At 70.7% G+C, this 57,671-nt stretch carries 42 protein-coding genes and 1 pseudogene (2 of these 43 running past the window's edge); 21 read left to right on the top strand and 22 right to left on the bottom strand.

The genetic code is table 11. The features are described 5' to 3' along the window. The 6 genes from ACIRC0_RS10600 to ACIRC0_RS10575 form a co-directional block, all read left to right on the top strand. Positions 1–1,775 carry the 3' portion of an ABC transporter substrate-binding protein gene (locus ACIRC0_RS10600; RefSeq protein WP_403613973.1) on the top strand. The gene continues 70 nt to the left of window position 1, outside the view, so only the last 1,775 of its 1,845 coding nucleotides appear in the window; the start codon falls outside the window, past its left edge; the stop codon is at positions 1,773–1,775. Beyond that, positions 1,775–2,785 (top strand): ABC transporter permease, encoded by a 1,011-nt coding sequence (locus ACIRC0_RS10595; RefSeq protein WP_403613970.1) that lies wholly within the window; start codon positions 1,775–1,777, stop codon positions 2,783–2,785. Before ACIRC0_RS10600 ends, ACIRC0_RS10595 begins: the two co-directional genes overlap by 1 nt. Beyond that, on the top strand, positions 2,782–3,738 hold the full coding sequence (locus ACIRC0_RS10590; RefSeq protein ID WP_403613968.1) for an ABC transporter permease: 957 nt from the start codon (positions 2,782–2,784) through the stop codon (positions 3,736–3,738). Before ACIRC0_RS10595 ends, ACIRC0_RS10590 begins: the two co-directional genes overlap by 4 nt. Continuing rightward, positions 3,735–4,736, top strand: a complete 1,002-nt coding sequence (locus tag ACIRC0_RS10585) for an ABC transporter ATP-binding protein (protein ID WP_403613965.1) — start codon at positions 3,735–3,737, stop codon at positions 4,734–4,736. Before ACIRC0_RS10590 ends, ACIRC0_RS10585 begins: the two co-directional genes overlap by 4 nt. Next, a complete protein-coding gene (locus ACIRC0_RS10580) occupies positions 4,733–5,749 on the top strand; it encodes an ABC transporter ATP-binding protein (protein ID WP_403613962.1) in 1,017 nt (338 codons plus the stop codon). Before ACIRC0_RS10585 ends, ACIRC0_RS10580 begins: the two co-directional genes overlap by 4 nt. A 204-nt stretch (positions 5,750–5,953) precedes the next feature. Beyond that, a complete protein-coding gene (locus tag ACIRC0_RS10575; protein ID WP_403613960.1) occupies positions 5,954–7,096 on the top strand; it encodes an NAD-dependent epimerase/dehydratase family protein in 1,143 nt (380 codons plus the stop codon). On the opposite strand, the gene ACIRC0_RS10570 is transcribed toward ACIRC0_RS10575, so the two are convergent. From ACIRC0_RS10570 to ACIRC0_RS10540, 7 genes are all read right to left on the bottom strand, one after another. Then, complete coding sequence (locus ACIRC0_RS10570; RefSeq protein ID WP_403613957.1) at positions 7,097–8,245, bottom strand: ABC transporter ATP-binding protein; 1,149 nt, start codon at positions 8,243–8,245, stop codon at positions 7,097–7,099. Beyond that, positions 8,238–9,290, bottom strand: a complete 1,053-nt coding sequence (locus ACIRC0_RS10565) for an ABC transporter ATP-binding protein (protein ID WP_403613954.1) — start codon at positions 9,288–9,290, stop codon at positions 8,238–8,240. Before ACIRC0_RS10565 ends, ACIRC0_RS10570 begins: the two co-directional genes overlap by 8 nt. A gap of 11 nt (positions 9,291–9,301) precedes the next feature. Next, positions 9,302–10,243 (bottom strand): ABC transporter permease, encoded by a 942-nt coding sequence (locus ACIRC0_RS10560; RefSeq protein WP_403613951.1) that lies wholly within the window; start codon positions 10,241–10,243, stop codon positions 9,302–9,304. After that, positions 10,236–11,165 (bottom strand): ABC transporter permease, encoded by a 930-nt coding sequence (locus ACIRC0_RS10555; protein WP_403613949.1) that lies wholly within the window; start codon positions 11,163–11,165, stop codon positions 10,236–10,238. Before ACIRC0_RS10555 ends, ACIRC0_RS10560 begins: the two co-directional genes overlap by 8 nt. Before the next feature lie 139 nt (positions 11,166–11,304). Continuing rightward, positions 11,305–12,933, bottom strand: a complete 1,629-nt coding sequence (locus ACIRC0_RS10550) for an ABC transporter substrate-binding protein (RefSeq protein WP_403613946.1) — start codon at positions 12,931–12,933, stop codon at positions 11,305–11,307. A gap of 621 nt (positions 12,934–13,554) precedes the next feature. Further along, positions 13,555–15,471 (bottom strand): translational GTPase TypA, encoded by a 1,917-nt coding sequence (typA, locus tag ACIRC0_RS10545; RefSeq protein WP_403613944.1) that lies wholly within the window; start codon positions 15,469–15,471, stop codon positions 13,555–13,557. Positions 15,472–15,764: 293 nt separating this feature from the next. Further along, positions 15,765–17,903 carry an ABC transporter family substrate-binding protein gene (locus ACIRC0_RS10540; protein ID WP_403613942.1) on the bottom strand — a complete coding sequence of 713 codons (2,139 nt, stop codon included), beginning with the start codon at positions 17,901–17,903 and terminating at the stop codon, positions 15,765–15,767. 534 nt (positions 17,904–18,437) lie between these two features. Between ACIRC0_RS10540 and ACIRC0_RS10535 the strand changes: the two genes are divergently transcribed. The 4 genes from ACIRC0_RS10535 to ACIRC0_RS10520 are packed head-to-tail and all read left to right on the top strand — an operon-like array spanning position 18,438 to position 22,317. Then, positions 18,438–18,728 (top strand): hypothetical protein, encoded by a 291-nt coding sequence (locus ACIRC0_RS10535; protein WP_263231826.1) that lies wholly within the window; start codon positions 18,438–18,440, stop codon positions 18,726–18,728. Positions 18,729–18,748: 20 nt separating this feature from the next. Then, complete coding sequence (locus ACIRC0_RS10530) at positions 18,749–19,582, top strand: hypothetical protein (protein ID WP_403613939.1); 834 nt, start codon at positions 18,749–18,751, stop codon at positions 19,580–19,582. A gap of 18 nt (positions 19,583–19,600) precedes the next feature. Then, positions 19,601–21,550, top strand: coding sequence for a fumarate reductase/succinate dehydrogenase flavoprotein subunit (locus tag ACIRC0_RS10525; RefSeq protein ID WP_403613937.1), 1,950 nt, complete (start codon positions 19,601–19,603; stop codon positions 21,548–21,550). Next, positions 21,547–22,317: a succinate dehydrogenase/fumarate reductase iron-sulfur subunit gene (locus ACIRC0_RS10520; protein ID WP_403613935.1), complete on the top strand. Its 771-nt coding sequence runs from the start codon at positions 21,547–21,549 to the stop codon at positions 22,315–22,317. Before ACIRC0_RS10525 ends, ACIRC0_RS10520 begins: the two co-directional genes overlap by 4 nt. Here the strand turns inward: ACIRC0_RS10520 and ACIRC0_RS10515 are convergent. After that, positions 22,298–22,630: a hypothetical protein gene (locus ACIRC0_RS10515; protein ID WP_403613932.1), complete on the bottom strand. Its 333-nt coding sequence runs from the start codon at positions 22,628–22,630 to the stop codon at positions 22,298–22,300. The genes ACIRC0_RS10520 and ACIRC0_RS10515 overlap by 20 nt on opposite strands. Before the next feature lie 205 nt (positions 22,631–22,835). Here ACIRC0_RS10515 and ACIRC0_RS10510 point away from each other — a divergent pair, with 205 nt between their 5' ends. Next, entirely contained in the window at positions 22,836–24,359 is a 1,524-nt protein-coding gene (locus ACIRC0_RS10510) for a TPM domain-containing protein (protein ID WP_403613929.1), read from the top strand. On the opposite strand, the gene ACIRC0_RS10505 is transcribed toward ACIRC0_RS10510, so the two are convergent. The 5 genes from ACIRC0_RS10505 to ACIRC0_RS10485 form a co-directional block, all read right to left on the bottom strand. Further along, positions 24,322–26,931: a SpoIIE family protein phosphatase gene (locus ACIRC0_RS10505; RefSeq protein WP_403613927.1), complete on the bottom strand. Its 2,610-nt coding sequence runs from the start codon at positions 26,929–26,931 to the stop codon at positions 24,322–24,324. The two genes, ACIRC0_RS10510 and ACIRC0_RS10505, sit on opposite strands and share 38 nt — an antisense overlap. Before the next feature lie 276 nt (positions 26,932–27,207). Then, on the bottom strand, positions 27,208–27,639 hold the full coding sequence (locus ACIRC0_RS10500; protein WP_403613925.1) for an ATP-binding protein: 432 nt from the start codon (positions 27,637–27,639) through the stop codon (positions 27,208–27,210). Between the two features lie 342 nt (positions 27,640–27,981). Next, a complete protein-coding gene (locus tag ACIRC0_RS10495; RefSeq protein ID WP_403613922.1) occupies positions 27,982–28,398 on the bottom strand; it encodes a (deoxy)nucleoside triphosphate pyrophosphohydrolase in 417 nt (138 codons plus the stop codon). Between the two features lie 73 nt (positions 28,399–28,471). After that, the gene (locus ACIRC0_RS10490) at positions 28,472–28,654 is read right to left on the bottom strand and encodes an SPOR domain-containing protein (RefSeq protein ID WP_403613919.1); all 183 of its coding nucleotides are present in this window, start codon (positions 28,652–28,654) and stop codon (positions 28,472–28,474) included. A gap of 539 nt (positions 28,655–29,193) precedes the next feature. Further along, positions 29,194–29,946, bottom strand: a complete 753-nt coding sequence (locus ACIRC0_RS10485) for a GntR family transcriptional regulator (protein ID WP_403613916.1) — start codon at positions 29,944–29,946, stop codon at positions 29,194–29,196. 223 nt (positions 29,947–30,169) lie between these two features. On the opposite strand from ACIRC0_RS10485, the gene ACIRC0_RS10480 reads away from it, so the two are divergent. After that, on the top strand, positions 30,170–31,276 hold the full coding sequence (locus ACIRC0_RS10480; protein ID WP_403613914.1) for a pyridoxal-phosphate dependent enzyme: 1,107 nt from the start codon (positions 30,170–30,172) through the stop codon (positions 31,274–31,276). A gap of 110 nt (positions 31,277–31,386) precedes the next feature. Further along, on the top strand, positions 31,387–34,050 hold the full coding sequence (locus tag ACIRC0_RS10475; RefSeq protein ID WP_403613911.1) for an amino acid permease: 2,664 nt from the start codon (positions 31,387–31,389) through the stop codon (positions 34,048–34,050). A gap of 10 nt (positions 34,051–34,060) precedes the next feature. On the opposite strand, the gene ACIRC0_RS10470 is transcribed toward ACIRC0_RS10475, so the two are convergent. Both ACIRC0_RS10470 and ACIRC0_RS10465 read right to left on the bottom strand, forming a co-directional pair. Next, complete coding sequence (locus ACIRC0_RS10470; RefSeq protein WP_403613908.1) at positions 34,061–35,200, bottom strand: ABC transporter substrate-binding protein; 1,140 nt, start codon at positions 35,198–35,200, stop codon at positions 34,061–34,063. 155 nt (positions 35,201–35,355) lie between these two features. After that, positions 35,356–38,094, bottom strand: a complete 2,739-nt coding sequence (locus tag ACIRC0_RS10465; protein WP_403613906.1) for a SpoIIE family protein phosphatase — start codon at positions 38,092–38,094, stop codon at positions 35,356–35,358. 411 nt (positions 38,095–38,505) lie between these two features. Here ACIRC0_RS10465 and ACIRC0_RS10460 point away from each other — a divergent pair, with 411 nt between their 5' ends. Beyond that, on the top strand, positions 38,506–39,684 hold the full coding sequence (locus ACIRC0_RS10460) for a serine hydrolase domain-containing protein (RefSeq protein WP_403613903.1): 1,179 nt from the start codon (positions 38,506–38,508) through the stop codon (positions 39,682–39,684). Positions 39,685–39,865: 181 nt separating this feature from the next. Here ACIRC0_RS10460 and ACIRC0_RS10455 read toward each other — a convergent pair whose 3' ends face one another. Further along, positions 39,866–42,241, bottom strand: coding sequence for a peptidoglycan recognition protein (locus tag ACIRC0_RS10455; protein WP_403613900.1), 2,376 nt, complete (start codon positions 42,239–42,241; stop codon positions 39,866–39,868). Positions 42,242–42,511: 270 nt separating this feature from the next. On the opposite strand from ACIRC0_RS10455, the gene ACIRC0_RS10450 reads away from it, so the two are divergent. From ACIRC0_RS10450 to ACIRC0_RS10440, 3 genes are all read left to right on the top strand, one after another. Further along, a complete protein-coding gene (locus ACIRC0_RS10450) occupies positions 42,512–43,084 on the top strand; it encodes an RNA polymerase sigma factor (RefSeq protein ID WP_403613897.1) in 573 nt (190 codons plus the stop codon). Positions 43,085–43,191: 107 nt separating this feature from the next. Next, the gene (locus ACIRC0_RS10445; protein WP_403613895.1) at positions 43,192–43,932 is read left to right on the top strand and encodes a hypothetical protein; all 741 of its coding nucleotides are present in this window, start codon (positions 43,192–43,194) and stop codon (positions 43,930–43,932) included. A gap of 197 nt (positions 43,933–44,129) precedes the next feature. Beyond that, positions 44,130–44,912 carry a VOC family protein gene (locus ACIRC0_RS10440; protein ID WP_403613892.1) on the top strand — a complete coding sequence of 261 codons (783 nt, stop codon included), beginning with the start codon at positions 44,130–44,132 and terminating at the stop codon, positions 44,910–44,912. A 180-nt stretch (positions 44,913–45,092) separates the two neighbouring features. Here ACIRC0_RS10440 and ACIRC0_RS10435 read toward each other — a convergent pair whose 3' ends face one another. Next, entirely contained in the window at positions 45,093–46,787 is a 1,695-nt protein-coding gene (locus tag ACIRC0_RS10435; protein WP_403613889.1) for a trypsin-like serine peptidase, read from the bottom strand. A gap of 135 nt (positions 46,788–46,922) precedes the next feature. Between ACIRC0_RS10435 and ACIRC0_RS10430 the strand changes: the two are divergent. The 3 genes and pseudogenes from ACIRC0_RS10430 to ACIRC0_RS10420 form a co-directional block, all read left to right on the top strand. Further along, a pseudogene (locus ACIRC0_RS10430) lies at positions 46,923–47,423 on the top strand (polymorphic toxin-type HINT domain-containing protein); the annotation flags it as partial. A 9-nt stretch (positions 47,424–47,432) separates the two neighbouring features. Further along, positions 47,433–47,819 (top strand): DUF5958 family protein, encoded by a 387-nt coding sequence (locus tag ACIRC0_RS10425; protein WP_403613886.1) that lies wholly within the window; start codon positions 47,433–47,435, stop codon positions 47,817–47,819. Positions 47,820–48,703: 884 nt separating this feature from the next. Then, positions 48,704–50,404: an RICIN domain-containing protein gene (locus ACIRC0_RS10420; RefSeq protein WP_403613884.1), complete on the top strand. Its 1,701-nt coding sequence runs from the start codon at positions 48,704–48,706 to the stop codon at positions 50,402–50,404. A gap of 81 nt (positions 50,405–50,485) precedes the next feature. Here the strand turns inward: ACIRC0_RS10420 and ACIRC0_RS10415 are convergent, their stop codons facing one another. From ACIRC0_RS10415 to ychF, 4 genes are all read right to left on the bottom strand, one after another. Then, positions 50,486–52,945 (bottom strand): non-reducing end alpha-L-arabinofuranosidase family hydrolase, encoded by a 2,460-nt coding sequence (locus ACIRC0_RS10415; protein ID WP_403613882.1) that lies wholly within the window; start codon positions 52,943–52,945, stop codon positions 50,486–50,488. A 130-nt stretch (positions 52,946–53,075) separates the two neighbouring features. Beyond that, complete coding sequence (locus ACIRC0_RS10410) at positions 53,076–53,861, bottom strand: hypothetical protein (protein ID WP_403613880.1); 786 nt, start codon at positions 53,859–53,861, stop codon at positions 53,076–53,078. Continuing rightward, a complete protein-coding gene (locus ACIRC0_RS10405; protein ID WP_403613877.1) occupies positions 53,858–54,391 on the bottom strand; it encodes a SigE family RNA polymerase sigma factor in 534 nt (177 codons plus the stop codon). The genes ACIRC0_RS10410 and ACIRC0_RS10405 overlap by 4 nt, the downstream gene beginning before the upstream one ends. A gap of 607 nt (positions 54,392–54,998) precedes the next feature. Further along, entirely contained in the window at positions 54,999–56,087 is a 1,089-nt protein-coding gene (gene ychF / locus ACIRC0_RS10400; RefSeq protein WP_403613874.1) for a redox-regulated ATPase YchF, read from the bottom strand. 198 nt (positions 56,088–56,285) lie between these two features. Here ychF and ACIRC0_RS10395 point away from each other — a divergent pair, with 198 nt between their 5' ends. Next, positions 56,286–56,939, top strand: a complete 654-nt coding sequence (locus ACIRC0_RS10395) for a DUF6542 domain-containing protein (RefSeq protein ID WP_403613872.1) — start codon at positions 56,286–56,288, stop codon at positions 56,937–56,939. A 100-nt stretch (positions 56,940–57,039) separates the two neighbouring features. Here ACIRC0_RS10395 and ppgK read toward each other — a convergent pair whose 3' ends face one another. Continuing rightward, positions 57,040–57,671, bottom strand: the 3' portion of a protein-coding gene (ppgK, locus tag ACIRC0_RS10390) for a polyphosphate--glucose phosphotransferase (RefSeq protein ID WP_403613870.1). It continues 115 nt past the right edge of the window; the window shows 632 of its 747 coding nt (coding positions 116–747); the start codon falls outside the window, past its right edge; it ends in the stop codon at positions 57,040–57,042.

The raw sequence follows: 57,671 nt of genomic DNA, 5'->3' as shown, positions 1-57,671 counted from the left end.
TCGCCGCCGCCGTCACGGTCATGGCCGCTCTGGCCCTGCCCCAGCAGGCCGAGGCGAAGGAGAGCGACGCGGTCCTCACCGTGGCGGTCGCCCAGAGCGTGGACTCGCTGAGCCCGTTCCTCGCGACCCGCCTGGTCAGTACCAGCATCAACCGGCTGATGTACGAGTACCTGACCGACTACGACCCGGAGGACGCCCACCCGGTCCCGGGCCTCGCCACCCGGTGGAAGCCGTCCGCCGACAAGCTCACCTGGACGTACACGATCCGCTCCGACGCCACATGGTCGGACGGGCAGAAGGTCACCGCCGAGGACGCGGCGTGGACGTTCAACAAGATGATGACCGACGAGAAGGCGGCCACCGCTAACGGCAGCTTCGTCGCGGGCTTCCGGAAGGTCACGGCTCCGGACCCCACCACGCTCGTCATAGAACTCAAGAAGCCCCAGGCCACGATGACCGCGCTCGACGTGCCGATCGTGCCCAAGCACGTCTGGGAGAAGGTCGGGGACTTCGGGACGTTCAACAACGACAAGAATTTCCCCGTGGTCGGTGACGGGCCGTTCGTCCTGACCGGTTACAAGCCCGACAGCTATGTGCGGCTCAAGGCCAACAAGAAATTCTGGCGGGGCGCCCCGAAGTTCGACGAGCTGGTGTTCCGGTACTACAAGGACCAGGACGCGGCGGTGGCGGCCCTGCGCAAGGGAGAGGTCTCCTTCGTCGCGGGCTCGCCCTCCCTGACACCCGCTCAGGCCGCGTCCCTACAAGGCGTGAAGGACATCAAGGTCAACGACGCCCCGGGCCGCCGCTTCTACGCCATCGCCACCAACCCCGGCGCCCGGGCGAGGAACGGGCAGAAGTTCGGCGACGGCGCCCCCTCCCTCCTGGACGAGCGGGTGCGGCACGCCCTGTTCATGGCCGTCGACCGCAGGACACTCGTCGACAAGGTCTTCCAGGGCCACGCCGTCGAGGGCCAGGGCTACATACCGCCCCGCTTCTCCACGTACTTCTGGAAGCCGTCGGCGGCCCAGGAGCTGGCCTACGACCCCGCGAAGGCCGCGCAGCTCCTCGACCAGGCGGGCTACCGGAAGAACGCCGACGGCAGACGGGTGGGCAAGGACGGCAAGCCCCTCACCTACCGCATGCTGTGCCACGCCACCGACCCGAACGACAAGGCCGTCGGCCAGTACCTGAAGGAGTGGTGGGGCAAGCTCGGCATCGGCCTGACGCTCGACTGCCTCGACAACGTGACCGACCCCTGGCTCGCCGGCACGTACGACCTCGCCTTCGACGGCTGGTCCGTCAACCCCGACCCCGACTTCGTGCTGTCGATCCACACCTGCGCGGCGCTCCCGGCGACCCCGAAGGACACGGCCGCCACGGACAACTTCATCTGCGACAGGACGTTCGACGACCTCTATGCCCGGCAGCTCGCGGAGTACGACCCCGTCAAACGCGCCGGCCTCGTCAAGCAGGCCGAGTCGCGGCTGTACGACCTCGGGTACATGAACGTCATGGCGTACCCGAACGCGGTCGAGGCCTACCGGACGGACCAGATCGCGTCGATCACCACCATGCCCCGGAAGGCGGGCAACATCTACGGCCAGGACGGCTACTGGAGCTGGTGGTCGGCCGTACCGGCGAACTCCCGTGACTCCTCGGGCGGTTCCTCCTCCACCGGGGTCGTCGTCGGCATCGTCGCGGGCGTCGTGGTCCTCGTCGGCGCCGGGGTGGTCCTCGGCCTGCGGCGCCGCGCCACCGCTGAGGACCGTGAGTAGTGGAACCGGCGCGCGAACTGCGGACACCCGCCGGCACTTCGTACCTGCGGTACGCGGCGGGCAAGGCGGGCGGCGCCGCCGTCTCCTTGCTCGCCGTCCTCGTGACCAGTTTCTTCCTCTTCCGGCTGATCCCGGGCGACCCGGTGAAGTTCATGACGGGCGGCCGTCCGGTATCGGCCGCCCAACTGGCGGCGTATCGCCGTGAGTTCGGTCTCGACCTGCCGTTGTGGCAGCAGTTCACGGACTACTGCGGCAAGGCGCTCACGGGCGACCTCGGCACGTCGTACCAGTTCCGGGCACCCGTCATCGACAAGATCACCGAGGCGCTGCCGAACACGCTGCTGCTCACCGGCACCGCGTTCGTCCTCTACACGGTCCTCGGCATCGTCCTCGGCACCCGCTCGGCGTGGCGCCACGGCGGGCTCGGCGACCGGCTCAACACCGGTGTGGCGCTGACCCTGTACTCGATCCCCTCCTTCTGGCTGGGCCTGCTGCTCATCGTCGTGTTCGCGGTGGGCACGGGCCCCGTCCCGGGTGTGTTCCCGACCGGCGGCATGGAGTCGGGCGGCAAGGAGGGCTTCGGGTACGCCGTCGACGTCGCCCACCACCTCGTCCTGCCGGTGATCACGCTGGTCGCGGTCGAGTACGGGCAGACGCTGCTGGTCACCCGCTCGGCGCTGCTCGACGAGATGGGCAGCGACTATCTGACCACCGCGCGCGCCAAGGGCCTGAGGGACGACCTGGTACGACGCCGGCACGCGGTGCCGAACGCGCTGCTGCCGACCGTGACGCTGGTCTTCGTCAATCTCGGCCGGACGGTCGCGGGCGTCATCCTCGTCGAGACCGTCTTCTCCTGGCCCGGCCTCGGCGGGCTCTTCTACCAAGCGCTGAGCGTGCCCGACCTTCCCCTGGTCCAGGGGCTGTTCTTCGTCTTCGCCTCGGCGGTGATCCTCATGAACACGCTGGCCGACCTGATCTATCCGCTGCTCGACCCCCGGGTGGGCCGATGACGACCGACACGACTCCCCCGGGCGGGCCGACCCGTACCGACACCACTCCCCCGGTGGCGAAGGCGAGCCCGCGCACGCTCGCGTGGCAGCGCCGCCGCCGCTCCGTCGCCCGTTTCTGGGCGCACTACCGCACGCACCGCGCCGGGCTCGTGGGCCTGGCCGTCCTCGTCCTGTTCGCCGCGGTCGCGCTCACCGCGCCGCTGACGGTCGGTTCCGACGTGTCCAGTGTGACCGGCGCCCCGGGCCGGCCGCTTCAGCATCCGAGCGGTGAGTTCCCGCTGGGCACGGACCGGTTCGGGCGGAACCTGCTGGGCCTGGTGGTGTGGGGCTCGCGGATCTCGCTGCTGGTCGGGCTGCTCGCGGCCGTGCTGTCCGTGGCGATCGGCGCGCTGGTCGGGATCACCGCCGGGCACTTCCGGGGCGCGTACGCCACCGTGATGATGCGGATCACGGACTGGTTCCTGGTGATGCCGACGCTGGTCCTCGCCATCGCCCTCGCCACCGTCATGTCCCGCTCGCTCGGCACGGTGATCCTGGCGATCGGTGTGACGTCCTGGCCGACCACGGCCCGGCTGGTGCGGGCGCAGACGCTGGCGGTGGAGTCCCGGCCCTACATCGAGCGGGCGCGGGCGCTCGGCGGCGGCCACGCGCACATCATGCTCCGGCACGTACTGCCCAACGTGATGCCGCTGGTGCTGGCGCAGACGACCCTGATGATCTCCTCGTCCATCCTCGCCGAGGCGACGCTCGCCTTCCTGGGCATGGGCGACCCGACGGTCGTGTCATGGGGCGGTCTGCTCCAGGACGCCCGCGAGGCGGGCGCGGTGAGCTCCGGCGACTGGTGGTACCTGGTGCCGCCGGGCATCGCGATCGCCGTCGTCGCCCTGGCCTTCACGCTGTGCGGCCGCGCGGTGGAGTCCGTCCTCAACCCGCGGCTGGGGGTGGCGCGTTGACGCTGCTGGAGGTAAGGGACCTGGAGGTGACCTACGCCGGCGGGGCCGCCGCCGTGCGGGGTGTCGACCTGGTGCTGGAGGCGGGGCAGAGGCTCGGCATCGCGGGCGAGTCGGGCTGCGGGAAGTCCACCCTGGCGCTGGCCCTGCTGCGGCTGCTGCCGCCCGGTACCCGGGTCGGCGGGCAGGTCCTGCTGGACGGCGAGGACATGCTGACGATGCGGTGGGGGCGGGTCAGGGCGGTCCGCTGGGCGGGGGCCTCCATCGTCTTCCAGGGAGCGATGCACTCCCTCAACCCGGTGCACCGGATCGGCGACCAGATCGCCGAGCCGATGCTGCTGCACCGCAAGGCGACCGCGGCCGAGGCGAGACGCAGGACCGGCGAACTGCTGGAGCACGTGGGCCTCCCGGCCGCACGGGCGACGTCGTTCCCCCACGAGCTGTCCGGCGGCCAGCGCCAGCGCGTGATGATCGCCATGGCACTGGCCTGCGACCCACGGCTGGTCATCGCGGACGAGCCGACGACGGCCCTGGACGTGATGATCCAGGCGCAGATCCTGCGGCTGATCGGCCGGCTCGTCGCCGAACAGGACCTCGGCCTGATCATGATCAGCCACGATCTGGCCGTCCTCGCCGAGACCTGCGACCGGCTGGCGGTGATGTACGCGGGCCGGGTGGTCGAGGAGGGCCCGGCCCGCCGGCTCTACGACGACGCCCGGCATCCGTACGCCGGCGCCCTGTCCGCGGCGTTCCCCCGCATCGGCGACCCGGCCTCCCGCTACGCCCCACGCGGCCTGGCGGGCGATCCGCCCGACCCGTCCGCCCTGCCGTCCGGCTGCGCCTTCCACCCGCGCTGCCCGGTGGCCCTGGACGGCTGCGCCACCCAGGACCAGGAGCTGCGGGACGCCGGCCCGGGCCGCCGGGCGGCCTGCGTGCATGTGTCGCCACACCCCGCCCCCGGTCCGACGGAGGCCACCGAGGACGCGAGGAGCACCCCATGACGACCTCACCGACGACATCGGCGACCACATCACCGACTGCATCACCGCTGCTGAGCGCGGAGGGACTGCGCGTGACCTTCCCCGGGCGCCACGGCGGTGCGCCCTCCCGGGCGGTGGACGGTGTGGACCTCGACATCGGCCCCGGGGAGATCGTGGCGCTGGTCGGCGAGTCGGGCTGCGGCAAGACGACCCTGGCCCGGGCACTGCTCGGCCTGGTACCGCCGACGTCGGGAAGCGTCCGCTTCGCCGGACGGCCGCTCGGCTACTCCGCCCGGGCCCTGAAGGCGTACCGCAGACGCGTCCAGCTGGTGCTCCAGGACCCCAGCGGATCGCTCAACCCCCGGCACACGGTGTACGAGGCGGTGGCGGAGGGGCTGCGGATCCACGGGTACGGCGGAGACGAGCAGACGGCGGTGGCGGGTGCCCTCTCCCGGGCGGGGCTCCGCCCACCGGAGCGCTTCTTCCTGCGCTATCCGCACGAGCTGTCGGGAGGCCAGCGCCAGCGCGTGGTGATCGCGGGCGCACTCGTCCTGGACCCGGAACTGATCGTCGCCGACGAGCCGGTGGCCTCCCTCGACGCCTCGGTGCGCGGCGAGATCCTGGCCCTGCTGCTGCGCCTGCGCACCGAACTGGGCCTGTCCGCGCTGGTAGTGACGCACGATCTGGGCATGGCGTGGAACATCGCGGACCGGGTGGCGGTGATGTACCGCGGCCGGATCGTGGAGACGGGCGGCGTCGAACAGGTCCTGACCGCCCCACGGCACCCCTACACCCAGGCGCTGCTCTCGGTCCTCCCGGAAGCCCCGGGTACCCCTGTCGTCCTGTCCGGCGAACCCCCGGACCCCTCCCGCATCCCCACGGGCTGCCGCTTCCATCCCCGCTGCCAGATCCTGGCCGGCGGGGAGGCGGAACGGGCGGGCGTCGCGGACGCGTGCCGCACCCGGGAACCGGAGGTGCTGGGCGGGGGTGACGTCGGACAGGTGGCGTGCCACTGGGCGCGGAGCGCCGTCTGAGGCAGGGTCGGCCACGGCGGACCCCGTCGACACCAACGGGCGGGGCGGCGTGAGCCGCGGCGCCGCCGGATCATGCCGGTGATCTCCCGCATGATGATCGGGGTCACGAGCCCTAGGTGCAGGTCGCCCCGGTGTGCCCTGGCGGATCTCTGCTCTCGGCGAAGCGGGGACGTGCATGCTCACAGTCCGTGTTTGAGTGGCCCGATGAAGATCTTGGTGCTGGGCGGAACGGCGTGGGTGGGCCGCGAGGTCTCGCGGCAGGCACTGGAACGTGGGCATCGGGTGACCTGCCTGGCCCGCGGGGAGAGCGGCGAGGTGGCCGAGGGCGCCGAGTTGGTCGCTGCGGACAGACGTGACCCGTCAGCGTACGAACGTCTGCCGCGACAGGAGTGGGACGCCGTGGTCGAGGTCTCGTGGCAGCCGGGCTTCGTCCGCGGGGCCCTGGCGGCGCTCGGCGAAAATACGGGCCATTGGTCGTACGTGTCGTCGGTCAGCGCGTATGCCTCGCATGCGCAGCTGGACGCGGACGAGTCGGCGGAACTGCTCCCGGCGGCCGAGCGGGACGAGGTCGACCACGCCGAGTTCGGACAGGCCAAGGTGGCTTGCGAGGAGGCCGCGGCGGCCGCAGTGGGCGACCGGCTGCTCATCGCGCGGGCGGGACTGATCGGCGGCCCCGGTGACCACAGCGGCCGCTGCGGGTACTGGGTCGCCCGCGCGGCCCGCGAGCCGCTGGCCCCGCTGCTGGTGCCGGCTTGCCCTGGCCTCCCGACGCAGGTGGTCGACGCCCGAGACCTCGCTGCATGGTTGCTCGACTGTGCGGAGAACGGCACGACCGGAACGTACGACGCGGTCGGCCCGATCGTGCCTTTCGGGGAGTGGGTCGCGCTGTCGAGGGAGATCGGCGGGCACACCGGGCCAGTGGTGGAGGCAGACAACGACTGGCTGCTCGGGCAGAAGGTGGTCCAGGCCATGGGCCCGGAGTCGCTCGCGCTGTGGGTGGCCGACCCGGACTGGGTTGGCTTCAGCGCCCGCAATGGCGCAGCGGCGACCGCGGTCGGCCTGCGGCACCGGCCTCGGGCGGAGCTCTTGGCGCAGACCCTGTGCTGGGAGCGGGAGCAGGGTCTGAACCGGCCCCGCCGGGCCGGCCTCAGCAGCCGGCGCGAGCGCGAACTGCTGGAAACGTGGGGTAGAGCGGTGCGGAGGCAGGCGCGCGACCGAGAACGACACGACGAAAACCACCAGGACGCACGAGCCAATTCCCCGTTCTCCGCGGGCTACGGCCTGCGAGCACACACAAAGGCGCCCAGCTCTCAAATGAGCCAGGCGCCTTCGGTCGTTCATGTCTGATCAGGCCGCGTGCACGACGTCCTTCTCCTCGGCGAAGTGGCACGCCGACTCGTGGGCCGCGGGCGAGTCCGCGTCCTTGAAGCGCTCGGGGATCGCCAGCAGCGGCACCTCCTCGGCGCACCGGTCCGTGGCCTTCCAGCAGCGGGTGCGGAAGCTGCAGCCCGAGGGCGGGTTGGCCGGGGACGGCACGTCGCCGGTGAGGATGATCCGCTCGCGGTGCTCACGGGCCTCCGGGTCCGGCACGGGGACCGCCGACAGCAGCGCCTGGGTGTAGGGGTGCGTCGGGTGGTCGTAGATCTGCTCGTCCGTGCCGATCTCGGCGATCTTGCCGAGGTACATCACGCCCACGCGGTCCGAGATGTGCCGGACGATCGACAGGTCGTGCGCGATGAAGATGTAGGAGAGGTTGAACTCGTCCTGCAGTCGCTCCATCAGGTTGATGACCTGCGCCTGGACCGACACGTCCAGGGCGGAGACCGGCTCGTCGCAGATGATGACCTCGGGGTTCAGGGCCAGGCCGCGGGCGATGCCGATGCGCTGGCGCTGACCGCCCGAGAACTGGTGCGGGTAGCGGTTGATGTACTCCGGGTTGAGACCCACGACGTCGAGGAGCTCCTGCACCTTGCGGCGCCGGTCGCCCTTGGGGGCCACCTCGGGGTGGATGTCGAAGGGCTCGCCGATGATGTCGCCCACCGTCATACGCGGGTTGAGCGACGTGTACGGGTCCTGGAACACCATCTGGATGTTGCGGCGCACTGCCTTCAGGGCACGCCCGGACAGCTTGGTGATGTCCTGGCCCTTGTAGAAGATCTCGCCGGCGGTGGCCCGCTCCAGGTGCATCAGGAGTTTGGCCACGGTCGACTTGCCGCAGCCTGACTCCCCCACGATGCCCAGCGTCTCGCCCTGGTACAGGTCGAAGGAGACACCGTCGACGGCCTTGACCGCGCCTATCTGCCTCTTGAAGAGGATGCCCTGCGTCAGCGGGAAGTGCTTGACCAGGTTGCGCACCTGCAGAATCGGCTCGCCACGCTCCACCGGAGCCTCTATGGCGGCGACCGCCTCCTCGTCGGAGTGCGCGTCGACCACCTCGACCTCGGAGACGTTCGGCGTGGCGTCGGCCGGGGCGTCCTTCTTGATCGGCTCAGCCATGGATCGTCTCCTTCCAGAAGTGGCACGCGGAGCCGCGGCCGGGCAGCTCGGTGCCGTCCGGCTCGGTGACCGGATGCAGGGCCGGGACGTCGCTGCGGCAGATGTCCTGGGCCATGGGGCAGCGCGGGTTGAAGGCACAACCGCTCGGGATGCGCAGCAGGTTGGGCGGCAGACCCTTGATCGCGTAGAGCTCCTGGCCCTTCTGGTCCAGGCGTGGGATCGAGTCCAGCAGACCCCGCGTGTACGGGTGCGCGGGCCGCTTGTACAGCTCGTGCACCGGGGCGCGCTCCACGATCCGTCCCGCGTACATCACCGCGATCTTGTCCGCCACGTCGGCAACGACGCCGAGGTCGTGGGTGATCAGGATCAGACCCATGTTGTACTCGCGCTGGAGTTCCGCGAGCAGGTCCATGACCTGGGCCTGGACCGTCACGTCGAGGGCGGTGGTCGGCTCGTCGGCGATGATCAGGTCCGGCTCCAGAGCGAGCGCCATTGCGATCATGATGCGCTGGCGCATACCGCCCGAGAACTGGTGCGGATAGTCGTTCACACGGTCCGCGGCGGCCGGGATCTTCACCCGGTCCATCAGTTCGATCGCCTTGGCCTTGGCCTCCTTCTTGGACAGGCCGAGGTGGACGCGGAACATCTCGCCGAGCTGGTAGCCGACGGACAGCACCGGGTTCAGGGAGCTGAGCGCGTCCTGGAAGATCATGGCGATCCGGCGGCCACGGATCTTGCGGCGCTCCTCGGCGGACATCTTGAGCATGTCCTGACCGCGGAAGAGAATCTCGCCCTTGGGGATCTTCGCCGGCGGCATGTCGAGGATGCCCATGATGGCCTGCGCGGTCACGGACTTGCCGGAGCCCGACTCGCCGAGGACGGCGAGGGTCTCGCCCGCGCTGACGCTGTAGTTGACGCCGTTGACGGCCTTGGCCACGCCGTCCCGGGTGTGGAACTCGACGTGCAGGTCGCGCACTTCGAGCAGGGGACCCTCGTGGTCTTCGCGGGGGGCCGGTACAAGTGCGGTGTCTTCGATGATCGTCACGTACGCCTCCCTCAGCGCAGCTTCGGGTCGAGGGCGTCGCGGACAGCGTCGCCGAGCATGATGAACGCGAGCACGGTGAGGCTCAGCATGGCGCTGGGGAAGAACAGCACGTGCGGCGCGGTACGGATGACCGTCTGCGCGGACGAGATGTCGTTGCCCCAGGAGACGGCGCTGTCCGGAAGGCCGATGCCCAGGAAGGACAGGGTCGCCTCGAGCGAGATGTAGCCACCGAGCGCGATGGTGGAGACCACGATCACGGGGGCGACCGCGTTCGGCAGGATGTGCCGCAGCAGGATCCGCCCGGTGCCGGCGCCGAGCGCCCGCGCGGCCTGGACGAAGTCCTGCTGCTTGACGGTGATCACCGAACCGCGCATGACGCGGGTGATCTGGGTCCAGCCGAGGAAGACCATCGCGGCCACCACGGTCCACACCGTGCGGTGGGTGAAGGCGTTCAGGACGACGATGGCGCCCAGCAGCAGCGGAATACCGAAGAAGACGTCAGTGACCCGGGAGAGCACCGCGTCCATCCAGCCGCCGTAGTAGCCCGCGAACATGCCCATCACACTGCCGAGGAGCGCGACACCGAGGGTGGTGCAGATGCCGACGATGATCGAGGCACGTGCGCCGTAGATCACCCGGGAGTAAACGCTTCGGCCCTGCCCGTCGTACCCGAACCAATCGGCCTGGCCGATGTGGCTCCAGTTGGGCCCGGTCAGGTAGTGGTGGGCGAGGTCGGCGTGCTTCGGGTCGGTGGAGGTGAACAGGCCGGGAAAGGCCGCGATCAACACGAGCAGGACGATCAGCACCCCGGAGATCACGAAGAAGGGGTTGCGACGCAGGTCCCGCCAGGCGTCGGACCAGAGGCTGCGCGGCTTGTCCTGTGAGGGGCCGGGGGCCGCCGCGGTGGCGACCGCCTCCTCCAGGGCCGTTTCGGTCGTGAGTGCCTCAGACATAGCGGATCCTCGGGTCCAGGACGGCGTAGAGCAGGTCGACGACGAGGCTGGAGACCAGGTAGACGATCACCAGGACGGTCACGATGCCGACGACCGTGGTGTTGTCGGACTGGTTGATCGACCGGTACAGCGTGTTGCCGATGCCGTGCACGTTGAAGATGCCCTCGGTGACGATGGCACCGCCCATCAGGGCGCCCAGGTCGGTGCCGAGGAAGGTCACCACGGGGATCAGCGAGTTGCGCAGCAGGTGAACGCCGATGACGCGACGGCGCGGCAGGCCCTTGGCCACAGCGGTGCGCACATAGTCAGCGCGCAGGTTCTCGGCGATGGAGGTCCGGCTGAGGCGGGCTACGTACGCGAAGGACAGCGACCCGAGGACGGCGCCCGGCAGGATCAGCTGGGCGATGTTGTTGGAGTCCTGGACCGTCGGAGTGACCCAACCGAGCTGGTTGCCGAAGACCGTCTGGGAGACGAAACCGAGCACGAAGATCGGGATGGAGACCAGCAGAAGCGTGATCACCAGAACGAGCTTGTCGTAGAACTTGCCGCGGTTGAGGCCGGACAGCAGGCCCAGGGCCAGCCCGACAACGATCTCGATGGTGAACGCGACCAGGGCGAGCCGGATCGTCACCGGGAAGACCTCGGACATCACGTCCACGACCTTGCGTCCGGTCACGAAGCTGGTTCCGAAGTCCCCCTTGAGGACGTTGGTGATGTAGTGCCAGTACTGCTCGAACACCGGCCGGTCCAGCCAGTACTCGTGCTTCAGGCGCGCCATCGCCTGTGGGTCGGCAGGCCTGTCGCCCCACAGCGCCCGCACGGGGTCACCGGGCAGGGAGTACACCATCAGAAAGATGAGCAGAGTGGTCCCGATGAAGACCGGGATCATCTGGAGCAGTCGCCGCGCGACATAGCGCCCCATCGAGCCTCCATTGTGAGCCGCTCCGGCGGCCGGCCCTGCCGCGCTCTCCTTGTGGGGGGTGCAGGGCGGCCACCAGTTGCGAACGGTGGGGCGCCCGCGGCATGCGCGGGCGCCTCGGTGGATCGACCGTTGCGGCCTCTTACTTCTTGTAGACCTCGACGTCCGCGTAGACCGGCTTGCCGAAGGTGTCGTAGCTGACGCCCGTGACGTTCTCGGAGTAACCCGCGTTCGTCTTGTAGTACCAGAGCGGGATGGCCGGCATGTCCTTGTACAGGGCCGCCTCGGCGTCCTGGTACAGCTTCACCGACTCCTCCAGCGAAGCGGCCTTGTCGGCCTTCGCCGCGAGCGCGTCGAACTCCTTGTTGGAGTAGCCGCCCTCGTTACCCGCGGCGGTGCTGCCGTACAGGTCCTTCAGGAAGTTGGCGTTCAGCGGGTAGTCCTGCACCCAGCCGGAGCGGTAGAGGCTCTGGACCTTCTTCTTCTGGCGGACGTCGAGCGCCGTCTTGAAGTCGGCCTTCGCGTCGCCCTCGCACTTGACGCCGGTGTTCTGGGTGATGTTGGCGCACACCGCCGTCACCCATTCCTTGTGGCCGCCGTCGGCGTTGTAGAGGATCGAGATCTGCGCGTTGGCGCCGCCCGACTCCTGGACCAGCTGCTTGGCCTTGGCGGGGTTGTACGTGCAGGCGTCGCCGCAGAGGCCCGCCTTGTAACCATCGACGTTCGGCGGGACGAAGCCGGTGGCGGGTTCACGCGAACCGGCGAGCACCGTCTTGGTGATGGTGTTGCGGTCGATGGCCATGGACAGGCCCTCGATGAACTTCGCGTGGTCCTTGATGTTCTTGATCGCCGGCGCGTATTCGGCGACTGCGATGGTCTGGATGGCACCCTGCGGGGCGTCGACCGCGCGCTTGCCCAGGTCCTGGTGGTACTTGGCCATGTCGGTCGGCGCGACCTGGTCCAGCACGTCCAGGTTGTTGGAGACCGCGTCCTGGTAGGCGGCCTCGGAGGTCGTGTAGAACTTGAAGTCGATGCCGCCGTTCTTCGGCTTCGGGCCCGCGTACTTGTCGTACGTCTTCACCAGGAAGTCCTGGTTGTGGTTCCACTTCACGAACTTGTACGGGCCGTTGCCGACAGGCTCCTGGCCGTACTTCTTCGGGTCCGAGTAGAAGGCCTTGGGCAGCGGGTAGAACGCGCTGTAGCCGAGCTTGTACGTCCAGTACGGAACCGGGTTGGCCAGCTCGACCTTGATGGTGTAGTCGTCCGGCGTGGTCAGACCGGACATCTTGTCGGTCTTCGGGTCGCCCTTGTCCGGGTGGACGTCGGCGTAGCCCTTGATGTCCGCGAACCAGGAGGCGTTCTGCTGGGCGTTCTTCGAGTCGGCGCCCCAGTTCCAGGCGTCGACGAAGGAGTGCGCGGTGACCGGCTCGCCGTTGTGGAACGTCCAGCCCTTCTTCACCGTGATGGTGTAGTGGCTTGCGTCGTCCTGCTTGATGGACTCGGCGACGAGGTTCTCGAGCTTGCCCGTCTTGGGGTTGTAGTCGGCAAGGCCGCTGAAGAGGGCGTCGGTGATGTGGCCACCACCGGTCTCCATGACGTTGGCCGGCTGAATGGGGTGCTGCGGCTCGTTGCTCTGGTAGCTGAAGACGCCGTTCGGGTCGATCTTCTTCGAGCTTTCGCTACCCGAGTTCCCGCCGCCGCCACAGGCCGTCGCGCCCAGCGCCACAACCGCGGCTATCGCAACCCACTTGGCGCTCTTGGCACCACGCATGGGGCTCCTCCTCATGAGTCCATTGGTTCACCGCATGGAGGGGCACAAGACACATCACCGTCACCGGTGCCTGAAATGGTCAGGTGCCCCCGCGCTCGTGAGTCGGCGCCGCCAGCGGCGTGACCCGTTGATCCGAGCTCTACGCGCCTAACTATCTGCCATCGACCAGGGACGAACCACACCCCTAAGGTCTCGGTTCCATCACACCTGGTCCGTACATCTTCCAAAATCCGGACAAACGGTTTGCCGAAAGATCCCTGCGAAACGGACTTGTTACACATCTACCGGGGCCGGGTGTCCGCATTCCGGACACTAGGGGGAAAAAATCCGGTTGCGATTACAGTGAAGGTGTGCGGGGGCGCCACTGGCGTATCCGCACACCGATGCGCAGCGTGCTCGAGCCGTTCCTGTTCGGGGTGAACGGCCGCCCCCGCAAAGCCCGTTCGCCGGCGATCCGCCTGGCATGGCCGGAATGCACCTCATCAGCAGGGTAGTGGGCACAGGTCGGGCTGTGCGGCTCCCTGGAGGAAGTGAAGGGTTTTCCCTATCCCGCTGCTTTGCGCGACAGGGCCGGGCACCCCGACTCGCGGAGCGCCCGACCCTGTCGTGGATGGCCGGAAATCAGCTGTGCTTGGCGCGGCTCGCGGCGCGGGCCCGCTCACGCTGGTCCAGCACGACCTTGCGGATGCGGACCGCCTCCGGCGTCACCTCGACGCACTCGTCGTCACGGCAGAACTCCAGGGACTGCTCGAGCGACAGCTTGCGCGGCGGCACGATCGACTCGGCGATGTCGGCCGTGGCGGACCGGATGTTGGTGAGCTTCTTCTCCTTGGTGATGTTGACGTCCATGTCGTCGGAGCGGGAGTTCTCGCCGACGATCATGCCCTCGTACACCTCGGTGCCCGGCTCCACGAACAGCGTGCCGCGCTCCTGGAGGTTCGTCATCGCGAACGCGGTGACGGAGCCGGAGCGGTCGGCCACCAGCGAGCCGTTGTTACGGGTCTGGAGCGGGCCGGCCCAGGGCTCGAAGCCCTCGTGGATGGAGTGGCCGATGCCCGTGCCGCGGGTGCTGGTCAGGAACTCGGTGCGGAAGCCGATCAGACCGCGGGAGGGGACCACGAACTCCATGCGGACCCAGCCCGAGCCGTGGTTGGACATGTTGTCCATACGGCCCTTGCGGACACCCATGAGCTGCGTGACCGCGCCCATGTGCTCCTCGGGCACGTCGATCGTCATGCGCTCGAACGGCTCGTGGACCTTGCCGTCGATCTCCTTGGTGACGACCTGAGGCTTGCCCACCGTCAGCTCGTAGCCCTCACGGCGCATCTGCTCGACCAGGATGGCCAGCGCCAGCTCACCGCGGCCCTGGACCTCCCACGCGTCCGGGCGTTCGGTGTCCAGCACCCGAAGACTGACGTTACCGACCAGCTCGCGGTCGAGACGGTCCTTGACCTGGCGGGCGGTGACCTTGCGGTCCTTGACCGTGGCCTTGGCGTTGGCGCCCTTGCCGGTGCCGCCCTTACCGACCAGCGGCGAGGTGTTCGTACCGATGACCATGGAGATCGCGGGTTCGTCGACCGTGATCAGCGGCAGCGCGATGGGGTTCTCGGGGTCGGCCAGGGTCTCGCCGATCATGATGTCGGGGATGCCGGCGACGGCGCAGATGTCACCCGGGCCGGCCTTCTCGGCGGGCTTGCGGGTGAGGGCCTCGGTCATCATCAGCTCGCTGATGCGGACGTTGCTGATCGTGCCGTCGCGCTTGATCCAGGCGACGGTCTGGCCCTTGCGCAGCTCGCCCTGCTCGACGCGGAGCAGCGCGATACGGCCGAGGAAGTTGTCGGCGTCCAGGTTGGTGACGTGCGCCTGGAGCGGGGCCTCCTCGTCGTAGGTCGGGGCCGGGATGTGCTCCAGGATCGTGGAGAAGAACGGCTCCAGGCTGGTGGAGTCGGCCGGGACCGTGCCGTTCTCCGGCTTGGTCAGCGACGCGATGCCGTCGCGGCCGCAGGCGTAGACGATCGGGAACTCGATCTGCTCCTCGTCCGCGTCCAGGTCGAGGAACAGGTCGTAGGTCTCGTTGACGACCTCGTCGATACGGGCGTCGGGGCGGTCCGTCTTGTTGATGCACAGGATGACGGGCAGCCGGGCCTGCAGGGCCTTGCGCAGCACGAAACGGGTCTGCGGGAGCGGGCCCTCGGAGGCGTCGACGAGCAGCACGACACCGTCGACCATCGACAGACCGCGCTCGACCTCGCCGCCGAAGTCGGCGTGGCCGGGGGTGTCGATGATGTTGATCGTGATCGGGTCCCCGCCGTCCTTCGGGTGGTACTTCACCGCCGTGTTCTTGGCGAGGATCGTGATGCCCTTCTCACGCTCCAGGTCGTTCGAGTCCATGACGCGGTCGTCGACCTGCTCGAGCTGGTGGGCGGCGAAGGCGCCGGCCTGCTTCAGCATGCCGTCGACGATGGTCGTCTTACCGTGGTCGACGTGGGCGACGATGGCGACATTGCGGATGTCGTGACGCGTTGCAGTCACAGCCATATTGCGGCGTACTCCCGGAGTGGTGAGGACGGCTGCGCGTACGTCCTCGGTACGCGCGCCCTGCCGGGCTGAACGTGCCACGGCCTCACCCCATGGTACGGGGGCGCTGCCGCTGAGGGGGGCCGGGTTACGTCGGTGCAGCTCAGGGTGGTTGTGCGGCGTCCGGAGCCGGGGCTGGGCGGGGGGGTGGGTGCGCAACCGCCGCTGCGCCCACCCGTGCCGCCCCAGCGGCACGACCGCCCGCAGCTACGGCGGCTACGACGCGCGCGGCAACTGCGGGCAGCTACCGACAGCTACGACGACGGGCTCGGGGACGGTTTGGCGCCCTTCTTCAGGTAGCCCATGTCCTCGTAGACCGGGGTCTCGAAGCCGAACGAGCCCGCGTTCGCCAGGTTGGTGCGGGTGGCTGTGAGCTGGGGGCGCTGGTAGAGCGGGATCGAGGCCGCCGTGGCCCAGATACGGGCGTCGGCCTTGCGGACCAGGTCCCGTTCCTCGTCCTCGTCCAGCGTGGCGATCGCCTGGTCGAAGAGCTGGTCCACCTGGTCGGTGCCGACCCGCGTGTAGTTTTGTTCGACGCTCAGCGAGCCGTCCGCCGCCGGTACCGGCTTGGCGAAGATCGGCCGGGCGTCGGTCGCGGGGAACGCGGTCGCGGGCCAGGAGTACAGCGCCAGGTCGTAGTCCCCGGACGCGACGTGGTCCTTGAAGTAGCTGTCGTCGGGGACGTCGGTGATCTCCGTGCGGATCCCGATCTTCTGAAGCATGCGGGCGATGCGGTCGCCCACGGTCCGCAGGGTCTTCGAGCCCGGTCCGGAGGGCAGCACGAACCGCAGCTGCAGCGCCTTGCCGTCCTTGGCGACCACCCCGGAGGCGGCGCCGCCCGGCGCGGCTGTGCCCTTGGGCGCGTACGCCCCCGGCGCCCCGCCCGGGCGCCGGCCGTGCTCCTGCTGGAGCTCGGCGTCGAGGTGCCCGCCCGCCTGGTCGTCGGCGGGCTTGTTCACGTGGTCACGGGGGTCGTGCTGGGCGGGCGGCTTGTTGTCCTGGCCGACGATGTAGGCGCCGTCGTTGCCCGTGCCGTCCCCGTGCTCCGCCTTGTGGCCCTGGGGTCCGGCCGCGCTCTTCTTCTTTTTCGGCTCCTCCTTGACCGGGCCGCCGGGCACCCAGCCGGCCTCGGCCAGCAGCGCCTGCGCCTGGACGGTGTCCTGTTTGCCGAGGGAGCCGCTGTTGTCCTGGTAGGCGTCCTGCCCGGCGAGCGCGAGGTGGCTGCCGACCGGCACGGCGGGCAGCCCGAGCGGCTTGAGGACCAGCCCGGCCAGCTCGGTGCGGTCCAGGGCGCGGGCGATCGCCCGGCGCACCCGCTCGTCGGTGAGGGGGCCCCGGGAGCCGTTGAGGGCGAGCTGGGTGTAGGCGGGTTCCAGGGACTTGCGGATCACGAAGCCGCGCAGGGCCTGCTGCTGCGCGGCGCCGGGCGCGCCCGTGGCGCCGCTGGGGGTCGCGCTGGGGGTCGCGCTGGGGGTCGCGGAGGGGCCCTGAAGGGGCTTGCCGCCCTTGTCGCGGGCGGCGAGGGTGATCCGCTCGGCGTCCTCCGGGTTCACCTCCGCCAGGTCGACCTTGCCGTCGGCGAGCGCGGCGGCCCGCTGGTCGAGCGGCACGGCCACGAGCACGATCTGGGAGAGCTTGGCGGGCCGTCCCCACCAGCGCGGATTGCGGGCGAGGGTGACCTCCCCGCCCTTGCGGTCCACCTTGGCGAGGGAGAAGGGCCCGGCGGTGACCTTCAGGCCGCGTCTGGCCGCGTCGTTGAAGCTGTCCGGGGTGCCCGTGACGTCCTTCGGGTACAGCGGCGAGAACAGCGACCGCCAGTCGGCGTACGGCTTGCCGAAGGTGACCTTGACCTCGAGGTTGTTCGCGCCGCGCTCCACCTTCTCGATGCGGTCGTAGCCGGCGTTGCGGGCGGTCCAGTAGGCGTTGTCCTTGCCGGCGAGGGCGCGCCACTGGGCGGCGAAGTCGTCGGCGCCGATCTCCCGGCCGTCGCTCCAGACGGCCTGCTGGTTGAGGCGGTAGACGACGACCTGCTTGGGCTCGGTCGACACCACCTTGGCGGATTCCAGGAAGTCCGGATCGCGCTGGGGGCGGCCCTGCGCGTCCAGCCGGAACAGCGAGGGCAGGACGGCGCCGGCGATCCGGGTGGTCGCGGCGTCGGCGTCCGCCTGGAAGGCGTTCAGGGTCTCGGGCACGGTGTCGACGGCCCAGCGCAGGGTGCCTCCGTCGGCGACGAGGGCGCGGGAGGCGGGAGCGACGTCCTGCGCGGCGACCGGCTTGCTCTTCTGCTCGTCGTCGGCGCTGCAGGCGGCGAGTGCCGAGGCCGCGAGGGCTCCCGCGGTGAGGAATGTGACCGAGCGCAGTACCGCGCGCGGTCCGACGCCGTCGTGGGACATCACGTCTACCTCCGAGGGGCCGCTCCGCGGATGAGCGGGGTTAGGGCGTTATGATCCGGTTTGTAAGTATTGGGGGTATTTGGAGCTGATCAGATGTATGCGCCCACTGAAGAGGAAAGGGGCCGACGGGATGCGGCGACACGACGACGCGGCGGGGCAAGCTCACCCATGTGGCGCAGCAGGCCACCTGTCCGGGCCCCCGCTGCCTTCGCCCCGGCGTGGCGGGAGATTCGAAAACGCACCCGCACACACCCCCGTGCGTCGGCCAATCGCTGCATGTCCCTTCCCTACGGTCGGTGTGACGCGCAACACTCGCAGGCGCACGAGCGTTGCCGGCCCGGTCCCAGGGTCCTTCGTCTGGATCAGGCCGGATCAGTGAGCGGGGTCTGGTGCCGTGCGTCGCAAGGCGGAGGAGGGCGCCATGGCGGTGCCATGGCAACCGACGACAACGCGGCGAGGCGCGGTGCCAGGGCCCGCGAGCCCGGCATGATCCACACGAGAGGCCCTAGGGACCCGTGGAAGCGAGGTCACGTCATGTCCGTGCACGAGGAACTGACATCGGTCCAGCGCTGCCTCGACGACCTGTGCCGGTCGGTGGGGCGGCTGGAGCGGCAGATGGGCAGCGGCGGGCTCGACATCCGCCGTGTCCGCACCGACGCCGACCACCTGCGCGAGAGCGTGGCACTGCTGCGCGAGGCGGCCAGTGCGGCAGGCGCCTTGCGGCGGCCCGATCTCGTCGCCATCCCCGACACCCCGTACGACACCACCCTGTGGACGGACTCGGACGACGAGGGTCTCGGCGCCCGCGACCGGCACGCCCCCTGACGAAGAAGGTGCGTCCCAAGTTGGCCACTGGCACCGAATCCCCCGACACCCACGCCGCCGCGCCCGGCGGCGAGCGGACCGGCAGGCGCGCCGCGATCCCCGGGCGCCACCTGCGCACCGACCGCTGGTGGCTGGCCCCGGCCGGCACCGCCGCCGGGCTGCTGGCCTTCGTCGTGTACTCGACCTGGCGCGCCTTCGCCGACGCGCACTACTACGCCGCGCCGTACGTCTCGCCGTTCTACTCGCCGTGCCTGGCGGAGCGGTGCCGGACCATGCACGCGGGGCCCAACGCGGACCTCTTCGGCAGCTGGTGGGCGATCTCCCCGGCGATCATCATCCTGATCTTCCCGCTGGGCTTCCGCCTGACCTGCTACTACTACCGCAAGGCCTACTACCGCGGCTTCTGGGCGTCGCCCCCGGCCTGCGCGGTGGCCGAGCCGCACAAGAAGTACACCGGCGAGACCCGCTTCCCGCTGATCCTGCAGAACGTCCACCGGTACTTCTTCTACGCGGCGCTCCTGGTGGCGGGCGTCCTGACCTACGACACCGTGCTCGCCTTCCGCGACCAGCACTACCGCTGGGGCCACATGGGGCTCGGCACCCTGGTCTTCCTGGTGAACATCGCGCTGATCTGGGCGTACACGCTCTCCTGCCACTCCTGCCGGCACATCGTCGGCGGAAAGCTCAAGCACTTCTCCCGGCACCCGTTGCGGTACCGGACGTGGGTGTTCATCAGCCGGCTCAACGCCCGGCACATGCTGCTGGCGTGGGCGTCCCTGGTCAGCGTGGCCCTCGCCGACTTCTACGTGTACCTGGTGGCGTCCGGCGCCTTCGCCGATCCGCGCTTGTTCTGACGACAGTGAGGCCTTGTGATGTCCGTGGTCGACCGGCAGGAGTGGGACGTGGTCGTGGTCGGGGCCGGCGGCGCCGGGCTGCGCGCCGCCATCGAGGCCCGCGAGCGCGGCGCCCGCACGGCCGTGATCTGCAAGTCGCTGTTCGGCAAGGCGCACACGGTGATGGCGGAGGGCGGTATCGCGGCGGCGATGGGCAACGCCAACCCGCACGACAACTGGCAGGTGCACTTCCGCGACACGATGCGGGGCGGGAAGTTCCTCAACCAGTGGCGGATGGCGGAGCTCCACGCGCGCGAGGCACCCGACCGGGTCTGGGAGCTGGAGACCTGGGGTGCCCTCTTCGACCGCACGCAGGACGGAAAGATCTCCCAGCGCAACTTCGGCGGCCACGAGTATCCGCGCCTGGCGCACGTCGGTGACCGTACGGGGCTCGAGCTGATCCGCACGCTCCAGCAGAAGGTCGTCGCGCTCCAGCAGGAGGACAAGGAGGAGACCGGCGACTACGAGTCCCGGCTGAAGGTGTTCCAGGAGTGCACGGTCACCCGGATCCTGAAGGACGGGAATCGGGTGTCGGGTGTCTTCGCCTATGAGCGCGAGTCCGGCCGCTTCTTCGTCCTCGAGGCCCCGGCGGTCGTGATCGCGACGGGCGGCATCGGCAAGTCCTTCAAGGTGACGTCGAACTCCTGGGAGTACACCGGCGACGGGCACGCGCTGGCGCTGCTCGCCGGGGCGCCGCTGCTGAACATGGAGTTCGTGCAGTTCCACCCGACGGGCATGGTCTGGCCGCCGTCGGTGAAGGGCATCCTCGTCACCGAGTCGGTGCGCGGCGACGGCGGGGTGCTCATGAACTCCGACGGCAAGCGGTTCATGTTCGACTACATCCCCGACGTCTTCAAGGAGAAGTACGCGGAGACGGAGGCGGAGGCCGACCGCTGGTACGACGACCCGGAACACAACCGCCGCCCGCCCGAGCTGCTGCCCCGGGACGAGGTGGCGCGCGCCATCAACGCCGAGGTGAAAGAGGGCCGGGGTTCCCCGCACGGCGGTGTCTTCCTGGATGTGTCGACGCGCATGCCCGCCGAGGTCGTCCGGCGCCGGCTGCCGTCGATGTACCACCAGTTCAAGGAGCTGGCGGACGTCGACATCACCGCCGAGGCGATGGAGGTCGGGCCGACCTGCCACTACGTGATGGGCGGCATCGCGGTCGACTCGGACACGGCGGCGGCCCGCGGGGTCACGGGCCTGTACGCGGCGGGGGAGGTGGCCGGCGGGATGCACGGCTCCAACCGGCTGGGCGGCAACTCGCTCTCCGACCTGCTGGTGTTCGGGCGCCGGGCCGGTCTGCACGCGGCGCAGTACGCCATGGGGCTGGCCGAGCGGCCCCGCGTGGACGACGTCCAGGTGGACACGGCTGCGGCCGAGGCGCTGCGCCCGTTCTCGGCGGAGGGCCCGGCGCCCGGCGAGGACGTCGGAGAGGAGGGCCGCCCCCCGGAGAACCCCTACGCCCTGCACCAGGAACTCCAGCAGACCATGAACGACCTGGTCGGCATCATCCGCCGCGAGTCGGAGATGCAGCAGGCGCTGAAGAAGCTGGCGGAGCTGCGGGTGCGGGCGCGCCGGGCGGGCGTCGAGGGGCACCGGCAGTACAACCCGGGCTGGCATCTGGCGCTGGACCTGCGGAACATGCTGCTGGTCAGCGAGTGCGTGGCGCGGGCCGCGCTGGAGCGCACGGAGTCGCGCGGCGGTCACACCCGCGAGGACTTCCCGTCGATGGACCGCGCGTGGCGGCGGCTCAACCTGCTGTGCCGGCTCACCGACCCGACCGGGGGCCTGGCGGCGACGGACCCGGTCCGGGGCCAGATCGCGCTCACCCGGGAGACCACCGAACCCATCCGCCCCGACCTGCTCGCCCTCTTCGAGAAGGAGGAGCTGGTGAAGTACCTCGCCGAAGAGGAGCTGTACGAATGAGCAGCTACGAAGCCCGCTTCAAGGTGTGGCGGGGCGATGTGGGCGGCGGCGGCCTGGAGGACTTCAAGGTCGAGGTCAACGACGGCGAGGTGGTGCTGGACATCATCCACCGTCTGCAGGCCACCCAGGCCCCGGATCTCGCGGTGCGCTGGAACTGCAAGGCCGGCAAGTGCGGTTCGTGCTCGGCGGAGATCAACGGGCGGCCGCGGCTGATGTGCATGACGCGGATGTCGGTGTTCGACCGGGAGGAGACGATCACCGTCACTCCCCTGCGCACCTTCCCGGTGATCCGCGACCTGGTGACGGACGTCGGCTTCAACTACGAGAAGGCGCGCGAGGTCCCGTCCTTCGTCCCGCCCGCGGGGCTCGGCCCGGGCGAGTACCGCATGATGCAGGAGGACGTGGACCGCTCGCAGGAGTTCCGCAAGTGCATCGAGTGTTTCCTGTGCCAGAACACCTGCCATGTGGTGCGCGACCACGAGGAGAACAAGCAGGCGTTCGCGGGCCCGCGCTACCTCATGCGGGTCGCGGAACTGGACATGCACCCGCTGGACGCGGCGGCCGAGCGGGGCCTGGACCGCAAACGCGCGGCCCAGGACGAACACGGCCTCGGCTACTGCAACATCACCAAGTGCTGCACGGAGGTCTGCCCCGAGGGCATCAAGATCACGGACAACGCCCTTATCCCGCTGAAGGAACGGGCGGTCGACCGCAAGTACGACCCCCTGGTGTGGCTGGGCTCGAAGATCAGGAGGCGTTCTTCGTAGCAGCGGCGTCCCGGGCGCGCCCGGGTCGCCGGGCCGACAGCTGCGTCGCCGTGCCGACCGGATACAGCCCGAAGCCCATGGCCGCGAGGGGCATATGGGCGAAGGGGGCGCCGTTGAGGGGGCCGAGGAACGCGTAGCCGGACATGCCCACGGCGCCCACCAGCGTGCCGTGCCCCCACAGCCTCGGCCGCATGATCCTGCTCCCGCCCCACGGCGGCACCCAGCCCGTCGCGACCACGGCTGCACCCGTCACCGCGCCCGCCACCAGCGCCGCCGCGGTCACCCCTGCCAGGACCCGGTGCATGCCGGTCATCGTCGTACGCACTCCAGTGCGCGCTCGAGGGGGTAGTCCCCGTCGGGGAGCGGGGTCTGCGGGCGGAGCGTCCTGTGCATCGGGCGCCGCACCCCGGTCGCGGTGCCGCGTGTTCAGCCATACGCTCCGAAATGTGACGCCGCCCCACCGTCGACGCCGGCCGCGCCCGGCCGCCGTGTTCCGAGCCGTGCGGAGGGTGCCTGTCGTGTTCGCCGTGGTGCTGGTGCCGCACCACACCTCCACCGGGGATCTCGTGCTGCCGCTGGTCGCCGCGCTCGCCGCCGTCGCCGTGGCGGCGTACGCGTCGGTGCGGCGCAGGCTGCGCGCGGCGACCCGTACGACGCCCGGCGGGATGCTGCCCACCGTCGTACCGCTGGACGAACTCGACCGGCGCGCGAGGCGGTTGCTCGTCGAGACGGACGACTGTGTGCGCACCAGCCGGGAGGAACTCGGCCGCGCGGCGGAGGCGTTCGGGGACGCGGCCGTACGGGAGTGCGCCGAGGCGGTGGAGTTCGCCGCGGTGGAGCTGGCACAGGCGTTCCGGCTGCGGCAGCGGTTCGACGACGGGGAGGGGCAGGCGCGGGGGCTGCTGGAGGAGGTCGTCGAGCGGTGCGAGGCGGCCGGGCGGCGGCTGGACGCTCAGGCGCCCGAGTTCGACCGGATCCGCGCGCTGGAGCGGACCGCGGGTGAGGCGCTGGAGCGTGCCGAGGCACGGCTGCGGGAGGTGGCGGCACGGGTCCCGGAGGCGGACCGCACGCTCGCCGGGATACGCGCGCGGTACGCCCTGTCGGCCTGTCTGCCGGTGGCCGGCCACGACGACCAGGCGAAGGACCGGCTGCTCTTCGCCACGACCGTCCTGCACCGGGCGCGGCGGGCGTTGCAGGACGGTGCGACGGACGACGCGGTGGCCCTGCTGCGCGCCGCCGAGGCCGCGACCGACCAGGCGACGGTCCTCGTGGACGGTGTGGTCCGGCTCGCTGCGGACCTGACGGCGGCGGAGTGCCTGCCCACGGCCCTGACCGACATGGAGGCGGGCCTCGCGGAGGCCCGCGGACTCCTGGGCACGGACACCGCCCGGGCGATCGCCCACGCCGAGTCGGTGGTGGCGCGGGTGCGGGAGGAGCGGAACGGAGAGGGGCCCTACGACCCCGTGGGCGCGCTGCGGCGCATCGAACAGGTGGCCCTGGGGCTGGACCGGGCCCTGCACCGGGTGGCACGGGGTTCCGGGGCGCTGGGGCGGCTCGAGCAGGCCGTGCTCGTGGCCCGCAGTACCGTCGGGACGGCCGCCGACCATGTGACCACGCACCGCGGCGCCGTCGGCTGGGAGGCCCGGACGCGGCTCGCCGAGGCCGAGCGACGGCTGCGCGGCGCGGTGAACACCGCTGTGCCGCCCGTCCCCGCGCCGGCCGACGCCCTCGCCGACGCCCGTGAGGCCGACGCACTCGCCCGGGAGGCCCGCCGGCTCGCGGAGCGGGACGTACGGGCGTACGGGACGCCGTACGGCGAGGGTCTGCGGACGGGCGGCGCCGTGCTCGGCGGCATCCTGCTCGCAGCGCGGCGCGGCCCTGGCGGCCACGGCGGACCCGCGAGCTTCGGCGGGCCGGCCACCCGGGGGCGCAGGGACGGCGGCGAGCTGTTCCGTGCGGCGCCGGCCGCGAGCGGGCCCCGACCGGGAAACACGGACCCGTCGCCTAGAAGAGGCTCAGCAACGCCTCCGCCGGGTCCGTGACGCCGCCCTCGCCGCCCGGCAGCGGGAGTTCGAACCACACCGTCTTGCCGCGCGGCGTACGGCGCGAACCCCAGGCCGCGGAGAGCATGCCGACCAGTTGCAGCCCACGGCCGCCCTCGTCGGTGTCCCGGGCGCGGCGGCGGCGCGGCTGGACCAGGCCCGAGTCCCACACCTCGCACACCAGCGTCCGGTCAAGCAGCAGCCGGAGTCTGATCTCGCCCTCGCCGTAGCGCAACGCGTTGGTGACCAGCTCGCTGACGAGGAGTTCGGTGGTGTCGACCAGCGGTTCGAGGTCCCAGCTGAGCAGTTGTCCGCGCGCGTACTCCCGGGCCCGGCCCACGCTGCGCGGCTCGCGGGGCAGCGTCCAGTCGCCGACGGAGTCGGCCGGCAGCCCCTGTACACGTGCCATCAGCAACGCGATGTCGTCCTCGCCGTGATGGGTGTCCAAAGTGGCGAGGACGTGGTCGCAGACGTCCTCCAGTGGCTGGGAGGGGTCGGTGAGGGCGCCGACGAACGCCTGCAGGCCCTCGTCCAGGGGGTGGTCGCGGGACTCCACCAGGCCGTCCGTGTAGAGCGCCAGCAGCGCCCCCTCCGGGAGTTCGACCTCGACCTCCTCGAACGGCTCGCCACCCACACCGAGCGGCATCCCGGGCGGCACGTCGAGCATCAGCGCGGGCTCGCCCGGCTCGACGAGCACCGGCGGGAGATGGCCCGCGTTGGCGAAGGTGCAGCGGCGCGTCACCGAGTCGTAGACCGCGTACACACAGGTCGCGAGGTAGACCTCGGACAGGTCGGCCTCGCGGGGCCGGCGGGCGGCACGGGTGGCCTGCTGGACACCCCCGGGGGCACCGAGGCCGCGCGCGATCTCGTCCAGTTGCGCGAGGACTTCGGCCGGTTCGAGGTCGAGCTGGGCCAGGGTGCGCACGGCGGTGCGGAGTTCGCCCATGGCGACGGCGGCGCGCAGGCCCCGGCCCATGACGTCGCCGACCACCAACGCGGTGCGGTGGCCGGGGAGTTCGATGACGTCGAACCAGTCGCCGCCGACCTCGCTCGGCCGCCCGGTGGCCGCGTTTCCCGGCAGATACCGGCAGGCGATGTCCAGGCCGGAGGCCTCCGGGTCACCCGGCGGCAGCAGGGACCGCTGCAGGATCAGCGCCCGTTCGTGCTCGCGGCGGTACAGGCGCGCGTTGTCGATGCAGACCGCGGCGCGCGCGGCGAGCTCCACGGCGAGCGCGCGGTCGCGTTCCCCGAACGGCTCGCTGCCCTTCGTGCGGGAGAACTGGGCGAGGCCGACCACGGTGTCGTGCGCGACCATCGGGACCGCGAGAGTGGACTGGATCAGGCCGCCGTCCTCGGCGGAGATGTGCCGGGGGCGCGCGGTGCGCAGGGCGTCGGCGAAGGCCGAGTTGAAGGAGAAGTGGTGCACCGCGCCGACCTCGACGGGCGCGGGCCCGCCGGCCAGGGGCGCGTCCGAGACGGCGCTGGCGAACGCGACGCGGCGCAGCTCGGCGCTGCCGTCGGGCAGGCCCGGCGGTGTCTCGTCGCCGGCCAGCAGCCCCTGGTAGAGGTCGACGGTGGCGAGGTCGCAGAAGCCGGGCACGACGACGTCGAGGAGTTCGCGGGCGGTGGTCTCCAGGTCGAGGGAGTTGCCGATGCGGGCGCCGGCCTCGTTCAGCAGGGCGAGGTTGCGGCGGGCGGCGGCGGCCTCGCGGGCGGCGGCGCGGCGCGCGGTGATGTCGGTTCCGAGCCAGGCGATTCCGATGGGCCGGCCGCTGCCGCTGTGCACCCGGTAGAGGTTGACGGACCAGTGCTTGCGCTCGTCGGAGCCGGGGACGAACCCGGTGATGTGCATGTCCGTGATGGACTGGCCGGTCTCCAGGACGCGCCGCAGCGTGGCGGTGATGCGCTCGGCCTCCGGGGACTGCAGGTAGTCGTGGACGGTGCGGCCGCGGTGTTCGGCGGGCGCGCCGCCGAACGTGGAGGCGAACCGCTCGTTGGCGCGGCGTACCCGCAGGTCGGGGTCGATCAGCAGGAAGCCGAAAGGAGATTGGCCGAATATCGCCTGCGAGGCGGCGAGGTCGGTCTCGATGCTGCGAAGGGTGCGGGCGTCGACGATGATGCACACCGCGCCCTGTTCGCCGTCCTCGGTTGTGGTGGGCATCACATAGACCTCGGCGAGCCCCTCGGTCCGCTCCGCGTCGGGCAGCCGGAAGGGGATGACGCCGGTCCACTCGCGGCCGTCCAGGATCTCGGCCATCTTGCGCTGGCCGCGCTCGCGCAGGTCCGCGGCGACGAACGCCTCGATGGGGTCCATGCCCACGGCCCGCTCGGCGGGGATGCCGAAGAGATGCTCGGCGCGCAGGCTCCACTGGTCGACGAGCCCGTCGGGGCCGAGGGAGAAGGAGGCGACCTTGATGTAGTCGTAGATGGAGCCGGGCGGACTGCTCTGCCACAGGGGACCGCCCGCCGGGTCGCGCGGTTCGACGGCCGCGGCGGCATCGACCGCGGCCCCGCCCCTCGCGCCGTCCGACGGGTCCTCGGACTCCGTGGCCTTCGCTGGTATCTCGCTCACGCGAACCGTCCCCTCCAGCTCACCGCGTCCGGCACCGGTCACCGGGGGCGGCTGCCCGCAGTATCCAGCACTACGGTGCCGCACAACACGGTGTTCACGATCACAGCACGATCCCGATGGTTTTTGGACCGGCCGGGCAATACTCCCAGTCTTCTAACCAGGTGGTGCCCGCTCGAACCAAAGAACGCCGCCCGGGCTCCTGGCTCGATCCGATCGGTCGGTGCGCACCCCGCCGACAGCGCCGGCGGCGCGCTGCCGTGCACCGGATGAGCGCGGTCAGCAGGGAACCGCGAGCTCGAACCAGACCGTCTTTCCGATGTCCGCCGGCCGGGTGCCCCAGCGGCGCGAGGAGTGGGCGACCAGCTGCAGACCACGGCCGTCCTCCTCGTCGGAGCGGGCCCTGCGCTCGCGGGGGAAGTCGGGGAGCGGGTCGGAGACCTCGACGCGCAGGGTGCGCACGGGGCCGGCGGCCCGCACGAGGCGGACGCCGATGGGGCCCGAGGCGTGCCGCATCGAGTTGGTGACCAGCTCGCTGACCAGCAGCGCGGCGACATCGCCGAGCTCGTCGAGACCCCAGGCGCGCAGCTGGCCCCGGACGACGGCGCGGGCGGTGCGGACCGCACCGGGGTCTGCGGGGAACGTCCACTCGGCGCTTTCGCCTTGGGTGTCGAGCACGCCGATCACTTCCCAGGCCAGAAGCCCACCCATGTCCGGTTTCGTGGGGTTAATGGGCACATACCCGATATCAATGGCGCCTTACCGCGCACTGGGGCGCACTGTGGCACGAACGGCGTATGGGGCGCCAGCCCCTGGCGCAACACCAGCCCCATCACCACCAGCCGCCGAGATACCGGGACGACCCCGCCGCGGGGCGCGACTTGCGGCTTTTCCGCAGGTGGGGGCCGTGACATTCCGGCCTGCGCGGCGACGGGGGCCCTTCACGAGGCGGGCACAGGTTTTACCGTATCCATGCATAGAAGCCCGCGTTCACACCGCCGGGCACGGTCGTCGAACTGCCGCGGTCCGCCCGGAGGGCGGTAGTTCCAGGCTCTATGAGGCGCCGTGGTGCGGGAGCGGCTGCCACGCGGCCCCTACCGCTTGGACCGCCGCGACGTCCTGATCGAGCCAGTCGACGTCCCAGACCTGCTCGGGGGTCAGCCAGCGCAGCTCGTCGTGGTCCTGGAGGGGCTCGGGGGTGCCGGCGACGAGGCGGGCGGTCCACACACGAAGGACGTACCCGGGCTTGAGGGGCCACTCCCCCGGGACGCGTGCGACCGGCTCCGCCGTGACGCCGAGTTCCTCGCGCAGCTCGCGCACGAGGGCCTGCTCGGGGGTCTCTCCGGGTTCGACCTTGCCGCCGGGCAGCTCCCAGCGGCCGGCGAGTTCCGGTGGTGCGCTGCGGCGGGCGGCCAGGAGGCGGCCGCCGTCCAGCACGGCGGCGCCGACCACCACGATCGGTTGCGTCATGCGCCGGAGCCTACGGGAGCCGCACGAGGGGTCACCCACGCGGGACGGGTCACCCACGCGCTACGGGTGCGGCTCACGCGCCTGCGTTCTGCCCGATGCGCTCTACCCAGTAGAGCTGTTTGTGGCCGCGGTCGGCGAGGCTGTCCACGATCTTCTGTGCCTCGGCGCGGGTGGCGTACCTGCCCACGCGGTAGCGGTTGCCGTTGTCGTCCTGCCGTATGACGAGCCAGGGGAGAGTGACCGTGCTGTCGTCCATCGCGCCCCACTGCTCCTTCCCGCCCCTGCCCGCCCGAGTCCCGCCCCCGGCTTCCGACATGTCCCGCCCACCAAGGAAACCGCACTGCGCATATGCCTGAGCCTACGCCTTACCTTCACGCAGCGAATCCGACTTTTCACAAAGAGGTACGCAACCAGCCATGACGGAGGGGGCGCGCGCCGTCACACGCGCCCCCTAACACGCCCCTGGTGCACGCGGAGCAGCGTGAAGCGCCGGGGGGTCAGGCGGCGAGAAACGACCGGATTGCAGCGGCGGGACAGCCTGGACAGCGGGGCAACCGGGGGCCAGGGAAAGAGACTTGAGGGCGGACGGGCGCGACGGCCGGGGTGAGACTTGTCGGCGGCGGACGCCGCGGGCTCGTCGAGGCGGACACCGCGGGCTCGTTCCAGAGGCGGGGTGTCACGGGTGCTGGTGCTCTCGGAGGCGGGGTGTCACGGTGCTCTCGGAGGCGGGTGTCGTGCACTCCCGAAGGGGCCACCCCGCCCCCTTTCGGCTACTTCACCGGCTTCCGGCTACTCCTACTTCACCGGCAGGTGGTACGCCACCCGGTACCTGTCCGCCGGTACCACCACGTCCGCCGTCTCGACCGGGCGCCCCGAGGCATAGAACGTCCGCTGGATGACCAGGACCACATGGCCGGGGACGCCGCCCAGGGCCAGGAGTTCCTCCGCGAGGCCGGGGCGGGCGCCGACCTCCTCCGTGACGTTGTCCACGATCACGTCGATGGCCGCCATCCGCTCCACGACCCCCATGCCGCCGAGCGGGCCCTCCTCGGGCAGCATCACGGGGGTGCGCCCCGTCAGCGCGAGCGGCTCCCACGACGTGGACAGCATCATCGCCTCGCCCGCGTCGCGGAACACGTACTTCGTGCACATCACCCGGTCACCCGGCTGGATGGCGAGCCGCTCGGCGATCGCGCCGCTCGCCGCCGTCTGCTCGCTGTGCGACTCCCAGGTCCCGCGCACGGAGGCGTCCGCCTGCTCCTGGCGGAACGGGGTCGCGCCGCTCTCCGGCCGGAACCCGGAGCGGGCGACGCGCCGCGGATCCGGCCGCTCCCGGACGTAGGTGCCCGACCCGGAGCGGCCCTCCACCAGCCCCTCGGCCATCAGCACCTTGCGCGCCTCCAGGGCGACCGTGTCCGAGACGCCGTACTCCTCGCGGATGCGGGCCTGGGACGGCAGCCGGGTGTGCGGTGGCAGCAGACCGTCGACGATCTTCTTGCGCAGATCACCCGCGACACGCAGATACGCCGGCTGCTCACCGAAAGTCACTGGCCGCTCCCATCAGGTTGTACAGACAGCAACAGCCTGGCAACCGTCGGTTCCGCCATGCAAGCACGGGCCAAAGAATCACCCGATGTGATGACTTCTCTCTGCCGAGGGCTTACCCAGGCACTTTCTCCCCGTTACGGACGCCGTCACACCTGCCCCGAACACGGAAGCCGCACACCCCTCATGACAGAGAGTCAGGAAGACCGAGAACTAGCCTTCACGCATGACACCTTTGCCGGACTGTTACTGCCCGGCGGACGGCACCCGGGTGGCCGCGGAGTCGCTCGCCTGGTGCTGCCCCGTCTGCTGCGGCCCGCTGGACCTGGACTTCGCGCCCACGCCCGCCCCGCTGAAGTCCCTCGGCGGCCGGGTGAACTCGTTGTGGCGGTACGCGGAGACGCTGCCGCTCGCGGGGCCCTCGATCAGTCTCGGCGAGGGGCGTACACCGCTCGTGGAGCTGACGGACGGCATCTCGGCGAAGCTGGACTTCCTGATGCCGACGCTGTCCTTCAAGGACCGCGGCGCGGTGCTGCTGGCCGAACTCGCGCTGCGCCTGAAGCCCCGGCAGGTGATCGCCGACAGCAGCGGCAACGCGGGCACGGCGATCGCCGCGTACTGCGCCCGGGCCGCGCTGCCGTGCACGGTGTACGTCCCCGAGGGCACCTCGGCCAAGAAGCTGGAGCAGATGGAGGCGCACGGCGCGCGGGTGGTGCCGGTCGAGGGCGGGCGTGAGGCGGCGGCGCGGGTGGCACGCGACGCGGCGGACGAGCCGGGGGTGTTCTACGCGTCGCACGTCTTCAACCCCTACTTCCTGCACGGCACGAAGACGTACGTCCACGAACTGTGGGAGGACCTCGGCGGGCGGCTCCCGGACGTGCTGGTGCTCCCCGTCGGCAACGGCACGCTGCTGCTGGGCGCCTCCCTCGCGATCGCGGAGCTGTACGGGGCGGGGCTGCTCGACCGCCGCCCGGTGCTGTACGCGGTGCAGGCGGCGGCGGTCGCCCCGCTGGCACGCGCGTGGGAGGAGGGCGCCGAGGACCTGGTGGACGTCACTCCCGCGGGGCCGACGTCGGCCGAGGGGATCGCGATCCCGCGGCCGCCCCGGGCCCGCCAGATCCTGCGCGCGGTACGCGACTCGGGCGGCACGTTCCTGACGGTGACCGAGGACCGGATCCGCCACGCCCAACTCGACCTGGCGTCCCGGGGCCTGTACGTGGAGTCGACGGGCGTGGCCTGCTGGGCGGCCGTACGGGAAGGGGTCCTCGGATCCCGCAGTGCGGTGGTGCCGCTGTGCGGGGCGGGGCTGAAGACGGGGCTGGCCGGGCCCTGAGACCACCGGGCCCGGGACGCCCTCCCCGGCCCGGGACGCCCTCCCCGGCCCGGTCGCCCCGCCCGGTGACGAAGAAGCGCTCCCTGCCGATTCTCCACATAATGGGCAAGGTGGGTGACAAGGCCACACTTTCGACTCGTCCCGCCGGCCGCCCCGCCCCCGGCACGGGGCCCGGCCGGAAAGGGCTCAAGAGCGGCGCCCTCGGGATGTTCTCCTCGGTCGTCATCGGCCTGGCCTCCACCGCCCCGGCGTACAGCCTGGCGGCCACGCTGGGCCTCATCGTGGCGGGTGTGGGACTGCAGGCCCCGATCGTCACCATGCTGGCCTTCATCCCGATGCTGATGATCGCGTACGCCTACCGGGAGCTGAACGCGTCCAACGCCGACTGCGGGACCGCCTTCACCTGGGCGACCCGTGCCTTCGGGCCGCGCACCGGCTGGATGGCCGGCTGGGGCCTGATCGTCGCGGACATCCTGGTCCTGGCCAACCTCGCCGAGATCGCCGGGATCTACGGCTTCCGGCTGGTGGGCCTGGAGGGCCTGGCGGCGAGCCGGCTGTGGACCACCGTGGCGGGCGTCGCCTGGATCGTCGTACTGACCGCCGTCTGCTACATCGGCATCGAGATCTCGGCCGCCCTCCAGCGCTGGCTGCTGTGCGTCGAGGTGGCGGTGCTGGTCCTGTTCGCGGTGACCGCGCTGGTCAGGGTCTACACCAGAGCTCCCCCGACGGCCATCCACATCTCCGCCTCCTGGTTCGACCCCTTCCAGGTGTCCTCGGCGAAGGCGCTGACCTCGGGCCTCCTCGTGGCGGTGTTCATCTACTGGGGCTGGGACACCGCCGTCTCGGTCAATGAGGAAACCGTCGACAGCACCCGCACCCCCGGGCGCGCCGCGGTGGTCTCCACCGTGCTGCTCCTGGTCACCTACGCGCTGGTGTCGACGTCCGCGCAGGCGTTCGCCGGGATCGGCAGCTCGGGCATCGGGCTGGGCAACGCCGGCAACTCGGGCGATGTGCTCTCCGGGCTGGGCGACGCCGTCTTCGGCAACCACGGACCGGGGCTGGTGTTCTCCAGGCTGCTGATCCTGATGGTGCTGACCTCGGCGCTGGCCTCCACCCAGACGACCATCCTGCCGCTGGCCCGCACCGTGTTCTCCATGGCGGTCCACAAGGCGGTCCCCGCCCGGTTCGCCCGGGTCCACCGCAGGTTCCTCACCCCGACCTGGTCGACCGTCGGGATGGGCGCGCTCTCCATCGCCGTTCTGCTCCTGCTGTCCTCGTTCAGCCGGGACTTCCTGGCCGACTCGGTCGAATCGGTCGGCCTCGCGATCGCCTTCTACTACGGGCTGACCGGCTTCGCCTGCCTGTGGTACCACCGCAGGGTCCTCACCCGCAGCGCCCGTGACCTGCTGTGCAAGGGCGTGCTGCCGGGGCTCGGCGGTCTGCTGATGCTCGCGCTGTTCCTCTACGCCGCCTTCGGCGTCTACGCGGACCCCCGCTACGGCGCGACGGTCGTCGACCTGCCGGTGATCGGCCCGACGGGCGGGGTCACGGTGGTGGGCCTGGGCGCCCTGCTGCTGGGCTTCGTGCTGATGCTGGTGATCACCCGTGAGCACACCGCGGCCCTCAAGCTCCAGCGGAGCCTGCTCCCGCACCGCCTGCCGCCGCACACCGCCGTACAGGCCGCGAGCCGCTATCTGCCCGCCGACAACGGGTCCGGGGTGGGCGGCGACTGGTTCGACGTCATCCCACTGTCGGGCACCCGGGTCGGTCTGGTCGTCGGGGACGTGGTCGGCCACGGGCTGCGGGCGGCCGCCACGATGGGGCGCCTGCGTACAGGCGTCCGCGTGCTGGCCCGGCTGGACCTGGCCCCGGACGAGCTGCTCGCCCGGCTGGCCGACCTGGTCGAGCAGACCGCGCACGAGCGCGCGCCCGGCCATCCCGCGGGCCACGGCCGGCACGCCGACGAGGCCCGGGGGGTGACCTGCCTGTACGCGGTCTACGACCCGGTGTCGGGACAGTGCAGCCTGGCGCGGGCGGGCCGGTCGCCACTGGCGGTCGTCGCGCCGGACACGGGCGTCGCCGACTACCCGGAGCTCCCGCCCGGCCCGCCGCTCGGAGGCGCCGGCCCGCCCTACCAGTCCACCGAACTGCGGCTCGCGCCGGGCAGCCTTCTCGCCTTCTTCACGGACGGCCTCTTCCAGGCGGCGGACGGCCCCGAGGCCGGGCGCGGTCTGCTCGCCCGGGCCCTCACCGGTCACCGCGAGTCGTTGGAGGAGCTGTGCGACCGGGCGGTGGCCGCGCTGCTGCCCGGGCCGGTGGACGAGGACGCCACGCTGCTGCTGGTCCGCACCCGCCTGCTGGACCGCAACCGGCTCGCACAGTGGGAGCTGGCGGCGGACCCGGCGGCGGTCGCCACCGTCCGCAACACCGTCGGCAAGCAGCTCGGCGACTGGGGTCTCGACGACCTCGTGTTCACCACCGAGCTCATCGTGACCGAGCTGGTCACCAACGCGATCCGTTACGTCGGCGGCCCGATCCAGGTGCGCCTGATCCGCACGGAGCCGATCAGCGGCTTCGCCGCGGGCTCCCTGATCTGCGAGGTGTCCGACACCGGGCACACCGCCCCGAACCTGCGCCACGCGGCGAGCGACGACGAGGGCGGCCGGGGCCTGTACATCATCGCCCAGATGACCCACCAGTGGGGGACGCGCTACACCCCCACGGGCAAGACCATCTGGACCGAGCAGCCGCTGCCGCCCACCGACTCCTCGTAGGGCGCGCCGGTCAGCCGGAGACGGCCGCCGTCCAGCCCCGGTCGACGGTCCGCCTGGCCTTCTCCAGTTGCGCGTCCGTCGGGAACTGCGGTGTTCCCTCCACCGTCGGCAGCCGGGCGGCGGCGGTCTTGTCCAGGGTGCCGTCCTTCCGCATGACGTCCATGAGGACCGGGCGGGCATAGCCGTGCAGCCGGAGGTTCTGGCCCTCCGTGCTGAACAGGTACTCCTGCCACAGGCGGGCGGCCGCCGGGTGCGGGGCGTGTCTGTTGACCGCCAGAGCGTAGTACTGGGCGAAGCTGCCGTCGAACGGGATCGAGACCTGCCAGTCCACGCCCTTGCCGCGGAGCTCGTCGGCGGCGTGGAGGTTGATGTAGTCCCAGTTGACGGTGATGGGTGTCCGGCCGTCCCGGACCGTCGCCGAGGTGGCGGGCAGGGGATTGAAGTTGCCGCTCTTCTTCAGCTTGGTGAAGAAGTCGATGCCGGGCCGGATGTCGTCGAACGACCCGTTGTTCGCCAGCGCGGCGGCGTAGACGCTGGCGAAGGCGGTCTCCGACCGGGTCGGGTCGCCGGCGAGGGCGACCATCCCCTTGTAGGCGGGCTCCAGCAGATCGGCGAAGGTCTGGGGGCAGGGCTTGACGCGCCGGGCGTCGCAGCCGATCGAGATGTAGCCGCCGTAGTTGTTGGACCAGCGGCCCCCGGGGTCCTTCTGGTTGCCGGGGATCGCGTCGAACGCCGCGACCTTGTACGGCGCGAGCAGGTTCTGCCGCACCGCTGTCCGCGCGAAGCTGTCGCCGACGTCGATCACGTCGGGGGCGGTCGGCCGCGTTCCGCTGCTTCTGAGGGCGTTGATCTCGTCCTGGCTGTGCCCCAGTGGGTGCTGGACGGTCACCTTGATCCCGTATTTCCTCTGGAAGCCGTCGATCAGGCCGCCGTAGTCGGCCCAGTCACGCGGAAGCGCGATCGCCGTGAGCCTGCCCTCCTTCTTCGCCGCGGCGGCCAGGGCCCGCATGCCGCCCACGTTCTCCGCGGAGGTCGCCGTCGCCGGCTTCTCGAGCCGGGTGGCCGGTGGGCCGCCGCAGGCGTTCAGGCACAGTGCCGTGAGGGCGAGGCAGCCGAGGACGGCTGCGGCTCGGCCACGGGGTGCGGTCACGACGGCTCCAGACGGGGTGCGGACGGCGCGATCGTGGAGTTCCGGAACTCTCGGGCCTTCAGCCGCGGTACGGGTACCGCGTCGGCCCTTCGGTCATCCAGGCCAGCGTACCCACGCCGGGCGATCGCGCAGGTGAGGCGGTGTGTGCGGCGCCCTCACAGGGCCGTGTCCTCCCACTGGCCGAGCAGGATCTCGCCGAGCCCTTCGGCGCCCGGCGTGGCGCCGCCGTGGAGGGACTGTTCGGCCCAGATGACCTTGCCGGTGCCCGTGTAGCGGGTGCCCCAGCGCTCGGCGAACTGGGCGACCAGGAACAGTCCGCGGCCCCCCTCGTCGGTGGCCTTCGCCCGGCGCAGCCGGGGCGAGGTGCTGCTGCCGTCCGCCACCTCGAAGATCAGGGCGCGGTCGCACAGCAGCCGGACGGAGATGGGTTCGCCGCCGTAGCGGATCGCGTTGGTGATCAGCTCGCTGAGGATGAGCTCGGCGGTGAAGACGTTCTCCTCCAGGCCCCACTCCGTCAGCCGGCGGGCGCAGGCGGTGCGCACCGGGCCCACCGCCGCGGGGTCGCGGGGCACCTGCCACTCGGCGACCCGGTCGGGGCCGAGACAGCGGGTGCGGGCCACCAGCAGCGCGATGTCGTCCGAGGGCCGCTCGGGCAGCAGCGCGTCCATCACCCTCGCGCAGGTGGCCTCCGGAGTGCGGTCGGGTCCGGTCAGGGCGGCGCGCAGGGTCGCGAGACCGGTGTCCAGGTCGCGGTCGCGGTCCTCGACCAGGCCGTCGGTGAAGAGCACCAGCCGAGACCCCTCGGGCACGCTCAGCTCGGTGCTCTCCACGGGCAGACCGGCGCACAGGCCGAGGGGCGGGGAGACGGGCACGGGCGGGAAGTCGACGCTCCCGTCGGGATGGACGACCGCCGGTCCCGGGTGGCCCATGGTGGCGATGGCCAGCTGCCCGGAGACGGGGTCGTAGACGGCGTACTGGCAGCTCGCCCCGGCGATCCCCTGCCCGTCCTCCCCTGCGGTGACCTCCTCGGCGTCGATCTGGGCCACCAGTTCGTCCAGTCGGCCGAGGAGCTCGTCCGCGGGCATGTCCAGGCCGGAGAAGTTGTGCACGGCGGTCCGCAGCCTGCCCATGGTGGCCGCGGCGTGCAGGCCGTGGCCTACGACGTCGCCGACCACCAGGGCCACCCGGGCACCGGACAGCGGGATGACGTCGAACCAGTCGCCGCCCACTCCGGCCTGCGCGGGCAGATAGCGGTAGGCCACGTCGAGGGCGGACTGCTCGGGAAGCCCGCGGGGCAGCAGGCTGTGCTGCAGGGTGACGGCCATCGTGTGCTCACGGGTGAAGCGGCGGGCGTTGTCGATGCTCACCGCGGCCCGGGCGACCAGCTCCTCGGCGAAGGACACGTCCTCCTCGTCGAACGGCGGGGAGCCGCGCCACCGCCAGAAGTCGACCGCTCCCAGTACCACCCCGCGGGCCCGCAGCGGGACCGCCAGCAGGGAGTGGATGCCGTGGTCGAGGATGCGCCGGGACCGTACGGCGTCCTGGGCCACCCAGCTGCCGTCCGCGCTCAGGTCCCTGACGAGGACCGCCGCTCCGCCTTCCATCGCCCGGGCGACGGGGTGGGCGGGGATGAACCGGAACAGCGCGCCGACGGGGTAGAGGAGACGGTCGTCGTGCAGGCCCGCGATCGCGACCCGACGCACGTCGGGGTTCGCCGCGGAGGGCTCCCCGCCGGACAGGACCGGGTCCAGCAGTTCGACGGTGACCACGTCCGCGAACCGGGGCACCGCCACCTCCGCCAGTTCCTCGGCGGTGCGCTTCACGTCCAGGGTGGTGCCGATCCGGCCCCCGGCGTCGTAGAGCAGTTTCAGGCGTTCGCGCGCCACCTCCGCCCGGCCGGACAGCGCGAGCAGCTCCGTGGTGTCCCGGAGCGTCACCACGCTGCCGGCCGGCCCGTGGGGTGCCGTGGGCCGCTTGTTGACCGCGAGGAGGCGGTCGGCCGCGAGGTGCACCTCGTCGGTGGCCGAGCTGTCGGAGGCCAGCAGCCCGGGCAGGTCCTCCTCGAGGCACAGATCGGTGACATGACGCCCCTCGGCGTCGGCCGGCAGGTCCAGCAGCCGCCGTGCCTCGTCGTTGGCCAGCAGCAGCCTGCCCTCGGCGTCGATGATCAGCACGCCTTCCCGTACGGCGTGCAGGACCGCGTCGTGGTGCTCGTACATCCGGGTCATCTCGGTCGGGCCCAGGCCATGGGTCTGCCGCCGCAGCCGGCGGCTCACCAGGGCGGACCCGCCCACGGCGATGACCAGCGCCCCGGCGGCGCCGCCGAAGAGCACCGGCAGCTGCCGGTCCACCCGGTGCTGCACCTTCTCGACCGTGACGGGAACGGAGACGATGGCGACGACCGAGCCGTCGGGGGCCCTGACCGGGACGGCCGAGATCACCGAGAGCCCCAGGGACCCCTGGAAGGTCATGGTGAACGGCTTGCCGGCCGCGGCCTGCGCGTAGGGGCCGATGACATGCTTGCCGATCTGGTGCGGATCCCTGTGGGCGAGGGTGATCCCGTCCAGCCGGTACACGATGACGGCGTCGACACCAGCGGCCTTCCGGGCCGCCTCGGCATGCGGCTGGAGCACCGCGCTCGGATCCGGACTGTTCAGCGCGGCCACGATCCCCGGCGAGTTGGCGAACGTCTGGGCGGCGGCGAGCGTGCGGTTCCGGGCGTCCGCCATGTTGTCGCGCCGGGCCTGCACCACGAGAGCCACCAGCGTGGCGGCGACGAGCAGCACCACGACGGCGAACTGCAGGAGAAAGACCTGCCCGGCGAGACTGCGCACGCTCAGCGAGCCGCGTGGGCGGCGCCGACGGCGCGCAGATCGACCGGATTCTCCAGTCATATCCCCTTTCTATCGTTTACGGGCTGGAACGCGCACACTCAACGGCCCGGGGTGCCGTGCCGCACCCCGCCCCCGGCCTTCCCATCGCCCGGTCGGAACCACCTGACCGAAATCCGCTCGTCCGCCGGTAGTACCCCTGCTCCTCCGCTGCTCCTCCGCGTGCACGATGCCCCTCACCACCGCCCCGGCGAAGATCACCGTGAGGATCTTTCCCGGTTCCCGCACGCAGAGAGGCTGATACAACCCATGCACTTAGCACGCCGGCACGAGCGACGCCCGGCCCCGACAAGACGGGGATGGGCCGTTGCCCTCAGCTGTGCCGTCGCCCTCGTCACCTCGGCTGCCGCGCTCCCCCAGGCACAAGCGGCCACCCGCCCGGCCACCCCCGCCTCCGCTGCCCACCGGCCGGCCATGGACCGGGCGGCCCTGGCGGACGCGCTCGAGGCCATCCACACCGCCGGCGTGTACGGCGCCTACGCGGCCGTGCGGGACGGCGGCACCACCTGGCGCGGTGCCGCCGGTGTCGCCGACCGGGACACCGGCCGTCCGGTGACGCCGGACATGGAGCAGCGGATCGGCAGCATCTCCAAGGCGATGACCGCTGTCGCCCTGCTCCAGCAGGTCGCCGCGGGCCGCCTCGACCTGGACGCGCCCGTCTCCCGGTACCTCCCCGGCCTCGTCCCCGGACAGCGTGGTGACCGGATCACCGTGCGAATGCTGCTGAACCACACCAGCGGTATCGGGGACTACGTCCTCTACGCCTTCCCGTCGTTGCAGACGCTGTCCACGAGCAGCCTGGACGAGAACCGCTTCCGGCACCTCGACCCACGGGAGCTGGTCCGGATGGGAGTGCAGGCTCCGCCGACCGGCGCTCCCGGCGAGAAGTGGTCGTACTCCAACACGAACTACATCATCGCGGGGCTGCTGCTCGGCAAGCTCACCGGCGAGAGTCCCGAGCGGTACATCACGCGCAACGTCATCCGCCGGGCAGGTCTGCGGCACACGTACTTCCCCGTCAGCCCGCGCATCACCGGCCCGCACCCGAAGCTGTACGAGTCCTTCTACGGACTGATCGATCCACCGCGCGACTACAGCGTCTACGACATGTCCTGGGCCGGAACCGCCGGCGCCGTCGTCTCCACCATGGCGGATCTCGACCGCTTCTACCGGCAGCTGCTCACCGGCCGGCTGCTCCCCGCCGCCGAACTGGCCGAGATGGAGACGACGGTCCCGATGACCGACGACCAGGGCAACGTGACGGGGCATTACGGTCTGGGCGTCAGACGGTTCGACTGGGGATGCGGCACGTTCTGGGGCCACAGCGGCGCGGTGTTCGGCGCCGAGACATGGGTGATCTCCAGCCCGGACGGCCGCCGGCAGATGGCGCTCGCCTACAACCTGTCGAAGTACGACAAGCTCGGACCGGACGGCACGGTGACCCCGAGCCCGATCGACGACGCCATCAACACGTTCATGGCGAAGGCTCTGTGCGCTCCCACCACCGGTTCCCCGGCCCTGGGGTCGGCCAGGGTGGACCTCGCCCCGGCGCATGCCTCCGAATGGCGGTCACTGCCGGCCGCGAGGCGCTGACGGCCGTAGAAGCACTGACGGCCGCAGAAGAGGGGGCTGCTCCCGGAGGGACCGGCACCGGTCGGCCGGCTGACCGCTCGGGCGCTTGCGAGGTCATGCCGGTCCCCGCACACGCCGACCGGCGCATGCGGGACCGCATGCGCCGGTCGGACGGCACGCCGCCGACGTCGGCGGCGCCGGGTTACTTGATGTAGACGAGGCCGTCGGTGGTGACGGTGGGACGGCCGCTGGTGCCGACCACCACGACCTTGACCGTGTGCTGGGCACTGCCGGTCCACGTCTTGGTCCAGATCGCCTGCCGGTAGAGGGTGGTGGAGGACTTCAGATCCACCGTGGCGACCTTGGTGCCGTCGACGTAGACGTAGGCCTGACCGGAGGTGGAGGCGCGGGAGACCACCCAGGCGGCTGAACGGCCGGTGAAGGTCCAGGCGAGGCTGGCGCCCTTGGAACCGCTGGAGTAGGACTTGCCGCCGAGGTAGCTGGTGGAGGAGCGAGTGGTCCAGCTGCCGGACTTGGTGGCGGAGCTCTCCTGGAGGATCACCGGGGTGTACGCCGGGGAGACCGTGCGGTAGTTGCCGGCGTAGTCGTAGGCACGCATCGACCAGGTCGTGGCCGTGCCGGACGTGGCGGTGCGGCTGGAGCCGGTGGTGGTCGGACCGAAGGTGGCCGTGGTCGGGGACAGCAGCTTCACGGAGCTGAGCGCGGTGTTGTCGGCGGCCTTCCAGCCGAGGGTGACCGGGACGGCGCCGGTGTTGACGGTGCCGGTGCGCAGGGAGAGCGCCGGGGTGGTGGTGAAGGTCGGCGCCGTCGTCTCCGCCACGACGTTCACCGAAGCGCTGGTGGAGGTCTTGCCGGACTGGTGGACGGCCTGTACCGCGACGGTGTGGCTGCCCAGGGGCAGGGTGGCACCGACGGAGGTGGCGGAGCCGGGGGCGGTGGCCACGGTCTTGCCGTCGACGAGCAGCTTGAAGCCCGAGATGAGCGAGGACGGCGTGGTGGCCGTCCAGTGCACGGTGATGCCGCCCTTGGTGTAGAACGTCGAGCCGGACAGGCCCGCGCCGCCGACCGAGGAGACCTTCAGGCCCTGCACCGGGCCGGACGCCCAGGCGCGGACGGTCGGCAGCTGGTTGTAGAGCGACCCGCCGGGGCACTGCGTGTTGTAGCCGTCACGGTGGCCGGAGATCCGCTGGAACGTGTACTTGCCGCCCGCGGTGAAGCTGGTGCCGAAGTAGTTCGTCTGGGTCGCGCCCGCGGTGAGCTGGACCGTCCCGGAGGGGTCGGCGCCGTACTGGCCGAGCTTCCAGGCCGCCACGCGGGCGATCGAGGCCAGCGCGGCGTTGGAGGCGCTGGTGCTGGTGTAGTCACCGAGCACCGCGATGCCCGCGGACTCCCGGTTCCAGCCGTAGGTGTGGGCACCGAGCACCGGCAGGTCGACGCCGCCCTTGCGGCCCTCGAAGATGGTGCCGCACTTGTCGACGAGGAAGTTGTAGCCGATGTCGTTCCAGTGGTTGACCTGCGTGTGGTACGCGTAGATGCCCCGCACGATCGACGCGGAGTCGGCGCAGGAGTAGTCGTTGGCCCCGTCGGTGTGGTGGACGAAGACGGCCTTGACGTCCGCGTTGTAGTCCGACGGGTCGGGGCTGAGCGACTCGTCGGCGCCCCAGTCGGCGCGCGAGGTGATCGGCGGTTCGGGCACGGTGGACGGCGGTGCGGAGGGCGTGGTGGCCGACGCGCTCGTCGTGGGCGAGGCGGACACCGAGTCGGTCGGGGTGGCCGTGGGCGCGGTGCCGGTCGGCGCCGGGGACGTGGTGGTCTGACCGTCCGTGGGCGTGGTGGTGGTGCCGTCGCCGGGTGCGGCGGAGTCCGTGGGCGTGGCCGAGTCGGTCGGGGTGGTCGAGTCGGTGGGCGTGGCCCCGGGACTCGTCTCGGCGACGAACGCGGCCGGCTCACCGGTGGTGGACCTGGTCTCGGCGTCGGTCACCACGCCCGGGTCGACCAGGTTGACCTCGAGTCCCTTGGGCAGCGGGCCGGTGGCGCCGTTCTTGCGGACGACCTGTACCTGGACGCCGTCGGAGGAGCCGACCCACAGGGCCTCGGAGGCGCCGCGCACACGGGGGCCGGGCTTCTCCAGCGGGTCGACGTTCACTTCGAGGTCGCGCCAGGCGCTCCACTCGCCGGTCTCCAGGCTGCGGGTGCGCACCTGCGCCGTGCCGTCGAGCCGCTTGGCTCCGCCCGTCCATGAGACGCCGACCATCGAGAACTGCTCGGTGTCCGTGCGCGGCAGCTCCCGCCTGCCGGCTTCGGTGCCTTTCAGCGTGAGGTCGTAGACCTTCACCGGGCGCTTGGCACGGCCCGCCGCCCCATGGTCGGAGGGGCTGGCGACGGCGTAGGTCACCACGCCCCCGCCCCCCAGGACCACGGCACCGAGCGTCAGCCACACCCGACGCTTGAGACTCAGCGGTCTGTACGCATGCGACGTACGACGACTCACGACGTATCCACCCCTCGGGCCCGGCAAAGGGCCACAGAACAAAGTCACGGAGGGCACACCCGTCACAGGGGTGACCCACCCACCCAGCGCGGCCGGGCCGGGGAACATCACAGGGAAACAGGCCGGAGTGACGCAGATCACTGCGCTCGCTTGCCTGCATGGGGTCGCCGGCGCGCTCGATCCGCACGATCGGTGTCGTCCGAATGCCGTCCGGACCGCTGTGACATTCCTGTGCGTCCCGGCGCTGATGATCATGTAGGGGTGGGCGGCGACTCGCGGCACCGCGGCGCGGTTCCACCGCCGCGTGCTCGACGAACGGGCGGACTGGGACAGGTTGTGGGCCAGGGAGGCGAGCCCCGCGGCGGGCAGCCGCGGGACGCGGAGTTGGGTGCCGCCGTCGCGCGGGCTCAGGACGGCGACGAGGCCGCCTTCGCGGTCGTGTACCGGATCGTGCAGCCCGGACTGCTGGGTCACCTGCGCGGGCTGGTCATGGACGACGCCGAGGACGTGGCGTCCGAAGCCTGGCTGGAGATCGCCCGCGACCTGGGCCGGTTCAAGGGCGACGGCGCCGGCTTCCGCGGCTGGAGCGCGACCATCGCCCGTCACCGGGCCCTGGACCACCTGCGCCGCCGTCGTAGCCGCCCCGTGCCCGCCGCGCTCGATCTGGACCTCATGGAGCTGCCGGGGCCGGACAGTGCCCATGACCAGGCGCTGGAGGCCCTCTCGACCGAACGCGCGCTGGAACTGGTGCGCAGCCTGCCCCGTGATCAGGCCGAGGCGGTGCTGCTGCGCGTCGTCGTCGGCCTCGACGGGCCGGCCGCCGCACGTGTCCTCGGCAAGCGGCCTGGCGCGGTCCGCACCGCCGCGCACCGCGGGCTGAAACGGCTGGCCCGCCGACTCGGCGCCTGAGCTGTGACAGGGAAAGGGGTCCATACGCTGAGGCAGTCGAAATGAGCAGCGACGGCGCCGAACGCGTACAACAAACGAGCAACGATCACGCAAGGACGGACACAGGCATGGGCGACCGACACAGCGACGGCGGAGCATTCGCCCGTCGACGCGCCGGCGCGGACGGCCCAGTGGCCCACACGGACAGCTCAGTGGCCCATGCGGACAGCGCGGCCGGTCTCACGGACCTGGAAGCGGCGCTCGGTCACGCGTTGCGTGCCGACGCCCTTGACACGACCGCCGAGCGGCGAGCTGTGGCCGCTTTCCGCGCCGCGCGCGAGGCAGGGCTTCACAAGGAGGCGCGGACCCGGAGGCGGGACGACTGGCGTGCGCGGCGCAGCCCTGCCGGGCCCTGGGTGAAAGCCACCGTCGCCCTCTTCGCCGCCGCCTTCACCCTGGGCGGTGTCGCGATCGCGGCGATCGGCTCCCCCGACTCCGCCGGGAGCCCGCAGGACGAGGCCCCTGGGCAGCGGCGTCCGTCACCGACGGCTTCTCAGCCCTCCAGGACGGCGCCGGAGGCGGCCGAGCCCACCATGCCTGCCACCTCGGCCCCGCAGGACCGTCCGCCCACGGCCGAGGACATCCAGGCCCGATGCCGCGCGTACGCGTCGGTGAAGGGCCGGGGCACGGCGCTGGACTCGACGGCCTGGCAGCGGTTCCTCGCAGCCGCCGGCGGAGAGGACAACGTCGCTGCCTACTGTGCCGACCAGTTGTCACAGGCGCGGACCGGCGACGCGGGCAAGCCCGGCGGTAAGCCGAACGGCAAGTCCGCCGACAAGAAACCCGGGCAGGCGGACCGCACAGGCTGAGGAAGCCGAGGAAGCCCAGGAAGCGGCGAGCGCCGCCCGAGCGAGCTGCCACATGGCTCAACCGGGAGCATCGACCGGCGATTTCCTTCCCACCCCCGGGTGAATCCCACGGGCCCGCTGGGCCTGTGCGCCGAGCCCTGTCCATGGGGTCGGCATAGTGGCGGGGGTCTCCGCACCGCACGCCCAGGAGGAAACGCATGCTCGGCACCGACTTCCGCACCGGGTCACCCAACTGGATCGACCTGGGCAGCCCGGACACGGACGCGGCTGCCGCCTTCTACGGCGCCGTCTTCGGGTGGCAGTTCGTGTCCGCCGGGCCGGAGGCGGGCGGCTACGGGTTCTTCCAGAAGGACGGGAAGACCGTCGGTGCCGTCGGGCCGCTGACCGAGGAGGGGGCCGGGTCGGCCTGGACGACGTACTTCCAGAGCGACGACATCCAGGCCACCGCCCGCGAGGTGGTCGCCGGCGGGGGCGGTGTGCGTGCCGAACCCATGGACGTCATGGGCGAGGGCTGGATGGCCCAGTTCACCGATCCGCAAGGGGCGCGGTTCGCCGTGTGGCAGCCCGGGCGGACCAAGGGCCTGGAGATGACGTCGCAGGACACCACGCTGGTGTGGGTGGAACTGCACGTGGGCGACCCGGAAGCCGCGATCCGCTTCTACCGCGCGCTGTTCGGCTGGCGTTCGCAGGAGATGCAGACGCCCGGCATGACGTACCGGGTGCTCAGCATCAAGGAAGGCGACCAGCAGGAGGGGTCCTTCGGCGGCGTGGCTCCGCTTCAGGACGAGCGGGAGGAAACGCGCTGGGTGCCGTACTTCGCCGTGGTCGACGCCGATGCCACCGTCGCGGCGGTGCAGGGCAACGGCGGGACGGTGCTCATGCCGGCCGCGGACGTGCCGGACGTCGGACGCATCGCCTGGCTGGCGGACCCGGGCCAGGCGGTGTTCGCCGTGCTGAAGCCGAACCCGCGCCAGGGCTGACCCGGCGGCGGGCACGGCGGCGGGGACCGGCCCCGAAGGGGACCGGTCCCGCCTGACCTGCGCAAGCGGCTCGGTGCGTGCCGCCCGGACCGGTGCCGCTGTCCGCGGTGACTGCACACGAGGGACAGGCGGTCCACTCGACCGGGTCGCGACACGTCGCTGCCCGCCGAAAGGCTCGTGTCAGCCCTTCGGTACGAGCTGTACCTCGTCGTGCAGGCCCTTGGCGTCCACGCCGGGGAAGTCGCTGACGTGCCCGTCGCTCCAGCGGACGAGGATGTCGTTGGCGGCGGTGTCGGCGGTGAGAGCGCCCGCGGTGACCACGGCGGCGTTGGCCCATTCCGATCTCGCGGGCCTGATCCTGGTCTCACCGGGCAGGGCCCTGCCGGTCAGCCCGGGGTAGACGGTGGCCTCACCGTCCGACCAGCGCACCAGGAGATCGTCGGTGGCGTTACCGGTGAAGGAGCCTGTGGTGAGCTGACCGGCGTAGGACCACGTCGTGTTCCTCGCGACGATCTGCCGCTTTTTCGTCAGCCTGTTGGCCGCCAGGTCACTGAAGACTGAGACGTGCCCGTCCTTCCATACGACCAGCAGGTCGCCGCGGTGACCGCCCGGTGCGAAGCGGCCGGCGGCCAGCAGCCGTGCGTCGTTCTTCCAGACGGCGGTGTTCGGCGGGGCGAGCTGCTTCTCGCCGTGGAACCCCTTGGCGTCGACAGTCGTGTACTGGGTCATCTCGCCGTCGGTCCACCGCACGACGAGCCCGTCCGTGCTGCCGCCGGCGTTGATGCTGGTGAGCGAGGCAGCCCTGGCCCAGATACTCTTCGGGGCCGCCAGCCGGTATTCGGCGGAGAACGGGTGGACGGTGTCGTCGCCGTCGCCGCCCTGGAAGAGGGTGACCTCACCGTCGTCCCAGCGGACGATCAGGTCCATGTGCCGGGTGCCGCCGGAGCCGCCCGTGTAGTAGCCGGCGGTCATCTGCACGGCGTGCTTCCAGGTGTCCCCCCTCCCCAGGGAGTAGGGCAGCGGCGGCTGCTGGTAGGTGCCGTGGTCGGTGTGGACGGCGTTCTGGGCGTCGTCGTACAGCTGGAAGAACCGGTCGCCGTACAGGGGGCTGTAGGTGATCCGGTTGTACAGCGGGTCCTTGGTGCTCACGTCCGGGCCGCCCTGCATGAAGCCGCCGACGTTGCCGATGATCTGGCCGGTGCCGCCCGACGGGTCGATCGAGGAGAACCACGGTCCGCCGGAGACCCCGCCCCACATGCCGCCGCAGTCGATCTGCATCTGGTAATAGGCGGGCAGCGCGGTCGTCCGGACCCCGGCACAACGGAACGCGCGGTCTTGCGGGTTGTGGTCGATCCTCGGGTAACCGACGACGGTCACCTGGTTGACGAACCCCGACGTCCGGGCGAGAGCGTTCGCGCCCACGACGTCCTGGACGTTCTGTCCGCCGTTGTCGGCGAGGCTCGCGAAGGCGAAGTCCAGGTCGGAGTTCCGGCTCTTGTCCGAGGCGTACTGTGCGTCGCGGAACCATTCCTTGACCGGCCACACTCCGTACGGCTGATCGGCGGCCGACTTGGTGTGGTCGTACATGGGGACGAACGCCGCCCTGTTGCCGACGCAGTGGCCGGCCGTCAGGACGAGGTTGTGCCCTGCGCTGCGCACCACACTCGCCGTGCAGTAGTGCGCCTCCATGTTCTTGTCGGTGGTGAACAGCACGCCGACGGACTTCATGCCGTCGAAGTACTGACCGCTGGTCCCGGCGGCGACCGACGACCGCTTGTGCGGTGCCGCCCAGCCCTGCGGCCGGGCGGTCCGTCCTGAGGGGTCGGTGGCCGAGGCCATGCGCTGGGATGTCCAGAACCGGATCGCGTCCTGCACCGCCCAGGCGCCGTTGTCGGCAGGCGACGACGTGAGGGTGGGGGCGGAGGTGGCGGTGGGGCCTGATGCGGCCCGTGCTGTTCCAGCTGTTCCCGCACAGCACCAGTGCCCCGCACAGCGCCGCGGCAGAACGTAGGCGCAACCCTCCGAACGGTCGACGGCAGTACCGTCACCGTCCAAGAGAACCGCTCCTTCGAGAAGACCGCCCGTACGTACAACCTCACCGTTGCCGACCTGCACACGTACTACGTGCTGGCGGGGAAGACCCCGGTCCTGGTGCACAATTCGAATGGGTGGTGTGGACCAGGATTTAGAACGGCGGCAGAGGCTGGTATCAGCCCGAATGATGCACAGCGCATTCAGAACGCTGCAGACAGGATAGGACAGCCGATCATTGCGGTGGGAAGTCGCGCGAGCGGAACCGCACACGCCGCTTCGGACTGGGACTACATCCTGTCCGGCCCGTCCAGACTCCGTAACAAAATCAAGAACTCCCTCCCGAGAGGAACCGGTGACGGTGAAGGGAGTGGGCACGGCCGGGACTTCTGGCAGACCTACAACCCGAACAGCCCCAGAAAGGATTACACAGAATTGGACAGGGAAAAGCCGTACGTGGTGTTCGAGCCCAGGGGTTAGGTGAATGAAGTGAAGACCTCAGAGCGGATCATCAACGAGGCGGCTCAGGGGATGCGCAGCCTGGACGAGGCGGTGGACTGGTTCTCGTCGCTCGATGAAGGGGAACAGAATTCCGTTCTGCGCGAGATCGTTCTTTACCTGATCCAGGTGCACGTCACTGCGGAAGACGGACGTGAAGGCCTTGCCAGATCCGGCGTCAAGGCAACCATGACCCCTGCGGTTCTCATTGTTCGGGAGCCGATTCTCGAACAAATCGGAAAGATTGCAGGCTTGCCGCCGAATGAATATCTGAAGGCCTTCCGTGTTCTACTGTCCACATTCGCGGTGGCCGACACGCGACGGAGGGATACGGAGTGTCAAGGGGCTTGTAGCCACGCTTGGCACAACTTGTCTTAGCTACGGGCGACCCCGTGTGAGACAAGGCCTGGCTCGAGTGCGGCTCACATCCCCTGGCACCACCAGGGTCATTACCGCATGCCCGGTTTTCTGGTGAGGAAAATATGGGTGTGGCCGGTTCGGGTTCACCCGAACCGGGAGTCAGCGAGTGGCTTCAGCGGTGGGCCCGGCTGCTCGCGCAACGGCGCAGCAAGAAGCCGGGCCAGCCGTTCGGGCCCCCCGCGAAGTCGCCCGCACCGAGACCGCTCATCGGACACGGGCGGCCGCAGCCCCGCTATCGGTCCACTCTGTACCCGGCCACCCCAGCGGTGGGCACGGACGCGGTCAGGGCTCGTCGGATCAGGGTCTGTCTCCCCGCACCATCCCGGCCGACTGCCTCATGGCCAACGGCGAGAGCCTGGCGCCCACGGACCGTTCCCCGCCTGGGACACCTACGGCATCGACGACACCTCGATGACCGCGCCGATCGCCTGGTCGATCACTGTGTACGAGCTGACTGTCTCCTGGAGCCGGCGACCAGCCGTTGCAGCTCGCTGTTCTTTCGTGGATGGGCGGGGGCGGCGGCGCTTTTCCTCCACGCCGTTGAGCTTCAGGGTGACCGTCCGGCCCGCAGAAAAGAAGTTCTGTGGATCTTCGCGGCAACCTTTTCGGCCTCTCTGGCCACTCAGTGGTGTCCGGCCAAGTGGTCCGGTCACATGCAACAGTTGAAAGAGAGCACAGGCATGTCCTTGGAACGAGAGCGCAGACATGTCCCCGGTCCGCCCACGTCATCGGTGGCGTCCCGCGGCGGCGGCCACCGTGCCGACGGCGGCGCGCGCGGTGGTCGTCCGAAGCATCGTGGTCGTCGGTTGCTCGCGCGTCGGGGCCTCTGGGGAGGTCTCGCCATGGTGATCGTGGCCGGCTCGGCTGTCGTGGTCAGCCAGGCTTCGGCGGACCAGAAAACCCCGGACCTGAAGAAGTGGTACGTGCTGGTCAACCGCAACAGCGGCAAGGTGCTGGACGACCGGGGCTCCGCCAAGAACGACGGCGCGGCGGTGGTGCAGTGGGCGCGCCACGGCGGGGCCAACCAGCAGTGGCGGTTCATCGACGCGGGTGACGGGTACTACCGGCTGAAGAACCGGACCTCCGGCAAGGTGCTGGACGACCTCGGCTGGTCGAAGACCGCCGGCTCCGCCATCGTGCAGTGGAAAGACCTGAACGGCACCAACCAGCAGTTCAAACTGGCCAAGTCGTCGAACGGCTACGTGCGTTTGATCAATCACTTCAGTGGCATGGCTGTCGGTGTCCGCAACGCCGCCAAGGCCGACGGGGGCAACGTCGTCCAGAACCGCGACCGGGGCGGCGCCGATCAGCAGTGGAAACTCGTCCCGGCCGGGAGTGTCGGCGGCGCCGGTACGCCCACCGCGCCGGGCAGCGGCGTTTCCGCAAGCCCGACTCCGAGCGACACGCGACCGTCGCCTTCGTCTTCACCTTCGTCTTCGTCGCCCGCGGGTGGGAGCAGTAGTTCGGCCAAGCGGTTCATGGGCAGTGGCACCGTGCTCATCGGCGGCTCGATGTCCGACGCCTCGGCGACCGCCGCGCCGTTCGACGCGCGCTACGCCTATGTGCACAGCCAGCCCGCGCCCTCGTCGGACTACTACTCGGCAGCGCGCTGCAAGGACGCGTGGTCGGGTTGGTGGGGCTGCTGGAACGGCAGCACCACGGCGCCCGGCACTTACGTGACCTGGCGGGACGACGTGGCGGCCCACGCGACGTACAAGGGCAGCTCGCGTCCGCAGAAGATGCTCTGGACCTGGTACTCGTTGCGCGACCTCGGGGATGCGGCAGGTGAGGGCGACGGTCCGGGCGAGGTCAGGGCCATCAACAGGCGTGACCTGCTCACCCGGTACCTGAACGACTACCGTTTCTTCCTCCAGAAGATCGGCACGTCGCACGACATGATCGACCTCGAGCCCGACTTCTGGGGCTTCGCCCGGTCGCTCGGCAATCTGCACCAGGTTCCCGCGCAGGTCTCGGCCGCCAATCCGACGGATTGCGGATCGCAGGAGAACAGCGCCGCCGGACTCGCCCAGTGCTTGATTCAGATGACGCGCAAGTACGCGCCGAACGCCGGCGTGGGGCTGCACCTCTCCTGCTTCGACTGGGAGAGCAACCTCCAGAAGTGCGTCAAGGACTACACGGACCTCGGGGCACGGAACGCCGACTTCCTGGTCAGCGATGTGTCGGACCGCGACGCGGGCTGGTACGCGCAGCCGGCCCACGGCGGCCTTGACAAGTTCTGGACCGACCAGAAGGCCGCCGCCGCGCTGAGGTTCTACAAGACGATGGCCGAGTCCGTCGGCAAGCCGGTGGTCCTGTGGCAGATCCCCGTGGGCAACATGGCGCAGAACAACACCCGCAACCACTACAAGGACGACAAGGTGGACTGGTTCTTCGCCCACATGGACCAGGTCGCGAACGCCCACGTCGCCGGCCTGTTCTTCGGTCCGGGACAGGACGAACAGACCACGGTCGAGTCCGATGGCCGAAACCTGATCAACAAGACGATCGCCTATCACAACTCGGGCGGTACACCGCTCAAGTAGCGGTGAGTAGATGACAGATAGCGAAAGGCGCCCCCATCTCTTCGATGGGGGCGCCTTTCGTCATCCTCGGCGGGCTGAGGGTCAGCGCTTCAGGGTGAGGATGCCGGGGCGGTACGGCAGGTTGTCGTACGAGGTGTTCGGCGGGGTGTTGGGGGACTTGCCCTGGTAGAGGAACTGCAGGTTGCAGGGGTCGATGGTCATGGTCTGGTCGGGGTTGGTGCGGACCAGGTCGCCGTGGCTGATGTCGTTGGTCCAGGTGGCGCCGCTGTTGGCCTTGCCGGCGAAGGGGCTGGACTCGGTGGCGGCCTGCGGGGTCCACGGACCGTTCAGGCTGGTGGCGGTGAAGGAGCGGAAGTAGCGCTGCTCGCTCGCCCCGCGAGCCTCGACGATCATGAGGTACTGGTTCTGGCCCTGGACCTTGTAGACCTGCGGCGCCTCGAAGAGGTTCTTCTCCGTGTCGCTCATGACGGTCGTGTAGGACGAGCCGAAGCTGCCGGGGAAGTTGCCGATCGGCATGGTCGACTTGTAGATCTTGCCGTTGTCACCGGCGAAGAACAGGTGGATGTTCTGGTCGTCGGCGATCAGGGTCTGGTCGATCGGGCCGGTGGCGGAGTCGATGCGGGGGATGCTGCCGGTGAACAGCGGCTGCGGCGCGGACCAGCCGTTGGGGTCGGTGGGGTCGCTGGAGGTGCGGTAGCTGAAGGGCCACGGACCCCACTGGTACGCCAGCACCCAGATCTTCTTGGGCGCGAAGTAGAACAGCGTGGGCGCCACCGCCTTCTGGTTCATGCCGGTCTGGCGGGCCGACGCCATGTCCGACCAGTTCGTGAAGGGGCTGAACGCCATCGAGCCGTAGGCCGATCCCGAGTAGTTCGACCCGTAGACCAGGTGCTTGCCGTTGTAGGTCACGGCGGTGAAGTCCTTCAGCGAGGCCCACCCGTTCGCCGGCTGCGCCAGTGCGGCCGTCGAGGTCCACCGGTAGGTCGAGGGAAGAGCACAGGTGTCGCTCTTCGGCGCCGCGGTCGGCTGGAAGGTCCAGCGCTGGTTGGCGCCGCTGCCGTTGGTGTCCCAGATCTGGACGGGAGTGCCGTTGGCGGTCCGACCGCCGGGGATCTCCAGCGCCCGGCCGCTGGCGACGTTGGTCAGCGTGTAGGAGCCGTCGCTATTCCGGTGGGCCTTCCAGTGCTGGTGGGCGCCGCCGTTGGCGTCCCAGACCGTCATCCTCGTCCCGTTGGCCGTCCGGTTGGCCGGCTCGTCCAGTACCCGGCCGCTGGCGACGTTGGTCAGGGTGTAGGAGCCGTCGCTGTTCCGGTTGGCCCGCCACTGCTGGTTGGAGGCGCCGCTGGCGTCCCACACCTGCAGCGGGGTGCCGTTGGCGTTCTGTCCCGCAGGCTCGTCGAGAACGCGCCCGGCGGCCGCGTTGGAGAGCGTGTAGACGGTGCCGGAGGTGATGCCCCCGGCCTGCGTGCCGCCGCTGCTGCCGCCGCTGCCGGTGCTGCCCAGGGCGGTGAGCACGGCGCTGTAGGCGGGCTTCTTGTTGCCGCCCGCGTCGAACAGCAGCGCGTTCTCACCGGTGCGCCAGGAGTCGCTGTCGCGGATGCCCCACACCGTGATGCCCGTGCAGCGCGCGACGTTCATGCACGCCTTGACGGCGTTGGTGTAGGCGGTGGCGGACGCCTGAGCGATGTCGAGCTCGGTGATCTGCACGTCCACGCCGAGCGCGGCGAAATTGGACAGGGTGGTCTGGAAGCTGGCCGGCGGGCCGCTGCTTGCGAAGTGGCTCTGGAAGCCGACGCAGTCGATGGGCACACCGCGGGACTTGAAGTCCTTGACCATCTTGTAGACGCCCTGGGTCTTGGCGTCGGACCAGTTCTCGATGTTGTAGTCGTTGTAGCAGAGCTTGGCGGCGGGGTCGGCGGTCCGGGCGGTGCGGAAGGCCTCCTCGATGAAGCCGTCGCCCAGCACGTCCTGGAACACGGAGCTGCGGTGCCGGCCGCTGCCGCCGTCGGCGAAGGCCTCGTTGACCACGTCCCAGGCGTAGATCTTGCCCTTGTAGTGGGTCATTTCGGTGGTGATGTGGTTCTTCATCACCGTGCGCAGGGTGGCCGCGTCGGTGATGGACTTGACCCAGCCGGGCAGTTGGGAGTGCCACACCAGGGTGTGGCCGCGCAGGCGCTGGCCGTGCGCGGAGGCGTGGCTGACGATCGAGTCGGCGGCGGCGAAGGTGAAGTGGCCGCGGGAGGGTTCGATGGCGTCCCACTTCATCTCGTTCTCCGGGGTGATCATCTTGAATTCCCGGTCGAGAAGGGCGGAGTACGTGGAGTCGCCGAGCTTGCCCGCGGCCACTGCCGTGCCGAAGTAACGGCCGCTGCCGGCCGCCGCGTCGGCGGCCGTGGCCGGTGCGGCGGCCTCCGGCGTGCGTGCGGCCAGGGCGACCAGGGGTACGGCAGCACCCGCGGCGGCGAGGACCACGGAGGCGGCGATCACGCGGCGGGTCGCCGGACGGCGACGATGAGAGCGGTTCTGATCTGACAACGGCATGTCCTTCTGGCACAGCGGGCCTTGATCCGGCCCCGGATGCCTGTCAGTTGCCGGCGACGCACACAAAGGTTGCCGCGATCAAGGGAAGCACTTTCGCGGCCGCCGCCGTCGCCATGCCGCACAGCGGCGTTCACCGGGTCGGGACGAACCCTCCCCGGACCGACGCGGAGCCGCCCGAGCCCTGTGCGTCGACGCGGTAGCCGTCGCCCGCGGCACTGCGCACGCCGGGGCCGTTGTTGAACTGCGCGGCGAACTCATGGCTCCCGGCCGGCACGGTCAGGCCCGGCTTGAGGACCCAGCGGTAGACCAGCGCGCCGCCGGCCTCCTGGACGGTGACGGTGAAGTCACCGTTCGGCAGGGTCTGCCAGGTGCCGGTGTTCTTCGCCCCGCCGGTCTGCACGATCCGGATCTCGACCGTGAGCGAGGTGAGCGGCTGGGTCGTCTTGAGGACGAGGTTGCTCTGCGTCCAGTAGACGGTGCTCTTCGGATCCAGCGAGCCGGCCGACCACAGCGGCCCGTTCTGGTTCTCGCCGCCGGTCGGCGAGGGACTGGTGGCCGACGGAGTCGGGCGCGAGCTGCCCGGGGTGGTGACCGGGGGCGGCGCGACAGGGGTGGGGCGGGCCGATGTCGGGGGCGGGGAGCTGACGGTCGGGGACGGGGTGGCAGGCGTGGTCACGGTGGGCGGCGACGACGGGGTCGCGACGATGGCGGCGACGGCGAGGCCGCCGGTCGTCAGGATGCCGCCGGCGGCGAGCCCGGCGAGGGCGACCCTGGTCCCGGACCTCGCGAACGGTCGCGCGCGGTGACGGACGGCGGGGCCGGCCATGCCGCGTTCCACCCGGGCCAGCATCCGCGCGCGGTCGGGCTGGTGGGCCTCGGCGGCCTCGCGCAGCCGACGGTCGATGTCCTCGTTCACCGGTTCGTCCTCCTCCCTGGCACCAGGTCCCCGGCCGCGTGTGCGCCCAGTAGCTTTTCCAGCTCGGCCATTCCCTTCGAGGTCTGGCTCTTCACCGTTCCGACCGATATGCCCAGCGCCGCCGCCGTGTCCTTCTCCGACAGGTCGAGGGCGTGCCGCAGCACCACGCAGGCACGCTTGCGGAACGGCAGCCGGGCGAGCGCCTCGCGGACGTCCAGCACGGCCGTCATGTCCGGCCCCTCCACCTTCTCAGGGCTGCGGGACCAGAACAGCGTGATCCGGCGTCGCTCCCGCACCGTGCTGCGGATCCGTCCCCGCGCCAGGTTGGCCACCACACCACGGGCGTAGGCGAGCGGGTGGTCGGCCTGCCGCAACCGGTCCCAGCGCTGCCACAGGGCGACCAGGGCATCCGCCGCGAGGTCGTCCGCCGCGTCGCTCTCGCCGGTCAGGAGGTGTGCCAGACGGGCGAGCTCGGCATAGTGGCGTTCGAAGAATTCGTGGAACTCCGCGGACGCGTCATCGAGGACCATCCCCCGGTCGCCCTCTCCTTGCCATGATGTGCGCGTTAGTTGTGCGTTCAACAACGGGAGCGCAGCCTAACAGTGCCCAGCCCGGGATTCGAACGGCGGTCGTGCTCGGTTGCGGGGCGGTGAAGGCTGACCGGCGGGCTGGTCAATGCCGGGCGAACCGGACGCCGGTCGGCTGCGCGACGTCCGGCTGCACGGCGGTGCCGTGACCGGTCCGCGCCTGCGCCACGGTTGCGGCGCGGCGTGCTTCGTTGCCCTCATGCCCGTCCATCCGGTAGTTCGACTCGGCCTTCCGGCTCCCAGTTGCCGCAGAGGACGAGAAGGTTGCCGCCCCGACGCAGTTTTCTCGGCGACCAGTGCACGGCACGCAAGGCTGCGTGTCCGCGCCGTAGGGACCCCGCGCGCGGCGGCTCAGGTCGGGCGGGGCTCGCGCTCCGACTTCGCCCCGACCGTGTCGATAACCGCTTGGACGGCCGTCACGAAGTCCTGGGGGTCGTCCAGGCCCACGAACTGTGGTGCAACCCGAAAATCCAGGGGCCTGGCCCCGAAGAGCCAGACCCCATTTGACCTGCATGTTTGTCAGATCACCGAAGTGGTGCTCGAGCACCCGCTAGACATTGAAGCGGAACTCCACCACGTCCCCGTCCTGCATCACGTAGTCCTTGCCCTCCATGCGCGCCTTGCCCTTGGCGCGGGCCTCCGCCACCGAGCCGGTCTCCACCAGGTCCTCGAAGGAGATGACCTCCGCCTTGATGAAGCCCTTCTGGAAGTCGGTGTGGATGACGCCGGCCGCCTCGGGGGCCGTGGCGCCCTTCTTGATCGTCCAGGCGCGGGACTCCTTCGGGCCGGCCGTGAGGTAGGTCTGCAGGCCCAGGGTGTCGAAGCCGACGCGGGCCAGGGTGGCGAGGCCCGGCTCGTGCTGGCCGACCGACTCGAGGAGTTCGAGGGCCTCGTCCTCGTCGAGCTCGGCGAGGTCCGCCTCCAGCTTGGCGTTGAGGAAGATCGCCTCCGCGGGGGCGACCAGCGCACGCTGCTCGTCCTTGAAGGCGTCGTCCACCAGCTCGTCCTCGTCGACGTTGAAGACGTACAGGAACGGCTTGGTGGTGAGCAGGTGCAGGTCGTGCAGGAGCTCGGCGCGCTCGCTGCCCTGGACGATCCCGTGCGCGAAGAGCGTGTCGCCCTTCTCCAGGATCTCCTTGGCCTCCTCGACGGCCTTCACCTTCGGGGCGACGTCCTTCTTGATCCGCGATTCCTTCTGCAGGCGCGGCAGGACCTTCTCGATCGTCTGCAGGTCCGCGAGGATCAGCTCGGTGTTGATCGTCTCGATGTCGTCCTTCGGCGAGACCTTGCCGTCCACGTGCACGACGTTCTCGTCCTTGAAGGCGCGGATGACCTGGCAGATCGCGTCCGACTCGCGGATGTTCGCGAGGAACTTGTTGCCCAGGCCCTCGCCCTCGCTCGCACCGCGCACGATGCCCGCGATGTCGACGAAGTCCACGGTCGCCGGGAGGATCCGCTCCGACTTGAAGATCTCGGCCAGCTTGGCGAGACGGGCGTCGGGGACGCCGACGACACCCACGTTCGGCTCGATCGTGGCGAACGGGTAGTTGGCCGCGAGCACGTCGTTCTTGGTCAGGGCGTTGAACAGGGTCGACTTGCCGACATTGGGCAGACCGACGATTCCGATCGTGAGCGACACGTTGCGACTTCCCGTACGTGAGGTTGGAGGACTGGACTGGGCTGCGGGCCCGGGTCCGTCAGGAGAGTGTGCGGGCCGATCCACCAGTCTACGGCGTACCGGGACGCGCTCCGGCGACGTATCGAACGCTTGGACAAGCTCTCGCCAACGTCGTGTGTCATACGCCATTCCGCACATAAACCGACCTAAGTTGGTCCAGTGGAGCAACACAGGACGCGACCCCCGCAACACGGACCGCGACGCGGTGCCCCCCTTCCCCCGCAGGGCCGCCGCAGCGCCGCCGCGCCCGTACGGTCCGGCGCGGCCGCACGGCCTCCCCGGCCCGGCGGTCCCGGCCGGCCCGAGGTGGGCGACGGGGCCGGCTGGGCACGGCCGGCGGGCCAGGGCAACAGTGGTGCGCAGCGGCGCCCGGCGGCTCGGGTGCGGAACGCTCCCCCGCTCGACCAGGCGGCACGGCGGCTGCCCGGCCCCCGGCTCACCGGGCTCGGCGGCGGACTGTTCTGCGGCGCCGTGATGCTGGTGCTGGGGTGTCTCGACCAGCTGCTGTTCGGGGCGTCCCTCACGGTCTACGGCGTGCTGTTCCTGCCGGTGGCCGCACTGACCGCGCTGTGGGTGCGGCGCGGGGACCTGGTGACCGCGCCGGTGGTCGTGCCCATCGCGTTCGCCGCCGGGCTGCTGGTCGTGGCCGACAGCGACGGCGGGGTCGCCGGACGCCTGGTCGGGCTGGTCACCGCGCTCGCCACGCAGGCCGGCTGGCTGTACGGCGGCACGCTGATCGCGGGCGTCATCACGACCGTGCGCAAGGTGCGGATGCTGCGTCGCAAGGTGGCGGCGCGCCGTCGGAGCGGTTGACGTCGCGGGACGCCCGCCCTCACCGAGCGTCCCGCTCCCCATCTGCTTCTGTTCCCCAGCCTGCTTCTGACCGGGTACCCGCTTGTCCCGGTACCGGCTGCTATCCCTGCTTCGCCGCCCTCATCGCCGCGCCCACGATCCCCGCGTTGTTCTGGAGCTGGGCCGGGACGATCTCCGCCTCGATGCCCTCGATGAGCGGCAGGAACTTCTCGGACTTGCGGCTGACGCCGCCGCCGATGATGAACAGCTCCGGCGAGAACAGCATCTCCAGGTGGGCGAGGTACTTGCGCACCCGGCGGGCCCAGTGCTCCCACGTCAGATCGTTGTCGTCCTTGGCCTTGGAGGACGCGCGCTTCTCCGCCTCGTGCCCGCCCAGCTCCAGGTGGCCGAACTCCGTGTTCGGCACAAGGACGCCGTCGGTGAAGAGGGCGCTGCCGATGCCCGTACCGAACGTCAGGACGATGACCGTGCCCGAGCGGCCGCGGCCCGCGCCGAACTGCATCTCGGCCACGCCCGCCGCGTCCGCGTCGTTCACCACGGTCACCGGGAGCCCGCCCAGGCGCTCGCCGAACAGGGCGCGCGCGTCCGTGTCGATCCAGCTCTTGTCCACGTTCGCCGCCGAACGGATCATGGCGCCGCCCGTCACCACGCCGGGGAACGTGAGGCCGACCGGCCCGGTCCACCCGAAGTGGTCGACGACCTCCTTCACGCCGTCCGCGACTCCGTCGGGCG

The sequence above is a fragment of the Streptomyces sp. NPDC093984 genome (genome assembly GCF_044764595.1).
Lineage (GTDB): Bacteria > Actinomycetota > Actinomycetes > Streptomycetales > Streptomycetaceae > Streptomyces > Streptomyces cynarae.
Note: the sequence above shows the minus strand (reverse complement) of the source record. Positions and strands in the feature narration are given on the sequence as shown.

Bases quoted from the DNA above. Each gene is read 5' to 3' on its own strand.
- ACIRC0_RS10555 (WP_403613949.1), bottom strand. From the start codon at position 11,165: ATGGGGCGCTATGTCGCGCGGCGACTGCTCCAGATGATCCCGGTCTTC.
- ACIRC0_RS10550 (WP_403613946.1), bottom strand. From the start codon at position 12,933: ATGCGTGGTGCCAAGAGCGCCAAGTGGGTTGCGATAGCCGCGGTTGTG.
- ACIRC0_RS10465 (WP_403613906.1), bottom strand. From the start codon at position 38,094: ATGACTGGAGAATCCGGTCGATCTGCGCGCCGTCGGCGCCGCCCACGC.
- ACIRC0_RS10480 (WP_403613914.1), top strand. From the start codon at position 30,170: ATGACACCTTTGCCGGACTGTTACTGCCCGGCGGACGGCACCCGGGTG.
- ACIRC0_RS10580 (WP_403613962.1), top strand. From the start codon at position 4,733: ATGACGACCTCACCGACGACATCGGCGACCACATCACCGACTGCATCA.
- ACIRC0_RS10445 (WP_403613895.1), top strand. From the start codon at position 43,192: ATGGGCGACCGACACAGCGACGGCGGAGCATTCGCCCGTCGACGCGCC.
- ACIRC0_RS10575 (WP_403613960.1), top strand. From the start codon at position 5,954: ATGAAGATCTTGGTGCTGGGCGGAACGGCGTGGGTGGGCCGCGAGGTC.
- ACIRC0_RS10440 (WP_403613892.1), top strand. From the start codon at position 44,130: ATGCTCGGCACCGACTTCCGCACCGGGTCACCCAACTGGATCGACCTG.
- ACIRC0_RS10495 (WP_403613922.1), bottom strand. From the start codon at position 28,398: ATGACGCAACCGATCGTGGTGGTCGGCGCCGCCGTGCTGGACGGCGGC.
- ACIRC0_RS10415 (WP_403613882.1), bottom strand. From the start codon at position 52,945: ATGCCGTTGTCAGATCAGAACCGCTCTCATCGTCGCCGTCCGGCGACC.
- ACIRC0_RS10420 (WP_403613884.1), top strand. From the start codon at position 48,704: ATGGTGATCGTGGCCGGCTCGGCTGTCGTGGTCAGCCAGGCTTCGGCG.
- ACIRC0_RS10525 (WP_403613937.1), top strand. From the start codon at position 19,601: ATGTCCGTGGTCGACCGGCAGGAGTGGGACGTGGTCGTGGTCGGGGCC.
- ACIRC0_RS10535 (WP_263231826.1), top strand. From the start codon at position 18,438: ATGTCCGTGCACGAGGAACTGACATCGGTCCAGCGCTGCCTCGACGAC.
- ACIRC0_RS10590 (WP_403613968.1), top strand. From the start codon at position 2,782: ATGACGACCGACACGACTCCCCCGGGCGGGCCGACCCGTACCGACACC.
- ACIRC0_RS10570 (WP_403613957.1), bottom strand. From the start codon at position 8,245: ATGGCTGAGCCGATCAAGAAGGACGCCCCGGCCGACGCCACGCCGAAC.
- ACIRC0_RS10500 (WP_403613925.1), bottom strand. From the start codon at position 27,639: ATGGGTGGGCTTCTGGCCTGGGAAGTGATCGGCGTGCTCGACACCCAA.
- ACIRC0_RS10405 (WP_403613877.1), bottom strand. From the start codon at position 54,391: ATGGTCCTCGATGACGCGTCCGCGGAGTTCCACGAATTCTTCGAACGC.
- ACIRC0_RS10560 (WP_403613951.1), bottom strand. From the start codon at position 10,243: ATGTCTGAGGCACTCACGACCGAAACGGCCCTGGAGGAGGCGGTCGCC.
- typA (WP_403613944.1), bottom strand. From the start codon at position 15,471: ATGGCTGTGACTGCAACGCGTCACGACATCCGCAATGTCGCCATCGTC.
- ACIRC0_RS10460 (WP_403613903.1), top strand. From the start codon at position 38,506: ATGGACCGGGCGGCCCTGGCGGACGCGCTCGAGGCCATCCACACCGCC.
- ACIRC0_RS10520 (WP_403613935.1), top strand. From the start codon at position 21,547: ATGAGCAGCTACGAAGCCCGCTTCAAGGTGTGGCGGGGCGATGTGGGC.
- ACIRC0_RS10540 (WP_403613942.1), bottom strand. From the start codon at position 17,903: ATGTCCCACGACGGCGTCGGACCGCGCGCGGTACTGCGCTCGGTCACA.
- ACIRC0_RS10515 (WP_403613932.1), bottom strand. From the start codon at position 22,630: ATGACCGGCATGCACCGGGTCCTGGCAGGGGTGACCGCGGCGGCGCTG.
- ACIRC0_RS10490 (WP_403613919.1), bottom strand. From the start codon at position 28,654: ATGGACGACAGCACGGTCACTCTCCCCTGGCTCGTCATACGGCAGGAC.